General features: G+C 57.4%; 47 protein-coding genes, 4 tRNA genes and 1 pseudogene (1 of these 52 running past the window's edge). 30 read left to right on the top strand and 22 right to left on the bottom strand.

Annotation, left to right across the window (positions count from 1 at the left end; all coding sequences use genetic code 11):
* Together AACX78_RS00260 and AACX78_RS00255 are read right to left on the bottom strand one after the other, a co-directional pair.
* Nucleotides 1-332, bottom strand: the 5' portion of a protein-coding gene (locus AACX78_RS00260) for a LytR/AlgR family response regulator transcription factor (RefSeq protein ID WP_159165070.1). Its footprint begins 400 nt before the window's first position; only the first 332 of its 732 coding nucleotides appear in the window; it begins with the start codon at nt 330-332; the stop codon falls past the left edge of the window.
* Nucleotides 326-1,999: a sensor histidine kinase gene (locus AACX78_RS00255; protein ID WP_201302739.1), complete on the bottom strand. Its 1,674-nt coding sequence runs from the start codon at nt 1,997-1,999 to the stop codon at nt 326-328. The genes AACX78_RS00260 and AACX78_RS00255 overlap by 7 nt, the downstream gene beginning before the upstream one ends.
* A gap of 173 nt (nt 2,000-2,172) precedes the next feature.
* Here AACX78_RS00255 and AACX78_RS00250 point away from each other — a divergent pair, with 173 nt between their 5' ends.
* Nucleotides 2,173-2,613, top strand: coding sequence for a hypothetical protein (locus AACX78_RS00250; protein ID WP_159165069.1), 441 nt, complete (start codon nt 2,173-2,175; stop codon nt 2,611-2,613).
* Nucleotides 2,614-2,647: 34 nt separating this feature from the next.
* Here AACX78_RS00250 and AACX78_RS00245 read toward each other — a convergent pair whose 3' ends face one another.
* Together AACX78_RS00245 and AACX78_RS00240 are read right to left on the bottom strand one after the other, a co-directional pair.
* Nucleotides 2,648-6,229, bottom strand: coding sequence for an ATP-binding protein (locus AACX78_RS00245; RefSeq protein WP_159167408.1), 3,582 nt, complete (start codon nt 6,227-6,229; stop codon nt 2,648-2,650).
* 5 nt (nt 6,230-6,234) lie between these two features.
* The gene (locus tag AACX78_RS00240) at nt 6,235-6,858 is read right to left on the bottom strand and encodes a response regulator transcription factor (protein WP_159165068.1); all 624 of its coding nucleotides are present in this window, start codon (nt 6,856-6,858) and stop codon (nt 6,235-6,237) included.
* Between the two features lie 564 nt (nt 6,859-7,422).
* Here AACX78_RS00240 and ecpA point away from each other — a divergent pair.
* The 5 genes from ecpA to AACX78_RS00215 all read left to right on the top strand — a co-directional run bounded on the left by ecpA (nt 7,423) and on the right by AACX78_RS00215 (nt 13,566).
* Complete coding sequence (gene ecpA, locus AACX78_RS00235; protein WP_159165067.1) at nt 7,423-7,986, top strand: common pilus major fimbrillin subunit EcpA; 564 nt, start codon at nt 7,423-7,425, stop codon at nt 7,984-7,986.
* 65 nt (nt 7,987-8,051) lie between these two features.
* Nucleotides 8,052-8,714, top strand: coding sequence for an EcpB family pilus assembly chaperone (locus AACX78_RS00230; protein WP_159165066.1), 663 nt, complete (start codon nt 8,052-8,054; stop codon nt 8,712-8,714).
* 98 nt (nt 8,715-8,812) lie between these two features.
* Nucleotides 8,813-11,260, top strand: coding sequence for a fimbrial biogenesis outer membrane usher protein (locus AACX78_RS00225; protein WP_159165065.1), 2,448 nt, complete (start codon nt 8,813-8,815; stop codon nt 11,258-11,260).
* Between the two features lie 11 nt (nt 11,261-11,271).
* Nucleotides 11,272-12,876 (top strand): hypothetical protein, encoded by a 1,605-nt coding sequence (locus AACX78_RS00220; RefSeq protein WP_159165064.1) that lies wholly within the window; start codon nt 11,272-11,274, stop codon nt 12,874-12,876.
* Between the two features lie 15 nt (nt 12,877-12,891).
* Complete coding sequence (locus AACX78_RS00215; protein WP_159165063.1) at nt 12,892-13,566, top strand: fimbria/pilus periplasmic chaperone; 675 nt, start codon at nt 12,892-12,894, stop codon at nt 13,564-13,566.
* A gap of 52 nt (nt 13,567-13,618) precedes the next feature.
* Here AACX78_RS00215 and AACX78_RS00210 read toward each other — a convergent pair whose 3' ends face one another.
* From AACX78_RS00210 to ftnA, 4 genes are all read right to left on the bottom strand, one after another.
* Entirely contained in the window at nt 13,619-14,227 is a 609-nt protein-coding gene (locus tag AACX78_RS00210; protein WP_159165062.1) for a hypothetical protein, read from the bottom strand.
* Between the two features lie 130 nt (nt 14,228-14,357).
* A complete protein-coding gene (gene leuE, locus AACX78_RS00205; RefSeq protein ID WP_159165061.1) occupies nt 14,358-14,996 on the bottom strand; it encodes a leucine efflux protein LeuE in 639 nt (212 codons plus the stop codon).
* Nucleotides 14,997-15,104: 108 nt separating this feature from the next.
* Nucleotides 15,105-16,289 (bottom strand): NAD(P)/FAD-dependent oxidoreductase, encoded by a 1,185-nt coding sequence (locus tag AACX78_RS00200; protein WP_201302921.1) that lies wholly within the window; start codon nt 16,287-16,289, stop codon nt 15,105-15,107.
* A 274-nt stretch (nt 16,290-16,563) separates the two neighbouring features.
* Nucleotides 16,564-17,088: a non-heme ferritin gene (ftnA, locus tag AACX78_RS00195; protein WP_005319436.1), complete on the bottom strand. Its 525-nt coding sequence runs from the start codon at nt 17,086-17,088 to the stop codon at nt 16,564-16,566.
* Nucleotides 17,089-17,285: 197 nt separating this feature from the next.
* Between ftnA and AACX78_RS00190 the strand changes: the two genes are divergently transcribed.
* Nucleotides 17,286-19,079 carry a GGDEF domain-containing protein gene (locus tag AACX78_RS00190; RefSeq protein ID WP_159165059.1) on the top strand — a complete coding sequence of 598 codons (1,794 nt, stop codon included), beginning with the start codon at nt 17,286-17,288 and terminating at the stop codon, nt 19,077-19,079.
* A 63-nt stretch (nt 19,080-19,142) separates the two neighbouring features.
* Here the strand turns inward: AACX78_RS00190 and fabV are convergent, their stop codons facing one another.
* The gene (fabV, locus tag AACX78_RS00185; RefSeq protein ID WP_159165058.1) at nt 19,143-20,330 is read right to left on the bottom strand and encodes an enoyl-ACP reductase FabV; all 1,188 of its coding nucleotides are present in this window, start codon (nt 20,328-20,330) and stop codon (nt 19,143-19,145) included.
* 377 nt (nt 20,331-20,707) lie between these two features.
* On the opposite strand from fabV, the gene AACX78_RS00180 reads away from it, so the two are divergent.
* Nucleotides 20,708-21,142, top strand: a complete 435-nt coding sequence (locus tag AACX78_RS00180; protein ID WP_005319449.1) for a universal stress protein — start codon at nt 20,708-20,710, stop codon at nt 21,140-21,142.
* Nucleotides 21,143-21,333: 191 nt separating this feature from the next.
* Nucleotides 21,334-22,347 (top strand): tryptophan--tRNA ligase, encoded by a 1,014-nt coding sequence (gene trpS, locus AACX78_RS00175; RefSeq protein WP_159165057.1) that lies wholly within the window; start codon nt 21,334-21,336, stop codon nt 22,345-22,347.
* On the opposite strand, the gene AACX78_RS00170 is transcribed toward trpS, so the two are convergent.
* Complete coding sequence (locus tag AACX78_RS00170; RefSeq protein WP_159165056.1) at nt 22,326-23,300, bottom strand: LysR family transcriptional regulator; 975 nt, start codon at nt 23,298-23,300, stop codon at nt 22,326-22,328. The two genes, trpS and AACX78_RS00170, sit on opposite strands and share 22 nt — an antisense overlap.
* A 91-nt stretch (nt 23,301-23,391) precedes the next feature.
* On the opposite strand from AACX78_RS00170, the gene AACX78_RS00165 reads away from it, so the two are divergent.
* Both AACX78_RS00165 and AACX78_RS00160 read left to right on the top strand, forming a co-directional pair.
* Nucleotides 23,392-24,291 carry a DMT family transporter gene (locus AACX78_RS00165; protein ID WP_005319455.1) on the top strand — a complete coding sequence of 300 codons (900 nt, stop codon included), beginning with the start codon at nt 23,392-23,394 and terminating at the stop codon, nt 24,289-24,291.
* Entirely contained in the window at nt 24,276-24,437 is a 162-nt protein-coding gene (locus AACX78_RS00160) for a hypothetical protein (protein WP_005319457.1), read from the top strand. Before AACX78_RS00165 ends, AACX78_RS00160 begins: the two co-directional genes overlap by 16 nt.
* Before the next feature lie 156 nt (nt 24,438-24,593).
* On the opposite strand, the gene AACX78_RS00155 is transcribed toward AACX78_RS00160, so the two are convergent.
* A complete protein-coding gene (locus AACX78_RS00155; protein WP_159167407.1) occupies nt 24,594-25,052 on the bottom strand; it encodes a DUF6314 family protein in 459 nt (152 codons plus the stop codon).
* Between the two features lie 42 nt (nt 25,053-25,094).
* Here AACX78_RS00155 and AACX78_RS00150 point away from each other — a divergent pair, with 42 nt between their 5' ends.
* Nucleotides 25,095-25,949 carry a carboxylate/amino acid/amine transporter gene (locus AACX78_RS00150; protein ID WP_159165055.1) on the top strand — a complete coding sequence of 285 codons (855 nt, stop codon included), beginning with the start codon at nt 25,095-25,097 and terminating at the stop codon, nt 25,947-25,949.
* Here the strand turns inward: AACX78_RS00150 and AACX78_RS00145 are convergent.
* Together AACX78_RS00145 and AACX78_RS00140 are read right to left on the bottom strand one after the other, a co-directional pair.
* Entirely contained in the window at nt 25,946-26,806 is an 861-nt protein-coding gene (locus tag AACX78_RS00145) for a GGDEF domain-containing protein (RefSeq protein ID WP_201302738.1), read from the bottom strand. The two genes, AACX78_RS00150 and AACX78_RS00145, sit on opposite strands and share 4 nt — an antisense overlap.
* 70 nt (nt 26,807-26,876) lie before the next feature.
* Entirely contained in the window at nt 26,877-27,590 is a 714-nt protein-coding gene (locus AACX78_RS00140; RefSeq protein WP_087756799.1) for a 3-deoxy-D-manno-octulosonic acid kinase, read from the bottom strand.
* 185 nt (nt 27,591-27,775) lie between these two features.
* On the opposite strand from AACX78_RS00140, the gene AACX78_RS00135 reads away from it, so the two are divergent.
* The 7 genes from AACX78_RS00135 (at nt 27,776) to AACX78_RS00105 (ending at nt 35,200) form a co-directional block, all read left to right on the top strand.
* Complete coding sequence (locus AACX78_RS00135) at nt 27,776-28,831, top strand: glycosyltransferase family 9 protein (RefSeq protein WP_159165054.1); 1,056 nt, start codon at nt 27,776-27,778, stop codon at nt 28,829-28,831.
* A 299-nt stretch (nt 28,832-29,130) separates the two neighbouring features.
* Nucleotides 29,131-29,757, top strand: coding sequence for a guanylate kinase (gene gmk / locus AACX78_RS00130; protein WP_059169434.1), 627 nt, complete (start codon nt 29,131-29,133; stop codon nt 29,755-29,757).
* Nucleotides 29,758-29,836: 79 nt separating this feature from the next.
* Nucleotides 29,837-30,112 (top strand): DNA-directed RNA polymerase subunit omega, encoded by a 276-nt coding sequence (rpoZ, locus tag AACX78_RS00125; protein WP_005307060.1) that lies wholly within the window; start codon nt 29,837-29,839, stop codon nt 30,110-30,112.
* Between the two features lie 134 nt (nt 30,113-30,246).
* A complete protein-coding gene (gene spoT, locus AACX78_RS00120; RefSeq protein WP_096119794.1) occupies nt 30,247-32,364 on the top strand; it encodes a bifunctional GTP diphosphokinase/guanosine-3',5'-bis pyrophosphate 3'-pyrophosphohydrolase in 2,118 nt (705 codons plus the stop codon).
* A gap of 156 nt (nt 32,365-32,520) precedes the next feature.
* A complete protein-coding gene (trmH, locus tag AACX78_RS00115; RefSeq protein WP_159165052.1) occupies nt 32,521-33,267 on the top strand; it encodes a tRNA (guanosine(18)-2'-O)-methyltransferase TrmH in 747 nt (248 codons plus the stop codon).
* Nucleotides 33,257-34,297, top strand: a complete 1,041-nt coding sequence (locus AACX78_RS00110) for an alpha/beta fold hydrolase (RefSeq protein WP_159165051.1) — start codon at nt 33,257-33,259, stop codon at nt 34,295-34,297. Before trmH ends, AACX78_RS00110 begins: the two co-directional genes overlap by 11 nt.
* A 90-nt stretch (nt 34,298-34,387) precedes the next feature.
* Complete coding sequence (locus tag AACX78_RS00105) at nt 34,388-35,200, top strand: Cof-type HAD-IIB family hydrolase (RefSeq protein WP_058395569.1); 813 nt, start codon at nt 34,388-34,390, stop codon at nt 35,198-35,200.
* 116 nt (nt 35,201-35,316) lie between these two features.
* On the opposite strand, the gene AACX78_RS00100 is transcribed toward AACX78_RS00105, so the two are convergent.
* The 5 genes from AACX78_RS00100 to AACX78_RS00080 all read right to left on the bottom strand — a co-directional run bounded on the left by AACX78_RS00100 (nt 35,317) and on the right by AACX78_RS00080 (nt 36,479).
* A complete protein-coding gene (locus AACX78_RS00100) occupies nt 35,317-35,829 on the bottom strand; it encodes an RICIN domain-containing protein (RefSeq protein ID WP_059112355.1) in 513 nt (170 codons plus the stop codon).
* Between the two features lie 186 nt (nt 35,830-36,015).
* Nucleotides 36,016-36,092: transfer RNA gene (locus AACX78_RS00095), tRNA-Pro, on the bottom strand.
* Between the two features lie 78 nt (nt 36,093-36,170).
* Nucleotides 36,171-36,256 (bottom strand) — tRNA-Leu (locus tag AACX78_RS00090).
* A gap of 20 nt (nt 36,257-36,276) precedes the next feature.
* Nucleotides 36,277-36,352: transfer RNA gene (locus tag AACX78_RS00085), tRNA-His, on the bottom strand.
* A gap of 50 nt (nt 36,353-36,402) precedes the next feature.
* Nucleotides 36,403-36,479, bottom strand: a tRNA-Arg gene (locus tag AACX78_RS00080).
* Nucleotides 36,480-36,737: 258 nt separating this feature from the next.
* Between AACX78_RS00080 and AACX78_RS00075 the strand changes: the two genes are divergently transcribed.
* The 5 genes from AACX78_RS00075 (at nt 36,738) to gorA (ending at nt 45,043) form a co-directional block, all read left to right on the top strand.
* Nucleotides 36,738-37,328: a TetR/AcrR family transcriptional regulator gene (locus AACX78_RS00075; protein WP_181455296.1), complete on the top strand. Its 591-nt coding sequence runs from the start codon at nt 36,738-36,740 to the stop codon at nt 37,326-37,328.
* Nucleotides 37,325-38,431: an efflux RND transporter periplasmic adaptor subunit gene (locus AACX78_RS00070; RefSeq protein WP_111588822.1), complete on the top strand. Its 1,107-nt coding sequence runs from the start codon at nt 37,325-37,327 to the stop codon at nt 38,429-38,431. Before AACX78_RS00075 ends, AACX78_RS00070 begins: the two co-directional genes overlap by 4 nt.
* A 15-nt stretch (nt 38,432-38,446) precedes the next feature.
* Nucleotides 38,447-41,527, top strand: coding sequence for a multidrug efflux RND transporter permease subunit (locus tag AACX78_RS00065; protein WP_021139869.1), 3,081 nt, complete (start codon nt 38,447-38,449; stop codon nt 41,525-41,527).
* Nucleotides 41,528-41,619: 92 nt separating this feature from the next.
* Nucleotides 41,620-43,617 carry an ATP-binding protein gene (locus tag AACX78_RS00060; protein WP_159165050.1) on the top strand — a complete coding sequence of 666 codons (1,998 nt, stop codon included), beginning with the start codon at nt 41,620-41,622 and terminating at the stop codon, nt 43,615-43,617.
* Between the two features lie 76 nt (nt 43,618-43,693).
* Nucleotides 43,694-45,043: a glutathione-disulfide reductase gene (gene gorA, locus AACX78_RS00055; protein ID WP_159165049.1), complete on the top strand. Its 1,350-nt coding sequence runs from the start codon at nt 43,694-43,696 to the stop codon at nt 45,041-45,043.
* A gap of 364 nt (nt 45,044-45,407) precedes the next feature.
* Here the strand turns inward: gorA and AACX78_RS00050 are convergent, their stop codons facing one another.
* From AACX78_RS00050 to AACX78_RS00040, 3 genes are read right to left on the bottom strand one after another with little or no spacing between them, the layout of a single operon-like run.
* Entirely contained in the window at nt 45,408-46,196 is a 789-nt protein-coding gene (locus AACX78_RS00050) for an SDR family NAD(P)-dependent oxidoreductase (protein ID WP_159165048.1), read from the bottom strand.
* 51 nt (nt 46,197-46,247) lie between these two features.
* Nucleotides 46,248-47,252 (bottom strand): NADP-dependent oxidoreductase, encoded by a 1,005-nt coding sequence (locus AACX78_RS00045; protein WP_159165047.1) that lies wholly within the window; start codon nt 47,250-47,252, stop codon nt 46,248-46,250.
* An 11-nt stretch (nt 47,253-47,263) separates the two neighbouring features.
* Complete coding sequence (locus AACX78_RS00040) at nt 47,264-48,214, bottom strand: alpha/beta fold hydrolase (protein ID WP_236556272.1); 951 nt, start codon at nt 48,212-48,214, stop codon at nt 47,264-47,266.
* Nucleotides 48,215-48,317: 103 nt separating this feature from the next.
* Here AACX78_RS00040 and AACX78_RS00035 point away from each other — a divergent pair, with 103 nt between their 5' ends.
* From AACX78_RS00035 to AACX78_RS00010, 6 genes are all read left to right on the top strand, one after another.
* Complete coding sequence (locus tag AACX78_RS00035; RefSeq protein WP_159165046.1) at nt 48,318-48,761, top strand: winged helix-turn-helix transcriptional regulator; 444 nt, start codon at nt 48,318-48,320, stop codon at nt 48,759-48,761.
* A 327-nt stretch (nt 48,762-49,088) separates the two neighbouring features.
* Complete coding sequence (gene kdpA / locus AACX78_RS00030; protein WP_159165045.1) at nt 49,089-50,771, top strand: potassium-transporting ATPase subunit KdpA; 1,683 nt, start codon at nt 49,089-49,091, stop codon at nt 50,769-50,771.
* Nucleotides 50,772-50,838: 67 nt separating this feature from the next.
* Nucleotides 50,839-52,896 carry a potassium-transporting ATPase subunit KdpB gene (kdpB, locus tag AACX78_RS00025; protein ID WP_159165044.1) on the top strand — a complete coding sequence of 686 codons (2,058 nt, stop codon included), beginning with the start codon at nt 50,839-50,841 and terminating at the stop codon, nt 52,894-52,896.
* A gap of 498 nt (nt 52,897-53,394) precedes the next feature.
* Nucleotides 53,395-53,910: a potassium-transporting ATPase subunit C gene (locus tag AACX78_RS00020; RefSeq protein WP_021139875.1), complete on the top strand. Its 516-nt coding sequence runs from the start codon at nt 53,395-53,397 to the stop codon at nt 53,908-53,910.
* Nucleotides 53,911-54,036: 126 nt separating this feature from the next.
* A complete protein-coding gene (locus AACX78_RS00015) occupies nt 54,037-56,625 on the top strand; it encodes a sensor histidine kinase (protein ID WP_005319500.1) in 2,589 nt (862 codons plus the stop codon).
* Between the two features lie 86 nt (nt 56,626-56,711).
* Nucleotides 56,712-57,395: a response regulator gene (locus AACX78_RS00010; protein WP_159165043.1), complete on the top strand. Its 684-nt coding sequence runs from the start codon at nt 56,712-56,714 to the stop codon at nt 57,393-57,395.
* Nucleotides 57,396-57,399: 4 nt separating this feature from the next.
* On the opposite strand, the pseudogene AACX78_RS00005 reads toward AACX78_RS00010, so the two are convergent.
* Nucleotides 57,400-57,671 (bottom strand): annotated as a pseudogene (locus AACX78_RS00005) (MFS transporter); the annotation flags it as partial.

Genomic DNA, 57,671 nt, shown 5'->3' with positions numbered 1-57,671 from the left:
TTGATGATGCGCGGCTCGTTGTAGGGCTTGAGGATATAGTCGAACGCCTCCAGCTCGAACGCTTCCACCGCAAACTCCTTGTAGGCGGTGACGAAGACGATGTGGGGCGGATGGCTCGACTTGTGCAGGTTCTTGGCCAGCAGCAGGCCATCGATGGAGGGGATCTGGATATCCAGAAACACCACGTCCACCTCGTGATCCTGCAGGTATTTGAAGGCCTCCAGCCCGTCATCGAAACTCGCCACTATCTCAATCTGGCTGTGCTGGCCCACCAGATAGGCCAACTCCTCCCGGGCCAGATATTCATCTTCGACAATAATGGCTTTCAACATGGCATCGCCTCCTGATCCGGCAGATAGAAACAGACTTCGGTACCCGGTTCCAGCCGCCTTAGCTGCAGGCCGTCACCGTACAACAGCTTGACCCGCTGATGAACGTTCATCAGGCCTATGCTGCGGCTCTCCACCCGACCGGCGGCCACGCCATCGATCACCGCCTGACTGATGCCGTAACCGGTATCGCGCACAGCCACCCGAATGCCACCCGCCAGCTGTTTCACCTCGATGGTGACCCGGCCCGGGGCGCTGCGGGGCTGGATGCCGTGCAGAATGGCGTTTTCCACCAGCGGCTGCAACAGCAGGCTCGGTACCTGGATGTGCACATCGTCCACCTCGAACACCACCTCCAGTTTGTCGCCGAAGCGGGCCTGCTCGATGGCGATGTAATCGCGCACCTGCTGCAGCTCCTCCTGAATGTCGATGAGCTCGTCCCCCTTGTTGAGGTTGTAGCGCAGATAGTCCGCCAGATTGGCAATGAGCTGGCGCGCCTGCTGGGGGCGAATGCGGATCAAGGATGAGATGGCGTTGAGGGCATTGAACAGGAAGTGCGGGTTGATCTTGCTCTGCAGGGCGGTGAACTCCGCCTTGCGGGTCATCTCTTTCAACTGCTCGATGCGCGACACCTCCATCTGGGTGGAGATGAGCTGGGAGAGGCCCACCGCCATCTCTCGCAGAGAACTGGTAATGCTGTGGGTGCGGCGATAGTAGATCTTGAGGGTGCCGCTGACGGCGCCGTTTTCCCGCAGCGGAATGATGATGACAGAGTGAAAATCGGAAAGGTGATACTGGCGCAGATCGTTGTTGATGATGATCTGGTCCAGCAGCACGGCCCGCTGGGTCATGTCGCTGATGGCGTGGTGCTCGTCCAGCGCGTAGTAATCCTTACCCACCCCCACGTAGGCCAGCACGTCGCGGGTATCTGTGATGGCTACCGCATCGGCATGGATCTCATTGCAGATGACGCCGCACACCTGGCCAAGGGAGTGGCGATCGACCTTCTGGAAGAAGGGCAGCGTCTTGTTGGCGATATCCAGCGCCAGCTTGGCCTGCTTGGCGGCAATCAGCTCCTTCTCGTCATCCAGATCCTGCACCAGCTTGATGATGAGGCCGATACAGAGTGCCCCGGCGATCATCGGATAGGCGATGTGGCTGACGATCTCCACCCCCACCTCATGGGGTTCGGTCAACAGCCAGATCAGCAACATGGTCAGCCCCTCGCACAACATGCCCGCCAGTATGCCGTAGAGCCAGAGTCGCGACTTGCGGCAGCGCAGGTGCAACCAGGTGGCGAGCAGACCGGCAATGATGCTGGCGATGAGACAGGGGATCGAGGTGTGACCATACATGTCGATGAGGTAGCGGTGCAGGCCCGAGATGACTCCGGCCGGAATGCCGACCCAGGGGCCGAACAGGATACCACCCGAAATGATGGCGATGATCCGCACGTTGATCAGCGCCCCCTCCACCGGAATGCCGGTATAGGTACTGAACACGGCGAACAGGCCGAAGATGGAGGCGACCAGCACCAGCTCGGCCGGGGTGTGATCACGCTTCTGGAACAGCCGCTGGAACGGTCTTGTACGGGTCAGAAAGAACAGGGTCATCAGCATCAGCGCCGCCCGTTCAAACACCGCCAACAACATCATCTGATTTTCGAGCAAAACAGGGATCCCGTATCAATGAAGAAGATATGCACCAAGGCGCGGGATCATACCCCGTATCCAGTGTCAGCTCATTTCGAATAACTGGATCCATACTAAGCTTCTCGGTTGGAGGGCCGATAAATAAACACTCCTGCCAACGGGAGTAACTTCTATATCCAGGAGAGGATCATATGTCTCAGAAAGGAATTCTGGTGGCGTTACTGCTTGGGTGCTGTGGTTCAGCCGCACAGGCCGATACCCAAACCCGTCAGCTCAACTTGCCGGCCATTGCCAGTAAAGATACCAGGATGGAAATAGCGCTCACCCATCCAGGCCTTCAACCCGTCAATTCAAATCAGGCGCGGCATCCCACCCATACCCTGGCTGCCAATATCAGCAGTCCGGATTTCAATACCACCTATCAGCTGCAAGCCCGCAAGCTATATGGCCGCCTGCCACAAGAGGCCGGTACTGATATACAGCTGACAATCAATGGGCAGCTGTTGCCAGCCAATCACCCACTGATACTGGAACAAGCCACCCACTACTATCTTGGCTATGAGGCTGCCTCAGTCCGGCCAAACCAGATTGGTGAGGCCGCCTATGAATTGATGGTGTATTGGCATGACTGAAAATTGTAAAGGCATGCTTGTCATGCCTTTATCCTTACTCAGCCTCCTGAAGCTGCACAATTGCCAACCTGACCACCTCATAGCTTCGTTGCAAACGTTCCAACGCCAAGGGTAAAGCCAATGAATCCAGCTCATCGGACTCAGCCTCGCCGCAGGCCTTAACCAGTTGTGAGGCCCCCATGATTCTGGCGCCACCTTTCAAGCGATGAACATAATCCAGAAACTGTGGCACATCTTGCACATCAGCGGCTTGTTCTAATCCCAGGAGATCGTCATGGCTGGCACTGATAAATGCTGTCAGTAGAGGCATTATCAATGCAGGTTGATTGCCAGTCAGAGGCCCGAGACAATGTTTGATTTCCTGCATGCAAGTTGCAATATCTGCTTGCTCTTCACGCTGCATGTATCTATGTAAGCAATGACCGAGTTCTTCCAACCCAACTGGTTTGAACAAGCAGTCATCCATACCAGCAAGATAGCCCTCACTCACCTGCTCCTGACGAGCATCAGCCGTCAAACCTAGAATCACACAACGCCGTATCCCATTGTGGTGTTCCCGCGCCCGATACTGACGAGTAAACTCAAACCCGTTCATACCTGGCATGTTGAAGTCGGTGATGATGACATCAAACGGGTATTTAGCAGAAAGTCTCAATGCCTGATCACCTGACTCGACCGCTTGGGCTTCATGCCCCAAATAGGCCAGTTGCTGGCTGATCAGCAACCGATTGGTGGGGTGATCATCCACAACCATTACCTGCAACCGCCGATCGCTTCTTGTTGTGTTGCCAAGTTCAGCTGACGGAACTAGCTCCACAGCATCAGTCAGAGGGAGTTTCATTTCTATCAAGACACTAGTACCACGACCCGGCTCGCTCTCAAGCAACAGTGACCCACCCATCAATTCACAGAGAGAACGGCTGATCATCAGCCCCAGACCAGTACCTGACTGCTCGATATGTTTGGGCTGACTGGCCTGATAGAAGGGATGGAACAACTTTTCTTGCTCCATCGGATCTATTCCTATCCCGGTATCTCTGACAGCCAGTTGCAAGGTGCACCAACCGTCACTAATCCGTGACAATAATTCCACCCGAACCGATCCTTTGTCCGTGTACTTGATGGCATTGCTGATCAAATTGGAGACAACCTGCTTGTAGCAGAGTCCATCTATCTGAACCCAGTGTGACGCACCCACAACCAGCTCCAGTTGCAGGTTCTTCTGTCTGGCCAAGGCATTGAAGACGGTAACGACCGATTCGGTCAAGGCCACAATATCATGAGGTTCTGGTACCAGCTCGAGCCGACCCGACTCTATTTTGGAGATGTCGAGAATGTCGCCGATCAGGGATAGCAGATCTGCTGCCGAACCATGTGCGATAGAGAGCGAGGCCTTATCCTCCTCATGCAGACGATCTCGCCTCAGGGTCAGTTCCAGCAAGCCGATGATGGCATTCATGGGGGTACGAATTTCATGGCTCATGGTGGCCAAAAATGTCGACTTGGCACGATTGGCCTCTTGCGCCTCCTGGCTTGCCACGGCCAGTTCGTCAAGCAGACGCAAACGCTCGCTTACATCGATCCAGCCGCCAATTCCACCCTGTACCTTGCCATCCCGATCGAAATAAGGCTGAACCCAGTGATAGACATCCACCTCCCCTCTTGCCATAACCAGACGATGATCACCCTCTTGCACCCTCCGCTCTTCGCAAGCAACAACAAGCTCGGTAAACAAGGGTGCAAGAAAAGGCCATCGTTCACGATCCGAATCCAAGTTGCCCCCCAACAGATTGTCTTTGGGTTCACCAAAGAAACTCGCATAACTGCTATTGCAAAGGATCAGTTGCCCAGACTGATCCCTGGCATAAATAGGATGAGGTGTACCATCCACCAGGTCTTCAATAAACTTGAGTTGAGCATTCAACGCCTCCTCCGCGAGTCGGCGTTCACGCATCTGTTTGCGCAGGGATAGGCCCCACAAGCTGACCCAGATGGTCAGCAACAGGATCAGCGAAATGAAGATCCCAAACTCCCGAACAAACTCCTGCCAAGTGATGGCCTCTTTCTGAGGACTGACACGCCAGCGGTTGGAGAGCCCTTCCAACTCATCTGGGGGTATGGTTGCCACCACCTTGTCGAGAATATTACGCAGCATTTGGTTTTCATAAGAAACAACAAATGAAGCACCAATAGGAACTGACTCAAACAATTCGCCTGTGATAAGCAAGCTATCGGGAAACTTGCTATTGATGTAATACTTGGCAACCCGTAGAGGTACTATGGCTACATCGCATACCCCCGTTGCGACACAGCGCAACGCGTCTTCAATGCGATCAAAGGAGCGAGTTGTCATTTTACCATATGCCTTATATATGGCTTGTGTAGCGATAAAACCTTTGACGATGGCCACAGTCCCAAACTTGATTAGACTCTCAGGCTCTGTCACCCCATGCTTCACGCCAACAACATAAGACAGAGGATCAAGCGCAAAAGCCCTGCCGAATAGATAGCGCTGCTTACGTTCTGCAGATGGACTCATTACCGCTGCATCCACGTTCCCATCATCCAGTAGCTGTAACATATGTTTGGGCGTCTTGACCGGTACAGCTTCTATTTCGACGTCTAGTTTTGCTCTCAGAACCTGAATGAGATCAGCAACCACACCATGCAAGGTACCATTGACATCAAGAAAACTCAGCGGTGGTACGCCGCTGTTAACAGCGATCCGGATTGTCCTCTTCTGCCCCAGCCATACCCACTGACTACGGGTCAGCCCGATCTTCTTGGCATCGATAGAGAGTCCCCCCCCGCTCCAACGCTTGGCTATTTCGTCACGCTTGCCATCCAATATCCTATGTAGAGCAACATCAATGATTTTCTTGAGACGCCGATTCTGTTTCTCCAGCGCGAATGAAAAACCATGAGTATCCACATACAAGGGCTTTAGTAGTTGAATGCTGTCTTGGTAAAATTTATTGACAATGAAATTCCCGGAAATCATATCCACCATGACGGCATCAACTTGGCCATATGATACGGCTGATATAGCACTGTATCGAGAAGGGTATGTTTTTATTTTCACATTTGGCAGGTAGCGTTTAATTGCAATAGCGGGCAAGTAATAACGCGGAACAGCTACCGTTTTTATATCCTGCTCTGGAACATGAATGCTTTTATATATAGCAGGATCATCGGCGATATATCTATTGGTTAATAATAGTTGCTGATCCTCCTCATAGGAGTTTGATGAGCTTAAGAGATCTATTTCTCCCCGCTTTAGCGCATCAATGGCTTCTGCCCGTGATGGAAGAGTTTTCACTACTATATCGATGTTCAGTAGATGGCTCAGCATACCAATCATGTCAGCAGTAATACCTTCATAGGCATCAGAGCGCAAGGTGATATCCAGAGGGGGATCATCTGGCTTTGGAACCCCAAGAATCAACTGGTCACGATTACGTAACCACAACCAGTCATCGGCATGCAAGGGAAGTGTCTGTTGCCCGAGAGACTCACTGTCGTTCCGTGCATAGACATGTAATAAATCATCTCCCAGCTCATGAGCAGAAGTGAAGAATGAGCAGAGGCAGACGAGCAATACCGGGAGTAGTTTCATTTTGCTCACATCAATTCTTGCCGCTTGGCGAGGCTGATCAGATCGATCATGTTGGTTACATTGAGCTTCTGCATCAAGCGAGTTTTGTAAGTACTTACCGTCTTCTCGCTCAGTAGCATGTGTTCCGCAATTTTCTTATTTGTATGGCCTTGGCATATATGCATGAGTACACTCATCTCACGATTTGAGAGGGAAGACAGCAGCCTATCCTTATCAAGTATAAAAGCATCTCTGGCACCAGTAATAACATCTCTAGGAAAACAAACCTGACCATTTTCTATCTGTGAAAGCATACTTTTTAATAGTGAAAGATCATCAAGCTTAGACATAAACCCATCAGCGTCGGCCTGCAGGCAACGTACCATGATATGATGAGTCGCCTGTGCAGAAAGAATTACAACCTTGATTCCTATATTCAAGGCCTTTATTCTTTTTATCACCTCTATGCCATCCAGCTTTGGGATGCCAATATCCAGAACAATAATATCAGGTTGATGCTTTTTAGCAGCAACGATGGCATCGACACCATTATCTACCTCAGCAACAATATGATGACCATCCTGTTCCAGCAAAATATTAACTGCCATTCGTATCGCAGGGTGATCATCAACTATTAATATTTTTGCCATATGCAACCTATCATTGAGTAATTTTATTTGGCGTATGATAACTATAATGTCACAACATCACCATACGATAGCCCTACGTTAATAACATGTTAATCAATTAAAAATCATTAACAGCAAAGTCCCTTGCCGATTATGTAAGAATGAATATTTCAGATAACTATCAACAAGTTAATAAATCCTCTTTGCGACCTGCCCACCCATTCTGCCGCTTACTCAAGCTCACCCAAACTCGGTGTCAACACCTTGACAAGGTAAGCAGTAAAACATCTAAAAAACAAATAGTTAAATGAAAAAATTTGATGCGGATAGCATTTACATTTTTATCTACCCGGAGTTGTACGTAACAAGCACCCTTTAGGATTTTTCCTACTCATAATTAAATCGATTCAAACAGGTCAAAAAGTTATCTTTATCGGCGTTCGGCAGGCCAGATTGACGTTAGTCCTAATGTTCTGCATCACCCTTGGCGAACGATGATTCGAGGGGGGGGGTAAACGAATACACCTCGGAAAAAACACGAGTGGCCTACTGCTGCTTTTAAAAATACATATGGAATACATCAACATGAAAAAGACTCTCATTGCACTGACTATCGTTGGCCTCGGCTTTACTACCGCCTCTTATGCTGCCGTACAAGCATCATCTACGGCGACTTGGAAAGCCACAGCGAAAAAAGATACCACCTCTGCACTGGTTGTCACCCCGCTCAACAGCCTCTCCTTCCAGTACGCCGAAGGGGTCAAGGGTTTCAATACCATCGACGGCCTGTTCGACGTCGCCATCAAGGGTGATCCCACTGCGACCGACTTTACCCTGAAGGCCAAGAAGCTGAATGGCACCCTGAATCACCTGAGTGGCAACTCCACCGTCGATGTCGGCGTACTGTGGGCCGGTGCACCCGTCAACACAACTACCTACTCGACTCTGATCGATACGGCAGCCGGCATTAACGGCGGGAACCTCTCCCCCATAGCCCAAGACTACGGCGCGGATGTGACTGCACAAGGTGCCTTCACCTTCATCATCGATAGCGCAACCAACGCAGGTACAGATGCAGCCTTTGACACCCTGCCAGACGGTCTGTGGAGCGGTGAAGTCAGCGTTGAGTTCGTTGCCAACTGGTCCTAATTGTTTCGGCAAAGGTAATCAGGGGCCCTTCCCATAAGGGCCCTTTATAGTTTCATGGAGGTCGCATGAACTTGAAAATACTAGTGGCATGGATGCTGTTTATTCCCGGAATCAGCCAGGCAATCAACGTCGGCTCGGTTACCACTTTTATTGATGCAGGCAACGAGGACGTTTCCAAGGAGATCGCGAATGAGAGCGATCAAGCCAGGCTGATCACCATATCTGTGTCTCGCATATCCTCACCGGAAGAGGGCGGACAGGAGATGCCGATGGAGATAGATGGTGAGCTGATGCTATCACCCAGCCGATTGATGCTCCCCGCAAATACCAAGAACAACGTGCGTTTCTTTTACAAGGGTCCACAGGATGGCAAGGAACGTTACTACCGCATTCGCTGGCTGGACACCGCCTTGTCGATGGACGAACAGCGCAATGAAAGCCGTCAGGCAGTCGCCACCACCTCTGCCCAGATAGGCACCATCCTAGTGGTTACCCCCCGCCAGCAGCAATTCGATTACACCCTGCAAGGTGGCATCCTGACCAATAAAGGAAATGCCTCATACCGGACCATTGCTTATGGCACTTGCCTGAAACAGAGCCAGGAGCAATGCAAGGAAACCTATTACGACCTGCCAGGCAAACAGCGCCACTTTAAAAAGGTCAACATCTCACACCAAAAGAGCCATATCGGTCTTTGGTTGGGTCAGGAATTCATCGTCGTCAAATAACGCGGCTGTTCTGTTACTGCCTTTATCATCCCTTGGAAGGAGTGCTGTGTTGTTTGGTCGGAATGTGAAGCCATGGTAAATGATGTGGATATGTTGATATGTTGAAAATAACCTGCCTGTTGCCAGCCGCATTGCTGATCATGATGTCAGCATCGGCCAGCGCATCGTCACCACTCAAAATTGCCAATATCATCATTCCTGCCAGCTTTGCCAGCGCACTTGCAGACGGCATTGCCGTGCCAGTCATGCTTCAATATCAAGATCAGGCACTATCGCTCGACACCACCACCGAAGAATCCATCGGCAACGCCACACTGATCTTGCAGAACGGCGCACTGCACCTGCTGAATCTGGACTTCAATCAGGGCAAAAGCGATGTGGCCCTGCGCAAGGAACTGGTGGATCTGTTGCAACAGAATCAGCTGCGCACCTTCTCCAGCGACGGGCGGCTGGTCATCAACGACAGCGCCACCATGCAGCTGGATCTGATCGCCATGCTGCTGACCATAAAGGTCACCAAGGCTGCCTTTGGCGAGAAGCAAGCCGACACCACAAAAGCTAGCCTGACGCCCTCCGTTGAAGCACTGACCAGCGTCAGCCGCTATAACGTCGGCTACTCCTTTGCCAACAGTCGTCAGGCGGGCAGCACCAGCACCAACTTCGCCCAGCTGAACACTCTGGTGGGGTACAGTGAACACCATCTGGACCTTGATGGTTCTCTCTACAATCTGGGGGAAACGAACCAGAGCGGCACCCTTTATCGCGCCATGTATGAGCGAGATATCGAGGATCGCCGTTTTGCGACCGGTATGGTATCGACCTGGGATCTCCAGACGCTAGGAGGGGTATCAGCCCTGAATGCAGGCCGGATCTACGGGATTTCTTACGGCAATCAGGCCCTCTCACGTATCGTCAATGAGAGCGAATCCACCACCCCGATCCAGGTCTTCATGCCCTCTGCAGGCGAGGTTCGGGTCTATCGGGATGGCAAACTGATCAGCCTGCAGAACTTTTCGATAGGCAACCACCGCATTGATACCAGCCGCTTCCCCTATGGCTCTTACAGCATCACGGTCGAGATCCATATCGATGGCCGGCTGACAGAATCCAGCAACCAGCGCGTCACCAAACTCGGCAACAGCCTGGGCTTCGATCAGGAGTGGGGCTGGCAATCCTGGGGCGGGCTGATGGAAATGAGCCTGGATGGTTCCCGCTCACCCCTGCTGGGGTTGTCATTGGCACGTACCTTCGAGACCACCAACCTGACCCTGACTGGGTATGGCTTCAAGGATGCCCTGGTCAGCGAGAGCAAAGCCAGCTGGCAACTGACCGACAGGGTAAGCACCCAGCTGCAGGGCATGCTAGCTTCGGACGCATCCTGGCGGATTTCGTCCAGCATAACAGCTCAGGTACATGACAACCTGTCGCTCTGGCTCAGCCAGGAGAAGCTCGACACAGGCAGCAAGCTGACCACAGCCACCATGGATCTCTATACCGCCGGCATCAACATCAACCTGGGGGGCTGGTATGACAAACTTGGGGTTCTCTCGTTCAACACCACTTATGACCGTGAGCAAGAGAGCGACCGCAGTTATGTCGATTATTATCAAGGCCTCTATACCGGTCGTTATGGTCAACTGGGGTTGCGTGCCAGCCTGCAGAGCAACAGCGCAGTCCTGAGCGGGTTCAACAACAAGAGCATAACGCTGGACTATTCGATCCCGTTCGACAACCTGTTTAGCCTGGGCATGAGCAGTAATAAGCAGGGCTACACCACAGCCAACCTCAGTTATCAGAAACGCATGGAAGGCTTCATCAATACGGCGTCCTTCAACACTGAAAAAGTCATCAACGGCATGGAAAACAGTAAACCATCCCTCTCCGGTACCCTGGGTTTTGAAAACAGCATGACGGGTGGCACCCTGACCTTGGGTCGCAGCTCGGGTGGCAATGTGAACGGCAACCTGATTGCGCGTGGTGCTGTCATCACCACAGGAGATGAGGTCCTGGCCTCCAGCCAGAACCGATCCGGCTCCGGCTTGCTGATCGACACCGGCATGGGCAGGGAGGGCAAGATGCTCGCCAAGATCAATGGCCAGGAGTACTCGCTCGAAGGCAGCAAGACCTTTGTCGCCCTCTCTCCCTTTCAGGAGTACGAAGTGGAGCTGCTCAACAGCAAGACCACCAAAGACAGCTATGACATCAATACTGGCAAGCAGCGCTACACCCTGTTTCCCGGTAACGTGGCCAGGCTGGATGCCGCCAGTTCGATCAAGGAGATGGTCACAGTCTTTGGCGTCATACGCGCCGAAGATGGCAGCGTGATCGCCAACGCCAGGATCGACAACCATATCGGCACCACAGTCACCAATGAGGCCGGCGAATTTTCGCTGGATGTGGACAAGGCCAATCCGGTATTGAGCTTCCAACATGGCAACGAATTCTGCGAAGCCGAACTGGATCTGGCGCAACAGAGTGGCGCCGTCTGGATGGGCGATGTGATCTGTCGTGGTCTGCCAACTTACGCCAGCATAGGAAAATACTGAAAATGAAAACAATGAGTAAGAAAATATTAATTGCCATGACTCTTTCTTTTAACATGAGCCCTTCATTCGCCGCATTAACGCCTATTGCTGAAGGCGCATCAGCAACAAATATTCTCTTCGTTGAAAACAACGTCGACACCAACGTTTTTGTTCAACCAATTACTAATCTTTCGCCCAGAATAACAGGGGGAAATAGTTGGACATCATTAAAAGGCACTCGACAAGTGAGTCTAGGTTACGGCAGTTTGGTAGGTGCTTGGGGCATACATCGTTATAACCTAGATATGTGGGATGATGGTCCGATTCGCTTTCCTTATATAACTCAGCGTTGCATACTCGGCTATGCAGATTGCGATAACGAAAGCCACGCACTTAATAGACCACAAGTCGTTGATGAAAAAGGGTTCTACGGTCTAATGGGGGCGGCAAGCGGTTGGACAAATGCAATATTAAGTCCGAGTTTTTACACATACTTACGGAATATGGAAGTAGGCTCTGTCCTCACTCGTACCGTGAATGCATGCTATACCAGAGTCATATATGATGCACTGGCTGGCGCTCGCTGCAAGGACCAAGCAAATGGATATTGGCGCAAGGGTGAGCAAAAACATACAAAGGTAGGCCACTTGCGGTTGTCGCCGAATAATATACTCAGTGAGCTGACCATCGACAGTAATGGTACCCCCGTAGTTCTACCAGGGTCACATGGCTGTGAGACTGCTAGAGTAAATAATATTGATGGTGCCATCTGTGCGTTTGTGAATTATGAACTACAATATAACAGTATCAACCTGTCGAGCGCCCGCATTAACCCAAAAATTAAAACAAGCCTATTGTCGACACGAATATCTTCAAGTGACTTACGCTTTAGCGTTAACAAAACATCATGGACAAATTATACAAGTGAGATGACGCTAGAAGCATTAAAGGGTTACAACACGATATATCTTTTTTTGTCACCCAGACTACTAAAAGCCATGACCGAATTAGATATTTCAAATATCTCAACACGAGATCTTATTGATTTTTCAATGCGCAACACCCTTGCCCCTGAGAGTGGCTATTATGAATTTGGTGCCAGCGCAGAGATTATTATAAAACCACGGATGTTTAGTGTTTCAATTCTATCTGCCGAGGGGACTGCCTCTCCCTCTCGGGAAGGAAAAATTGGTGAGGATATTCTTAGTTTTCCCTACAATATTTCAGACAGCGGTCCAAGCAGTGCCAATATCCTGAATATCTCGGTAACACAAGATAGCGGGAGCCCCTATCAGGGTCACTGCACCTTCTACCCCACCGGTCAGACAACTGCGGAAAACGCCGTACCTGTGCCAACTCGGCTGCGGTTTAATTCAACCCTGTACGGGCTGGCTTATAAACACCCGATCCGCTGTGACAGCACCCCTGTCAATATCCGTTCACTGCAGATTATGGATAGTCAGCCCCCCTTTGAGTGGACAGATCCCAACGGGGACACGGGACTTAGCCGCTTCTATACACTGACACTCGAATTTGATCTCACGGATCCCATGACGCAGCGCACCACGACTGGCGATATGTGGGAAGGAAACGCGCAGCAAAGTGGTACCATTACCATCCGTGGTATCTGGTTATAGGTTGGGGAGTTGAGGATGCGTTATAGAGCTCTGCTGACACTGACATGTTTACTGGCGTCGCCAGTGAGCGCCATCGATATAGGTCCCATGACTGCCGAGCTTGAATACACAGACGAGTTCATGGCTCGTACCGTAACCAACAATGGCACCACGCCCAAAATCTATGAGGTTCGCGCGGCCAAGATCAGCAACCCTACGGCCAGTGGGCAACTGCTGGCCATGCCTCCGGGAGAGCTGCTTTATGCGCCCAAGCGCTTCGTACTGCATTCCAAACAGCAGCAAAACGTCAAATTCTACTATAAGGGGGTTGCCGACGATCAGGAGCGCTACTACCGGGTCACCTTCATCGAGTCGCCAGCCGCCCAAGTCGCAGGTCATGACAATAAGAGCCGTAAAGGTATGGTGGACGTAAAGATAGAGATGCAGTCCATTCTGGTGGTTCGCCCACGCCAGGTCCATTTTCAATACCAGCTCAATCAGACAGAAGGGAGCATCATCAACACCGGCAATACCTACTTCGAGTTTATGGTCAAACAAGGCTGTGAGCAGTCTGACATTGAAGCCGACAGCAAGTACCTGCTGCCCGGCGAGACCTATCGCAACACCAAGATTAGTCAGTCCGGCAACCAGAAGCTGATCGTCTATCAGTCACGCTTCATCGCAGTTGGCAAGGACTGCTGGCCAGATTAACCCTTGCTCTCGACTAAAGAACTTGCGGTCAAGAGAACGCCTTCTCCCGCACCTATCTGACCGTCTCTTTGAACATCCGGCTGGCATGCTCTGGCTCTATATGGTCAACAAGTGCGGGATCGGGGCAATAGAGCCTGCGACTGCGCAAGCGGTGGATGTCCTCGCCGGCAAAAGCTGGCTTGTTGGTGACAAAAATAGCGTAGATGTTCTGGTAAATACTGGCTCGATTGCGTTTAGCAAGCTCGGTTGCCACTCGCCACAAGGTATTCCCACCTGTGTCGATCAGACATTTACCCTGCTTTTCATATACCAGAACCGGTGGGAGTGGCGTTGGCGCCGAAGGTGCAGTCACGCAGGACTGGGCAGGAATGGTTGCACTGAGCAGCGGTCGACCCGGTAAAGACCAATAGAGAATGCTGCCGTCTGTCAGCCATTGGCAGGGCAGTGCCACCCGCAAAGTGAAAAGCCGTTCCAGTACTATGTTGTTCAGAGGCTCAAACTGTTCACCACGGCGCAGCAGCAATTCCCCATCCAGACTCGGACTTATCAAAGTCATACGCAGCATGCCCTGCTGGTAACTCTGGAACGAGAAGGTTTCAGTGGCCGCTGAAAAGGGGGTCGTGGTCAACATGACCAGCAGCAGTAGAGATTGACGCACCATGGGTGAAACGGGATCCAAAAACCCCTATTGGATCAGGTCGTCAGTCCCCTAACAAGGGTAGCCAGCCAGTTTCAGAATGGTCTTACGCGGCTGGCCCCCCGGCATCATCAGGTAGAGCTATCGAAAAAGCTCAGGACGACAGTGTCGCCAGCCTCGCGGCAAATCCCATGAAGAAGAGGCCGATGAGGCCATTGCCGAGGCGGGCAGCGGTTTGTCGCTGGCAGAAGAAGCGGGCCATCAGGGTGCCGCCGAAGATCAGCAGGGTCAGATAGACGAAGCTCATGGCTTCCAGCATGCCAGCCAGCACCAGGTAGGAGAGCCAGGTGTGGGCATAGTTGAAATCGATGAACTGCACGAAGAAGGAGACGTAAAACAGGATCGCCTTGGGATTGGTGAGGCTCAAGGTCAGCGCCTTGGAGAAGTAACGCTCGCCCGGGTCCACCACCGACTCCTGCTCTTCCCGCTTGGCGACAAAATTGGCGTGCAGTATCTTCACCCCCAGATAGAGCAGGTAGATGGCGCCGAGGTAGCGCACCAGAGTAAACAGCAGGGGCGTGGTACGGATGAGAGAGGCCACCCCAAGGTAGGCACAGAAGATCAGGATGGCATCACCGACGAAGACGCCGAGCGCCGCCCGATAACCGGGACCTACGCCACGGCTCGCGCCGGTGCGCAGCACATAAAGGGAGTTGGGGCCCGGCGCTATGATGATAAAGAAGAGACCGACCAGATAGGTCCAGACATTGACGACACCCAGGCTCTCAAACATCTTCCACCTCGCCAGCAAACAAGAACAGGCAGGCAGCCCCGCCGGATAAAATAGTGAACTGCCACTCTATACCAATTTTCCTGCCGCCGGGAACAGGGCCGTCGCAGATCAGCAGTACTGGCCGGCCACCCAGCCGGAAGACCAGGCCCACTGGAAGTTGTAGCCCCCAAGCCAGCCGGTCACGTCCACCACCTCGCCGATGAAGTAGAGACCGGGCACCTTGCTCGCCGCCATGGTCTTGGAGGAGAGCTCGTTGGTATCCACGCCGCCCAGGGTCACCTCGGCGGTGCGATAGCCTTCGGTGCCGTTCGGCAGTATCTGCCAGTCCCCCAGCAGGGTGGCGATGGCTTCCAGCTCTCGCTCGTTGTACTGGCGCATCGGTTTGCTATTGAGCTGACCCAGCTCCACCAGCTTGTCGACGAAGCGCTTGGGCAGCTCGCGACCCAGCACGGTTTTCAACTCCTGGGCAGGATGGGCCTGCGCCCATGCCTTGAGGGCCGTAGGAATATCCAGCTCGGGCAGCAAGTTGATATGGATCTTCTCCCCCGCCAGCCAGAAGGAGGAGATCTGCAGTATGACGGGGCCGGAGAGGCCGCGATGGGTAAACAGCATGGCCTCCTTGAAGCGGGTGCCATCTTCGGCGGTCACCGCCACCGGCAGGCTGATACCCGCCAGATCGGCAAAGGCCTCTTTCTCGGCTTGATGCAGGGTAAACGGCACCAGACCGGCGCGGGTCGGCAGCACATTGAGGCCAAACTGCTCCGCCAGCTTGAAACCATAGGGAGTCGCGCCCAGCTTGGGCATGGAGAGGCCGCCAGTGGCTACCACCAGAGAGTGGCAGCTCACCACCCCCTTGCTGGTACCGAGCACAAAACCGGCCTCGGTCCTGGTGACCGACAGGATCTCGGTCTGGAACTGCAGGGTGACGCCAGCCCAGTCGCACTCGGTGAGCAGCACATCGACTATCTCCTTGGCACTCTCGTCACAGAACAGCTGGCCCAGGGTCTTCTCGTGGTAGTTGACCCCGTGCCTGTCCACCAGGTCGATGAAGTCCTGCTGGGTGTAGCGTGCCAGCGCCGACTTGCAGAAATGGGGATTGCCCGAGAGGAAAGCGTGGGGCCCAGCCTGATGGTTGGTGAAGTTGCAACGACCACCACCGCTGATGAGGATCTTGCGACCCGGCTTCTTGGCGTTGTCGAGCACCAGCACGGAGCGCCCGCGATAACCCGCCTGCTGGGCACACATCAAACCGGCCGCACCGGCCCCGATCACCACCACATCCACTTGCATCATCACTGCCCTACTCATCAGACGGCCGAACACGCGACCAAAAAAACCACCGCAACGGCAACTCATAAAAAACAAAAAACGGCCCATAAAAAGAACCGTTCTTGTGCCTGCCAAGCACCACCGCAACGGCAACTCGTAAAAAACAAAAAACGGCCCATAAAAAGAACCGTTATTGTGCCTGCCAAGCACCACCGTAACGGCAACCCATAAAAAAACAAAAAAACGGCCCATAAAGGGGCCGTTATTGTACTGGGTGAACACTAAGTGTCCACGACTATCAGGCGTTGCCATCCATGACGCTGGCGGGGGCACCCTTGGCCAGCTCGGCCAGCTCCTTGTCGATGAAGTAGAGACCCTTGCCATCTTCGCCCACCAGCGACAGACGGTCGACGATGCTCTTGAACAGCTTCTCCTCTTCATGCTGCTCGGCCACGTACCACTGCAGGAAGTTGAAGGTGGAGTAGTCCTGAGTGGTGAATGCCACGTGAGCCAAGCCATTGATGCACTGGGTGATGTGATATTCGTGTTCGAGGGTGTTACGGAAAATGTCGCCCAGGGATTTGAATTCGTGGGGAGGCGCATCGATGGCGCCCAGCATCGGCATGGCGCCGGTCTCGCTCACGTAGGTGAACAGACGCTCCATGTGCTGGCGCTCCTCGACGGCGTGCTGACGCAGGAAGGTAGCGGCACCTTCGAAACCCTTGTCCTCACACCAGGCGCTCATCTGCAGGTAGAGATTGGAGGAATAGAATTCAAGATTAATCTGCTCGTTCAACTTCTCGATCATGGCTTTTGCCAACATGCTGATTCTCCACTGTGATTTGATCACGATTGTCGCCACTGTTTTAACACGAATCAACCAGATACGGCGGCCAAACTGCTCAGTTGTGATCGTTTTTCGCCTCATCCTATCCCCCATACAGGTATAGAGAAGCAAAGAAACATGGTGTACGTGGATTCAGCCATTATGATGGCGCCAGTGGTCAGGGAAAGGATTCAATGAGATTCATAACGGCACTGGCACTGCTCTGGATAACCCAGTTGCAGGCCGCTCCCTCCTTGCTGGAAGAGGCTGAATTGCAGGCGGCGCGCGATCCCGTCGGCTATCTGCAACGCCTCGATGCCAGCCCGCAGCAGGATATGGAGCTGTTTTATGCCAGAGCCCTGGCCCAGGCAGCCCTGGGTCACTATCCACAGGCCCTGCTCGACAACGCCAGAGCCCGCGAGCTGGCCAGTGCCCAGCAGCAACCCCTGCGCCTGCTGGATTTTCAGCTGCAAGAGGTTGCCCTGATCCTGGATACAGAGGCACCTGATGAAGCCCTCCGTCTGCTGGCCCGGCTCAAACCCGCCGTTATCGACCACCCAATGCAAGCATCTGAATGGCATGCCCTGAACGGGCTGGCACTCTATCGCACCCAGCAGTTGAAAGAGGCGATCGCCGAACTCAAGACGGCCTTTCGCCTCAAGCAATCCGCACGAGACAAACCGGTTGCCAGCCTGGACTCAGCCCGCCTCTTGATGACCCTGGGCAACCTCTATGCCGACCTGAGTCTGCCCAGAGAGGCGGAAACCTATTATCGGGAAGCCTTGCAGCAGATGGTGCGGCTGGACGAGCCAAACAGCCAGACCATCATCAAAGCCAACATGGCACGACTCTACATAGACACGGATCGCCCCACCCAGGCCAGACAACTGCTTGACAGCCTGCTGGCAACACCCCATCTGGCGCCGGATTACCGCGCCATCATCCTCGGCTATCAGGCCATGACGCTCAACGCCCAGGGTGACTGGACGGCAGCCCTGCGCAGTCTGGACGAAGCGCAGGCACTCTATCAGCAGTTGGGATATCAGGATGCGGGGGAACGCCTGCTCGAGACCCGGGTCAAGGCATTGCAGGGCCGGGGAGAGATACAGCTGGCGTTGCAACTGCTGACGTCCCAGGGCCACCCCAGCGCCGGCAGCAAGGCATTGCAAGCCAGCCTGCTGGCCCAGCAGGGCCGCTATCCGGAGGCTTATGAGGCCTTGTCCGCCTACATGAACGATTACAAGCAGCACTTCAATCAGGCGCTGAGCCAGCATGCCGCCACCTTTCAGGCCGAGATGGATCTGGCCCGCAGCGAGGCCAACAACCGGGTGCTGCAAGAGGAGAACGAGCGCAAGCGCCAGCAGCTACTGCACCAACAGAGCGCCCGCAACTACCAGCTGATGCTGGTCGGCCTGCTGGCGGGCGCCCTGCTCCTGCTCGGCATCACCACCCACAGGCTGCACCGCAGTTCACGCCACCTCTACAAGCTTGCCACCTTCGATCAGCTGACCGAGCTGCCAAACCGCCGCGCCCTGCTGGAACGGCTTGCCATCCAGTGGCAACTGGAAGACCCGCTCACCCTGCTCATCATCGATATCGATCACTTCAAGCAGATCAATGACAGACACGGCCATCAGGCGGGTGATCGGGCCATCCAGCGGCTGGCGCGGGAGCTGAGCGACTGGGCCCCGGACGCACAGCTGATCGGGCGCTGGGGAGGCGAGGAGTTTCTGGTGGCGGTACCACTGGCGGCGGAGGATTGCTGGCACCTGGCAGAGCAGTTACGCCTGAGGATTTCCCAGCTGGACACACCGCATATGACCATCAGCATCGGCATAGCGGGGCGTTCAGAGGCTGATGAGGGGCTTGGCCCGCTGATCCACCGCGCCGACATGGCTATGTATCAAGCCAAGCGCCAGGGCCGCAACCAGACCATATTGGCGACAACCCCTTCGACGCAGGATGAACTGACCAGCAGCGTGGCCTGACGGTCAGTGAGCACGGCCACCCGCGCAGAATGAAACCAGGATAACTTGACCAGCCGGGCGGGATCAGGGCGCCAGCTCGGTCAGGGACGCCACATCCACCGGCGCCCCATAGTCGACACCGGGCAGCTCAAAACCGTTGAGCTGCATGAAATCCTGCCGCAAGCCGGCAAAATCCCCCAGAGTATGGAAGTTGTCCGGCGTCACCTTTGACCAGAGTGTCGAGACGGCGGCCTGAATGGCCGGGTCCAGCTCGTGGTCATCCATCCGGATCAGCCGGTTGCCATCGGCCACCATGCCCTGCGGCCCGTACATCTTGCTGGCAAACAGCCGCTGCATCTGCTCGATGCAGCCCTCGTGCACGCCACGATCCTTCATCACCCCCATCAGCAAGCCGAGGTAAACCGGCAGCACAGGGATATAGGCGCTAGCCTTGGTCACCAGCGCCTTGCAGACCGACACCCAGGCGTGGCCGCCCAGTTCTGCCAGTTGCAGGTTGATGGCCTCGGCGGTGGCATGCAGGTGCTCCTTGGCGTAGCCGATAGTGCCGTCCCGGTAGAGGGGATAGGTGGATTCGGGGCCTATGTAGGAGTAGGCCACGGTCCGGGCGCCGGGGGCGAGGCAATCTGCCTGCTGCAACGCCTGCATCCAGAGCTGCCAGTCCTCGCCGCCCATGACGGTGACGGTGTCGCGGATCTCCTCCGGAGTGGCGGGCGCCAGGGATTGTTGCACCAGCCTGTCCTGCTCCAGATCCAGCCCCCAGCCGCTGAAAGGCTGGCCTGTGGTCTTGAGTGCGGAGCGCACCTGACGGCCATCCGGCAATACCCGGATACCGCTGGCCAGCGAGTAGATCACCAGATCCACCTGCCCCAGCTGCTGGCGAATGGTGTCGATCGCCTGCTGGCGCATGGCATCGGAAAAGGCATCGCCGATCAGGTTGACGGCGACGCGCCCCTCCTGCTCTGCCGCCTGCCGAAACCAGATATTGTTGTACCAGCCTGCGCTGCCGAGCCCCTTGTCGGACGGGCCTCGCTCGAACGAAACGCCGACGGAATCGGCACCGGCCCCGAAGGTCAGCGCTATGCGGGAAGCCAGCCCGAAGCCAGAGGAGGCCCCGAGCACCAGCACCCGCCTGGGCCCGTTGAAACTGCCCGCAGCTTTGACGCTGGATATCTGCTGCAACACGGCGGCCCGACAGCCGATGGGATGACAGTTGCGGGCAACGCAACCCTGGATCTGGGGATGAATGATCATGACGGGATCTCCAAAGGAACTGGCTACAGCATAACCAAGAAGTTGCGGATTACCTTGATGTCGGGCGGGATATGGGCAGTAAGGGGACAGAAAAACAAGAGGGAGCACGAGGCCCCCCAAAGCGGTATTCAGATGCTTTTTATTGTTTTGTGTTCATTGCGAAGCACGGGCACATCCTATGCCTGCCACCCTCGCCGGGCAAGTCGAGGGGTGTGACTCAGGTCAAACTCCTGTTCGATTTATAGACAATTTATGACGCATGACATAGAAGAAGCCCCATAAGAAACTCATTTAAATCCCAAAACTGTGTCGAGAACGCCATTTTAGTTTCATCAGACATTGGTATAGTGAACTCAGGATCAGTGAGGAGAATTCCCATGAATGGAACCTATTACCAACACATACTGGCCGCTATCGACCTGTCGGAAGATAACCGCAAGGTGATCGAGAAGGCGGTTGATCGGGCCCGTTCCAACGGCGCCAAGCTGTCCGTGATCCATGTTGATGTGGACCTCAAGGATCTCTACACCGAGATGATCGATATCGACATCGACAACGTGCAGGATCAGGTGATCGCCGAAGCGAAAGAGAAGCTGGAGACCTTCCTGGCCTCGGTGGACTACCCCATCGAGAAGAAGCTGGTGATCTGCGGTGATCTGAGCGAACGGGTCAACCAGGCGGTCAAGGATTACCAGATAGACCTGCTGGTGTGCGGTCATCGTCAAAGCTTCTGGAGCCTGCTTACCTCCAGTGCCCGTCAGCTGATGAATACGGTACCCTGCGACCTGCTGGTCGTTCCCTTGCAGAAGTGATCAAACTGGCGTAGTTTTATTTGCCATGAATATGACCATCTTCAATCACAACTACTGGTGGTGCTGCTTCTAAACAGGCGGCACTGCTTTTCTATGTAAAATATCCCAAAGAAAACACCGTGACCGCCGAGAGGCGGTCATTGTTTTTAGCCCTTTGTCGCCTCCCGGCCCACCCCACTGGAGAGAGTGACATGCACAACCCCATCATACTGACCGGCGATCGTCCCACCGGCAAACTGCACATAGGCCACTACGTCGGCTCATTGCGTCAGCGCGTGGAAGCCCAGCACCACTACCGCCAATTCGTGATGATCGCCGATCTACAGGCACTGACCGACAACGGCCACAATCCGGCCAAGGTGACCGACAACGTGCTGGAGGTGATGGCCGACTACCTGGCAGCCGGCCTGGATCCTGCCAAGACCACCTTCTGCCTGCAAAGCGCCCTGCCCGCCCTCGCCGAGCTCACCACCTATTACCTCAATCTGGTCAGCGTCGCACGGCTGGAACGCAACCCTACCGTCAAGGCTGAGATCCAGCAGAAAGGGTTCGAGCGCAGCCTGCCGGCGGGTTTTTTGGTCTACCCGGTCAGCCAGGCCGCCGACATCACCGCCTTTCGCGCCACCCATGTGCCTGTGGGTGAAGATCAGTTGCCCATGCTGGAGCAGACCAACGAGATAGTGCGCCGCTTCAACGCCCTGGTGGGCAAGGAAGTGCTGACCGAGTGCCAGCCGATCTTGAGCGACACCGGCCGCCTGCCCGGTATAGACGGCAAGGCCAAGATGTCCAAGTCCCTCGGCAACACCATAGAACTCGGTATGTCAGCGGAAGAGGTAAAACAGGCGGTGTTCGCCATGTACACCGACCCCAATCACCTCAAGGTGAGCGATCCGGGTCAGGTGGAGGGCAATACGGTGTTCGCCTATCTGGATGCCTTCCACCCGGACAAGGCGCTGGTGGCGGAGATGAAGGCCCATTACCAACGCGGCGGGCTGGGCGACATGCGCTGCAAGCAGGTATTGAATGACTGTCTGCAGACCCTGCTCGCCCCCATGCGGGAGCGGCGCCAGGCGGCGATTGCCGACAAGCGTCAGCTGCTGCAGCTGTTGCAGCAAGGCACGCTGCAGGCCCGTGCGCTCACCGACGAGGTGCTGGCGGAGGTAAAAAGCGCCATGGGACTGGATTACTTCGCCGCACTGACCTGATCCGCCCCGCGCTGCGCCGGGCTGCCCAGCGCATCCGCGCCATAGCGTTCGAAGGCAAGTCGGTGCAGCAACCCCTTGAACCAGCCAATGGCCTGGTCATGGGCGGTGAGCGGGTGGCCCGCCATCAGGTAGACGATGGGGATATCCGGGTTCAGCTGATGCAGGCGCAGCGGGTAGTAGCGGCAGAAGTGGCGCCCTATCATCTCGGGTACCACCACCAGATAGCGGCCGGTCGCCATCAGCGGCGGTACCGCCATAAAACTCGGCAGCCGCACCCCCAGCTCACGCTCAACCCCGAAACGAGCCAGCCAGAGATCCACCATGGCCTGACTGTGACCCCAGCTGGAGGTATGGATATGAGGGCGGCTGACCAGTTCGGCAGGCCCCAGCACCTCGGGCAACTCACTGCCTAGCGGTGACAAACAGACCAGCGGGTTGTTGAACCAGGGCTCGCGCCAAAGCCGGGGCGAGAAGTGATTGGCATCGGCGAACCCGATCACCAGATCCAGCTCCCCCTTCTCCAACTCTCGCTCGTAGTCACTGTCTGCCAGCTCGCACACCTCCAGCCGGCAGTGTGGTGCCTGCCGGTGCAGCTGTTCCACCAGCGCCGGTACCAGACCGTGCTCCACCGAACCCGGGGTGGCGATGCGAAAGATCCGCCGCGCGCTGGCGGGATCGAACCCCTCCGCCTGCCGCAATCCCTGTTCCAGCATGGCCAGCGCCTGACGCACGGGTCCCGCCAGGGTCTTGGCTCGCTCGGTCGGCATCATTTCGCGCCGACTCATGACGAACAAGGGGTCATCCAGCGCCTGCCGCAACCGCCCCAGCGCGTGACTGACGGTGGACTGGGAAAGGTGCAGACGCTCGGCGGCACGGGTGACGTTTCGCTCCTGCATCAGCATGTCGAACACGGTCAGCAAGTTGAGGTCGAGGCGGGAGAGAGGGAGTTCCATCGATATCTGCCATAGTTGAATGACGACAATTCATTTTTGGCATAGTAGCAGATTGCATAGAATGCGCTGGCGAATTACATCGGAGATTAACATGCGTAGCTATCTATTGTTGCTGGCGATTGGCCTGTTGTGGGGCTCCCAGTTCATTTTCATGCATCAGGCCGTGACCGAGTTGCCCCCCATCATGGTGGCGGCCGGACGAGCCTTGTGCGGCAGCCTGACCCTGGGTCTGCTCTGCCTGTTCATGCGTCTCAAGAGCGAGCACACACCATGGCGCACTTACATGCTGATCGCCCTGCTCGATGCCACCCTGCCCTTCATCATGGTGGCCTGGGGTCAACAGTATGTGGATAGCGCCATCGCCGCCGTGGTAATGGGTTGTATCCCCTTTGTCACCATCTTGATGGCTCCCCTGTTGCTTTCCGGTGAAAAAATCACCAAGGGCGGTCTGGTCTCGGTGATCATCGGCTTCATCGGTGTGCTGGTGCTGTTCTGGCCGAAACTGGCCAACGGCATGAACGCCGGCCTGCTCGGCGCCGTGGCCATACTGTTCGGGGCCAGCTGCTTTGCCATCGGCCTGCTGATGATCAAGCGCTTCGCCAAGGACCACCCTGTGGTGGTGGCGCGCAACATACTGATCTCTTCGGCTATCCAGCTGATGCTGGCAGCCCCCTTCCTGACCGATCTGAGTGCGCTCACCATGCCGAGCCAGCATGCCATCAGCGCCGTTGTCGTGCTGGGTGTCTTCTGTACCGGTCTGGTCTACTTCCTCTACATGGCGCTGATCCAGAAGGCGGGCCCGACCTTTGCCTCCTTCAGCAACTATCTGGTGCCGCTGTTCGGCGTCATGCTGGGTGCCATGTTCCTCGGCGAGCAAATCCAGTCCACCACGGGTGTGGCACTGGCCCTGATCCTGGGCTCGGTCGCGCTGAACCAGTGGGCACAGCAACGCCGCGCCCAGCGGGAGGCTGCCCTATGTCAGGCATCCTGACCACCTTGTGTGGTGGCCTGGTGCTGATTGCCGGTTGGCAATATCGTCACCGGCTGGCCGGCCTGCTAGGCCTGCTGATGGTGCTGCTGCCCTGGTTCTTCGACAGCAAGCTGCAAGCCATGCTGAGCTATGCGTTGAGTGTCTGACATCCATCTCTGAATGTGTGACGAGAGTGTATCTCTCCTGTTTTTGGGACCGTTTTAAAAAAACCTCCGATTTGTCCCCTCTACCGGCGCTCTGCGCCGGTTTTTTTATTTCTGCATTTTCATGCTCTTGTATTGGACAGGTGCCCGACTTGAGGGTCATCTCAGGTAGCGATAACTGAGCCGCTCATTCTTGCGCGGGCCTGTGATCTCCCAGCTCAGCAGAAAACCACTGTCGCTCTCGGTCAGCTCGGCACTGTAGTGATCCTGGCCACACAGGTGAGGCTCCGCCGTCAGCCAGCGTCCATCCAGCTGGGGCTGCAACTCGAATAACGCCACCGGCTGGGCATAGCGCAGGTGGGATAGACGGATCCCCCGATCGCCGCGCTGCCACCAGAAGCGGTTGTGCATGGTCAGTACACGGCCATGGGGCGTGGTGTAACGGCCCGTCTCGGCGAACAGCCAGCCCCCCTGATGATCGGTCACCTCCACATCACCCTCACCACGACCACACCAGTCAGTCGCAGACCCCGCACTATTGCTTGCCTCGAAGGCAAAGGCGCGGATCTGTGGCAACTGGTGCCATAAACGCTGGATCACAGCTTCCATCTCGGCCATCATAGCGCCCTCAAAATTGACAACTGACGATAAATCAAACACATGAACTATTTGATAGGAGTTACCCTGCTCTGGTCATTCTCCTTCAGCATGATCGGGGTCTATCTCGCCGGCCAGGTGGATGCCTACTTCTCCGTGCTGACGCGCATCGTCCTCGCCAGTCTGGTGTTTCTGCCCTTCCTCAGACGCCGCTGGCTGCGGCCTGATTTCGCACTCAAGCTGATGGGACTCGGCGCCATCCAGCTCGGCATCATGTATCTGTTCTACTACCAGTCCTTCCTGCTGCTGACGGTGCCGGAAGTGCTGGTGTTCACCATCTTCACCCCCCTCTACGTCACCCTGCTGCACGACCTGCTGGAACGTCGCTTCAAGCCTGTGTATCTGTGGGGCGCCCTGCTGGCGGTGCTGGGGGCAGCCGTCATCCGCTTCGACGGGCTGACCGAAAGCTATGCACTGGGATTCCTGGTGGTGCAGGGTGCCAACCTCAGCTTCGCCATGGGACAAGTGGGCTACAAGGTACTGCTGGCACGGGAAGCACAGCAACCGCCACAGCAGGCGGTATTCGGCTGCTTCTATCTGGGAGCACTGGCTGTCGCCCTGCCCGCCTGGTGGTTGCTGGGCAAGCCGCAGTATCCGACTTCCGGGTTACAGTGGGGCATTTTGCTCTGGCTGGGGGTGGGAGCCTCCGGCCTCGGCTACTTCCTGTGGAACAAGGGCGCGACCAGGGTCAGCAGCGGTGTGCTGGCCATCATGAACAACGCCCTGATCCCGGCGGGCCTGCTGGTCAATCTGTTGATCTGGGGCAAGGATACCAATCTCGCCAGGCTGGCCATTGGCGGCCTGCTGATGCTGGCCTCCCTGTGGATCTGTCAGCGCGCCAGCGTGAGCAAGCATTAACCAACGACGGCATTGTGCTCCCGTCTGGCCTGACCGTGGCAGGTCGCCAGCCGGGCCAGCAAGTGATCGATATGCTCGCCGGCCTGGCTCTGCACCAGCCCGACACTGACGGTCACAGGCCGCTGCGGCAGCAGGCTGGCATCGGCGATCTCGAGACGCAATCGCTCGGCAATCTCGAGGCCACTCAAGCGATCGGTCTGGGAGAGCATCAGGATGAAACCGTCCTGGTCCCAGCGGGCGAAGGGATCTTCCCGCCGCAGCTCGTGGCGCACCATGCGCGCCAGTTTGGCAAGCATGGCATCGCAGGCCGCTTCGCCAAACAGTTGCTGGATCTTGGCACTGTGGTCCACGGTGAACTGCAACAGGCTGAAGCTGCCGCTCTCGGTCGCCAGCCGCTCGTCGAGCAGCTGTTCGAAGTGGCTTCGGCTCTCCAGTCCGGTAAGGGGATCCGTGCCATGCCGCTCTTCCGCCACCGGCTGTGACTCGAGCAGGCGTACTACCCCCAACACCTGACCGTGAACATCGCGCCGGGCTCGCTCTTCCAGCCGAACATAATGACCGTCGTGATGCAGGATGCGGTACTCGAGCCGGATCTGGGGCACTCGCCCGCTCTGACAGGCAGCGAGAGCCTCCTGCAGCACAGCCACATCGTCGGGATGCACCCGTTCCAGCCAGCCGAGATCGTCCAGACCGGTTTCACTCAATCCCAACAGACGCAGACAGGAGAGATCCCGCTGCACACCCTGTTGCGGGCTCCAGCTCCAGAGCCCCGCCTCCAGCAGAGCCATGGCATCCGCCATCAGCGTCGGATCAAAACGGGTGACCACTTCCCTCAGGGGAGCCTTGAGCATGTCCATCGAATGCCTCGAAACCGAATCTGAATACCTGCTCAATAAGTAACATTGGCTCTCGCGCCGAGCAACAGGGTCAGCTCGCTTTTCCCTGATAACCGCTCATCAGCGCCTGCCAGTTTTCCGGCACGAAGTGAAAACTGGTGTGCAATTGGGACTCTTTACTGAAGGAGCGTTGCAGCCGCTCCAGATTGGCCTGCTGCCAGCTGCCCGGGGAACGGATCGCCCCCTTGTCGAAATCGATTACCCACACCTTGCCCTCCTTGTCGAGCAGCAGATTGTGGCTGTTGAGATCCGCATGATAGACACCCGCATCGTGCAGCTGGCGCACCGTCTGACCTACCTTGTGCCACACCTGGTCGGCGATCGGCCCCTGCTTGAGCAGGGCCACCAGGTCCTTGGCACCGCGAATGCGTTCGATCAGGATGTCGGCGCGATAGAAGGGGCCCTGTTTGGCCATCCGGGCCGCAAACGGCCGTGGCACCGGCAAGCCCTGCTCGCTCAACTTGGCCAGCAGAGTGTATTCGGCCATGGCCCGACTGGATTCCACCCCCTCGAACCAGAAGCGATCCCGCACCACCTTGCCCACCATGCCGCCACGATAGTAATGACGCAGCACCAGATGACGGGATTCATCCTTTACGAACCAGGTCACACCACGCCCTATGGCAGAACCCACCACCTGGCGATGTGTCTGCCACCAGGCCGGATCAAACAGCTCGGGAGAAGGGTCACGAAAAACCCCTTCGGCGTACCAGCAGATCTGGTTGTGTTCGGTCTGTATTCGCATCTTGGTGATTCCGGTCGGTCAGTAATCGCAATGGTTCGATTCACGATAAGGCGGCTTGCCAGCACGGACCCGTGCACCTTGTGAGGATCAGGGCCAGTACCGGCTGCCAGTTGCGCGCAATTTTACAATCCACAGGGGAGTTTGCATAATGCCATCCATCCATTTTTCCACCATAGCGCCACATCATGCCGCTGTTCCAAACGCCGCCCTCTTCCATCTGCATACTGCGGCTCTCCGCCATCGGGGATTGCTGCCACGCGCTGGCGCTGGTGCGCGTCATCCAGCGGGCCTGGCCCCAGACCCGCATCACCTGGATCACCGGCAAAATCGAAGCGACCCTGTTTGCCGACTTGCCCGGGGTCGAGGTGATCGCCTTTGACAAGAGCAAGGGTTGGCGCGGTTATCTCGACCTGTGGCGCACCCTCAAGGGACGCAAGTTCGATGCGCTGCTCCACCTGCAGGCGGCCATGCGCGCCAGCATAGCGACGCTCGGTATCAAGGCCAGGGTCAAACTCGGTTTCGACAAGGCGCGCGCCAACGACGGTCAGTGGTTGTTCACCAACCACAGGGTTCCCTCCCCCACGTCTCCCCATGTGCTGGACGGTTTCCTTGCCTTTGCCAAAGAGCTCGGCATCAAGGATCTGACACCGGACTGGCAACTGCCTATCAGCGCCGAACATAAAACCTGGGCCAGGGAGAAAATCGGCGGAAAACCGACTCTGCTCATCTGCGCCGCCGCCAGCAAGGCATTCAAGAACTGGACTGCCGAAGGCTATGCTGCGCTGGCGGATCACGCGGCCAATAAGGGCTTTCAGGTCTACCTGTGCGGCGGCCCGGCCAAACTGGAGCGGGATCTGGCGGCCGACATACAGCGGCTGAGCCAGAGCAAACCGGTGGATCTGGTGGGGCAGACCAACCTCAAACAGCTGCTGGCCCTGATTGGTGAAGCGAGCCTGGTGCTGGCCCCCGATACCGGCCCCACCCACATGGCAACCCTGGTAGGCACACCTGTCATCGGCCTCTACGCCCACCACAATCCGGCTCGCACCGGCCCCTATTTGTGCCGTGACTACGTGGTCAGCGTCTATCAGGAACTGATCGAACAGGAAACCGGCAAGCCGCTGGCCGAGCTCGGCTGGCGCACCCGCCTCAAGGATCCGGATGCCATGGGCAAGATAGGGATTGAGAGGGTCATCGCCACCTTTGACCGGCTCTGCGCCGATCGTCACCTGCCCGGCTGAGGGCGATTCGGAAATTCCGAGCCATGAGGCAGGGATAACCTGATGGCCCCTGTCCCGCCTGCGGGGCAGAATGGCAGCCGATGTGGGTTACGCTCCCGCAGCAAGCAACGAATACTTTGATCGGCTGGAATATGATTCCAGCCGTTTTTTTATCCGCCGCCTTCTGATAAAATTCTCCGCCTTTACATCCTCCCGACTCAAGAATTTCCTGCGTTTTGCGTTTGGCTGTCTCCCTTTCGGGCACAAGACGGCGGCCTCTGCTACAACCAAAACGCAGCTCTAGATAATAAGGTAATGACATGGCGCAACAAGGCACTCTCTATATCATCTCCTCCCCGAGCGGGGCGGGTAAATCCAGCCTGCTCAATGCCTTGCTGACCAAACACAACCCGGCTGGCAAGATGCAACTGTCGGTTTCCCACACCACCCGCGCCACTCGTCCCGGCGAAGAGAACGGAGTGCACTACCACTTTGTGCAGGTGGAAGAGTTCAAGGAACTGATCGAACGCGGTGACTTTCTGGAGTGGGCAGAGGTATTTGGCAACTATTACGGCACCTCTCGCGCCGCTATTGAAGCCTGCCTGGCTCAGGGGATCGACGTCTTCCTCGATATCGACTGGCAGGGCGCCCGCCAGATCCGTGAGCAGATGCCGACCAAATCCATCTTTATTCTGCCCCCCAGCCGCGCCGAGCTGGAACAGCGTCTGATCGGGCGCGGTCAGGACAGCGCCGAGGTGATTGCCGGCCGGATGGCGAAAGCCATTGCCGAAATGGTGCACTACGACGAGTATGACTATGTCATTATCAACAAGGACTTTGAGCTGGCACTGTTCCAACTCAGGGCCATTATTGAGTGCCAACGGCTGGAAATGCGTCAGCAACAACAGGCACAACAAAACTTGCTGCAACAGCTACTGGCAGAATAGGCCAAAAACAAGTAAACTTTTGCGTCATTTTTAAACACTGCTTTTTTAAACACAGAAAGCCCAAACACTGGAGTCCTGCATGGCACGCGTTACTGTAGAAGATGCTGTAAAACAGGTAGGTAACCGTTTTGACCTGGTGCTGGTCGCCGCCCGCCGCGCCCGCCAAATCGCGGTTCAAGGCAAAGATCCCCTGGTCGACGAAGAGAACGACAAGCCGACCGTGATCGCCCTGCGCGAGATCGAACTGGGTCTGGTGAACAATCAAGTGATGGATACCCAGGACCGTTACGAGCAGCAAGAACAGGAAGCCGCCGAACTGGCAGCCGTTGCTGCCATCGCCGAAGGCCGCGGTTAAGTAAGTAATTTCCCATGGTCGGCGCCCGCCCGGGTGCCGACTGTTCTTCCCATTTACAACCGCTCGAAAACCTCGCAAACTCAGGACTATTCCTCAATTTCACGGATTGCCGTTTCACCGCTGCGGGGACTGTCTTGTATTTATTTGAAAATCTTAAAGAAATAGCCAGTTCCTACCTGCCTCCAGAGCAGGTTGAGAAGCTCAGGCAAGCCTATGTGGTGGCCCGTGATGCCCACCAGGGACAGATGCGTTCCAGTGGCGAACCCTATATCACCCACCCGGTTGCCGTTGCCCGCATTCTCGGCGACATGCGACTCGATCACGAAACCCTGATGGCCGCCGTGCTGCACGACGTCATCGAAGATACCCCGGTAACCAAGGCCGATCTGGCCGCACTGTTTGGCGATGCCGTCGCCGAACTGGTGGCCGGCGTCTCCAAGCTCGACAAGCTGAAGTTTCGCGATCGCAAGGAAGCTCAGGCCGAAAACTTCCGCAAAATGGTGATGGCCATGACCCAGGATATCCGGGTCATCCTGATCAAGCTGGCCGACCGCACCCACAATATGCGTACTTTGGGTTCGCTGCGACCGGACAAGCGCCGCCGTATTGCCCGCGAAACCCTCGAGATCTTCGCCCCCATCGCCAACCGCCTCGGCATTCATACCATGAAGAACGAGCTGGAAGAGCTGGGTTTCGAGGCGCTCTACCCTATGCGCTCACGGGTATTGCGAGAATCGGTACGCCGCGCCCGCGGCAATCGCCGTGAAATCATCGACTCCATCCAGAGCGAGATCGAGGGCCGCCTGCATGAGGCCGGCATCGACTCCCAGGTGAGCGGCCGCGAGAAGAACCTGTTTTCCATCTACAACAAGATGGAAAAAAAAGAGCTGCAATTTCATGAGGTAATGGATATCTACGCCTTTCGCGTCAGAGTGAAGGACATAGATACCTGTTACCGGGTGCTGGGGCAGATGCACAGCCTCTACAAGCCGCGCCCCGGTCGCTTCAAGGATTACATCGCCATCCCCAAGACCAACGGCTATCAGTCGCTGCACACCTCGCTGGTGGGGCCCCACGGGGTACCGGTGGAGGTACAGATCCGTACCGAGTTCATGGATCAAATGGCCGATAAAGGGGTTGCTGCTCACTGGGCCTACAAGCAGGATGGCGACAGCTCGGGCACCACGGCCCAGATCCGCGCCCAGCGCTGGATGCAGAGCCTGCTGGAGCTGCAGCAGAGTGCCGGCAGCTCGTTTGAGTTCATCGAAGGGGTCAAGACAGACCTGTTCCCTGACGAGATCTACGTGTTCACTCCCGAAGGTCGCATCATGGAGCTGCCCACGGGTGCCACGCCGGTGGACTTCGCCTACACGGTACACACAGATATCGGCCACGCCTGTGTGGGGTCACGGGTTGACAGACATCCCTACCCCCTCAGCAGCCCGCTCTATTCGGGGCAGACGGTAGAGATCATCACGGCACCTGGCGCCCGCCCCAATGCGGCCTGGCTTAATTTCGTGGTGACCACCAAGGCCAGATCCAAGATCCGCCAATTCCTCAAGAATCTGCGCACCGAAGAGTCTGTGGTACTGGGCCGCCGCCTGCTCAACCATGCACTTGGCGCCAAGAACATCGAAGACATTCCGGAACCCCGCATCAAGCAGGTGCTAGCCGATACCAAACACGAAAACCTGCAAGGTCTGCTGGCCGACGTGGGCCTGGGCAACGCCATGAGCGTCATGGTGGCGCGCCGTATGCTGGGGGATGAACTGCCGCCGGAAGAGCAGCCCAAATCCAGCAGCAAGAAGATGCCGATCAAGGGTGCCGATGGCATGCTGGTCACCTTCGCCAATTGCTGCCGCCCGATCCCTGGGGATGCCATCATTGCCCACATCAGCCCGGGCAAGGGGCTGGTGATCCACCAGGAAGCCTGCCGCAACATCAAGGGCTACAGCCGCGAGCCGGACAAGTATCTGCCGGTGCAGTGGGAGGTGGACAAGGATCAGGAGCAGGAATTCCGCACCGGCATCAGCATAGAGATAGTCAACCATCAGGGTGCGCTGGCCGAGCTGGCCAACGTGATTGCAGCCACCGGCGCCAACATTCACGCCATCAGCACCGAAGAGAAGGATGGCCGTGTCTATCTGGTCACCCTACTCATCACCACCAAGAGCCGCATCCACCTGGCCAACATCATGCGCAAGATCCGCGTGATGCCCAATGTGCTCAAGGTGAGCCGACAAAAGAACTGAAAACAGGCGGCGCAAGCCGCCTGCTGCTTTTATAGAGACAAGCCATGATCCCCGAATGCCTCAAGCAAATCAGTATCATACTGACCCAGCCTCAACCCGGCTCAACCCGCTTGCTGCGCACTCTTGGCACACCCGCCTCACCCTATAGAAACTGATATGACTCCTGAACGATTTAAACGGATTTCCGACATGCTGGCCCAGCGTCAGCTCGACTTGACCGTCTGCATGGAAGAGGTTCATAAACCTCACAACCTGGCCGCCATAGTGCGTACCGCCGATGCGATTGGCATCCACAGGGTGCATGCCGTCTGGCCCAAGACCTGGATCCACAAGCGCAAGGGCACGGCCCGCGGCAGCCAGAACTGGGTGGATGTGAAGCTGCACCCGGATATCGGCAGCGCCGTGGCCGAGCTGAAAGCCTCCGGCATGCAGATAGTGGCGACCCACCTCTCGGAGAGCTCGGTGGACTTTCGCACCATCGACTACACCAGACCCACCGCCATTCTGGTGGGTCAGGAGAAACACGGCATCGGTGAAGAGGCGCTGGCCCTGGCCGATCACCATATCGTCATCCCCATGGTGGGCATGGTGCAGTCCCTCAACGTCTCGGTGGCTGCCGCCGCCATCCTCTACGAGGCACAGCGTCAGCGCGAGCTGGCGGGCTGTTATCAGCGCGGCTGTCACCTCACGCTTGAAGAACAGAACACTATCTTGTTCGAGGGGGGCTACCCCATCTATGCCCAGCTCTGCAAAGAGAAAGAGATGCCCTATCCCCAGCTCGGCCCGGCCGGTGAAATTCTGGCGGACGAGGCCTGGTGGCAACGGATGCAGCTGACCCGCAAGGGCTGGGCTGCACAACAGGAAGATCCCCTGGATATGGAGTATCCAACCGATGAAATTTAACTGTCTGCCCCTGCTGGCACTGACCCTGTTTTCTGCCGGAGCCCTTGCCGTGACCAATCCCTATCCGCTGACATCCGAAGCCGAGATCCCCGCGCTTTACCAGCAAACGCTGCCCGACTTCTGGCGTACACATGCTATCGAGGGGGAGTTCAAGGCCAGAGATGGCGTCACCATCCGCTATGCCGCCCTGCGCCAGGCCAAGGTGGATCGCGCCATCGTCATCGTCAATGGTCGGGTCGAGAGCTATCTCAAGTATCAGGAACTGGCCTGGGATCTGTGGCGCCAGGGCTACAGCCTCTACCTCATCGATCACCGGGGACAGGGCCTGTCCGACCGTATGCTGGCCGACAAGCAGAAAGGCTATGTTGCTGATTTCGAAGATTATGTGGTGGATCTCAAACAGTTCCACGACCAGGTCATCATGGCAGACCAACCCGCCAAACTGTTCCTGCTGGCTCACTCCATGGGCGGTGCCATCTCGGCGCTTTACCTGGAACGCTGGCCGGATGATATCAAGGCGGCCGTGCTCTCCTCCCCCATGATGGGCATCAACCTCGGCGGTCTGCCCAAATGGCTGGCACAGGGGCTCACGGCCAGCATAGACACGGTCGGCAGCTGGCTGGGCGAACCACCCTATGGTCCCGGCCAGGGCAGCTACCAGTCACACGAATTTGCCGATAATGGCCTGAGCCATAGCGCGCCGCGCTATAAGGCGTTTCGCGATCTCTACGAACAGCACCCGCAAATCAAGCTGGGGGGGGTGACCGCCCACTGGATACGCGAGGGAATAGCCGCCGGAGATACCGCCATTGCCGCCGCTGATCGGATCAAGACGCCACTGCTGCTGCTGCAGGCGGGGGAAGACAGCGTGGTGGACAATGCCGCCCAGGATGCTTTCTGTGCCAAGGCCAGATGTGAAGGGGGCAAGCCGCTGCGGATAGAGGGCGCCTGGCATGAGCTGTTTATCGAGGCAGACCCCCAGCGTCAGGCCGCACTGAGCGCGACCCTGGCGTTCTTCGAGCGCTTCTAGCGCTGGTTATTTTTTGGATCCCTAAATAAATGGGGTGACGCAAAACGCTGGGGTACACTGCCCCGGCGTTCAATTGATGCCGAGGTAATGATGTTCAAGGTAGTTGTATCCGATCTCGATGGCACCCTGCTCAACAAGCAGCACCAGATCTCCCCCCGCACCCGTGACACCCTGCACCGTCTGGTGGAACAGGGGATCAAGTTCGTGGTGGCCACTGGCCGGCACCATGTGGATGTGCGCAGCATTCGCGACACCCTCGGGCTGGACATCTACCTCATCACCTCCAACGGTGCCGTGGTGCACGACAAGCAGGATCAACTCATCTTCAATCAGGCGCTGCCAGCTGCCGTGGCCGCCGAGCTGATCGCACTGGATCGCGACCCTTCCATTCACCTCAATGTCTACTATGGCGACGAGTGGCTGGTAGAAGAGGAATTGCCCTGGTTGCTGCAATTCCATGACGAGTCCGGCTTCACCTACCGCCTCACCGACCTCGCCACCCACCCGATGGACAAGGTCAACAAGGTCTTCTACATCGGCGAGCACGAGAAGCTGCTGCAGATCGAGGCTCACCTCAACCAGCATTATGGTGATCGACTCAACGTCACCTTCTCCCTGCCGGACTGCCTCGAAGTGATGCACGCCGGGGTGCACAAGGGCAATGCCGTGCGCGCCGTGCTGGCACAGCATGGACTGGATATGTCTCAGGCCGTCGCGTTCGGGGATGGCATGAACGACTTCGAGATGCTGGACATGGTGGGCCGTGGCGTTGTGATGGGCAATGCCCACGACCGTCTCAAGCTCGCCTTGCCGGCACATGAGCAGACCCTGAGCTCGGACGAAGATGGGGTTGCCGTCTATCTGGAGCAGCTGTTCGCCCTCAGTACTGCTGGCGCAGCCTGACCCGTGACAACATGGATACCACGACTCTGGTATCCATGTTGTTTGGCAGATATTTCAAATCGAGACACAGGCGAAATCTCCCTCAGCCTGCAACCTGTCCCACATCCCCTATCCCCTCACCAGATGAGGCTTTTCAGATTCAACTGCTCCAGCATGCTAGCGCTACTCTTCCACTCGAAACTCTGGTTGGCCCCCCCGTAGCACTCCGCCAGCCGGAGCGGTGTGCCGGGCTTGTGGCGACGACCGGCGACATCCAGACACCGATCAACCTTGTGATTGAGCAGACGATCCGCCTGCCACTGCCATTGGCGGCTATCATCCTGACACTCAGCCAGCACGAGTTCGCTTACCCCCTTGGCCACCAGACAGCGCTGCTCAAGCTGCAGGGCGCCGGCATCCCAGTTGAACTGCTGTCGGGTTATCTTTTCACAAGGTTGAGTGATCAGTTGATCCTGGGCATTCAATGCCACACAAAAACCACCGCTGGTCATCAGGGCAGAGGGAGCATCGATGGCCTGCCTGGGGGCTGCGCCCATCAGGATTTCATCCGGCTTGGGTTTGTACGAGCAGCCGCTGAGGGCCACGACAACCAGCGCCAACGTGCTGGCGCGAACTGTATTATGGTGCATATGACATTTTGGCCTGAAAAGTGTTCAATAATGCCCACTTTGCTGTGGGTCTGCGGCCCAGCATACCCGAAGCGGTGACAGGAAAGTGCCAACAGAAGTGTAAACAGACGTGACAAACACAGAGGCGGGGAAGAGAAGAAACGCCGGAAAGCGAAAAACCCCGCCGAAGCGAGGTTTTTCTGAATATGGTCGGTGATAAAGGATTCGAACCTTTGACCCTCTGGTCCCAAACCAGATGCGCTACCGGGCTGCGCTAATCACCGAGACAATTTTTTCACTGCAACACTTTATTCAAAACATCAAGACAACTACTTTCGGTCATCTTCATCATACAGCAAGTATGGTGCGAAGAGAGGGACTCGAACCCTCACACCCGGGGGGCACTAACACCTGAAGCTAGCGCGTCTACCAATTCCGCCACCTTCGCATACCTGACAAGCTGTAAAATGGGGTGGCTGATGGGGCTCGAACCCACGACAACCGGAATCACAATCCGGGACTCTACCAACTGAGCTACAGCCACCACAGCTGTTTTCGTTCCACAACACGCCCGTTTAACCGGCGCACTTTAAATGGTGCGCCCGACAGGATTCGAACCTGTGACCTCTGCCTCCGGAGGGCAGCGCTCTATCCAGCTGAGCTACGGGCGCTACGCTGTCGAACGGGGCGCATTATTGATGATGGGGGCAGGCTTGTCTACACTTTTTTGCTCCCGCCAAATCAACCGCTTGTTTTTCCATCGTTTATGGCGCTTTTTCACCATTTTTGTTTCATTCAGGCTGGATCCAGCTCTGCAACGCTAATTTGTTTCCCCCCTAATGGTGATGCATCCAGTAGTGGAACTTGACTTGCTTCAATGCCCCCCTAAAATGAATGAACGTTCATTCAGCCGTTGTGATAATCGAGTCATGAACAAGAAAGAACGCATTTTCAATGCGGCTCATGAAATACTCGGCGAGCAGGGTTTCCACGGTCTGTCCATTGCCGTGGTAGCCAAGAAAGCCAAGGTGGCGGCGGGCACCATCTACCGTTACTTCAGTGACAAAGATGATCTGATCCGTCAGCTCTATCAACACAGTATCCTCCAGTGTCATCCCCTGGTCATGGAAGGTGTGCAGATAGATGAGGTGTCATTTCAGCAATTTCGGCGTCTGTGGCTCAACATCCACGCTTTTTTTGCCGACGACCCCAACGCACTCAAATGCAAGTTGCAATATGAGTGTTCCCCGTTGGGAGCCGAACTGGAGAAAGACCCGGTCATCATGGCCGCCTGGGCGCCTCTGGATCGCTTCTTCGAACGGGGACGTGAACAGGGTCTGTTTATCGATCTACCCGTCCGGGCACTGCAGGTGCTGAGTCTGGACTGTGTGGGAACTCTGGCGCTACAACGCCAGGTTCATCACTTTGAGCTGACGCAAGAACAGCTGGAAGCCGCGATCCGGGCCAGCTGGAATGCCATTTTAACCCCCAATTTTTCCACCTCAGGAGTCTGTTCATGAAAAAGTGGATGGCCATCATGTTGCTGATAGCGCTCGTCTTGTTTGGCAGCGTCATCGGCTTCAATATGTTCAAACAGAAGAAGATTGCAGAGTTCATGGCCAACCGGCCTGAGCCCGAGTTCCCCGTCACCGCCATGGTGACCAAGTCCCAGGACTGGGTGCCGACCATAGAGGCAATCGGCTTCATCGAGCCGAATCAGGGGGTGACACTGTCCACCGAACTGGCAGGCACAATCGATGCCATCACCTTCGAGTCGGGCAAACCGGTCAAGGCAGAGCAACTGCTGCTGAGCCTGGACTCCAGCGTGGAGAAGGCCAATCTGCAAGCATCCCTGGCCAAGCTGCCGGCGGCGCGAGCCAAGTTCGAGCGTTTCCAGAACCTCTACAAGAAGAGTTCCATCTCCAAGGATCAACTGGATGATGCCGAAGCCAGCTACCGTTCACTGGAAGCGGACATCGACAGCCTGAAGGCAACCATTGCCCGTCGCCAGGTACGTGCCCCCTTCGGTGGCGTGGTCGGTCTGCGTAACGTCTTCCTCGGCCAGTACCTGCAACCGGGTACCGATATAGTGCGGCTGGAAGATACCAGTGTGATGCGCCTGCGCTTCACCGTGCCCCAGACCGATATCTCCAAAATCACTCTGGGCCAGACCGTCAAGATCAATGTGGACTCCTATCCGCAAGTGCAATTTGACGGGCATATCACCGCCATTGAACCCGCAGTCAACTACCAGAGCGGCCTGATCCAGGTACAGGCAGACATCCCGAACAACGGCGGTCAGCTTCGTTCCGGCATGTTCGCCCGCGCCAGCATCATTCTGCCCACGGTAAAAGACCAGGTTGTGATCCCGCAATCCGCCATCTCCTTCACCCTGTATGGCGAGAACGTCTATGTCATTCATGAGGCGGACGGCGTGAAACGGGCCAAGCAGGTAGTGGTCAAGGCGGGTGAGCGTCGCGGCAATGACGTGCATGTGCTGTCCGGCATCAAGGCTGGTGACCAGATAGTGCTGTCGGGTCAGGTTCGCCTGAGCAACGACACCAAGGTACACGTGGTCGAAAACGATGCCCTGGCCGTTCCGGCACAAACCCCGATGCTGTAAGCGCGGAGATCTGCAATGCGATTTACTGACATATTTATAAAACGGCCTGTGCTGGCGATCTCGCTCAGCTTCCTGATCGCCCTGCTGGGCTTTCAGGCCATCTTCAAGATGCAGGTGCGCGAATACCCCGAGGTGACCAATACGGTGATCACGGTCAGCACCAGCTACTATGGCGCCAGTGCGGACCTGATCCAGGGATTCATCACCCAGCCGCTGGAGCAGGCGGTAGCACAAGCCGACAATATCGACTTCATGACCTCCTCCAGTCAGCTGGGCAGCTCCACTGTCACGGCCTTTATGAAGCTGAACACGGACCCCAACGCCGCGCTCTCCGACATACTGGCCAAGGTCAACTCGGTACGCTCCCAGTTGCCGAAAGAGGCGGAAGACCCCTCGGTCACCTCCTCCACCGGCTCGACCACGGCAGTGCTGTATCTTGGCTTCACCAGTCCAGAACTGAGCTCCAGCCAGATCACCGACTATCTGGAACGGGTCATCAAGCCGCAGCTCTTTACCGTGGGCGGTGTGTCCAAGGTTGACCTCTACGGCGGGGTCGAATTTGCCCTGCGGGTATGGCTGGATCCAGCCAAGATGGCAGCCTTCAACCTGACCGCCAGCGACGTGATGACTGTGCTCAACAGCAACAACTATCAGTCAGCCACCGGTCAGGCGACGGGTTACTTCACCCTGTTCAACGGCAATGCCGAGACCCAGGTCAGCGATACCGACGAGCTCAAGCGGCTGGTCGTCGCCACCCGTGACGGCAAGGTGATCCGCCTCTCCGACATCGCCAAGGTGACGCTGGAGAAGAGCCACGACATCTACCGCGCCAGTGCCAACGGTCGCGAAGCCGTGGTCATGGCGGTCAACGCAGCACCGACAGCCAACCCCATCAACATCGCCCACGATGTACTGGAGTTGATGCCGAGCCTGAAGAGCAACATGCCGAGCACCATGCAGACCAATGTGCTGTATGACTCCACCATCGCCATCAACGAGTCCATCCACGAGGTTATCAAAACCATACTGGAAGCGGCTGCCATAGTGCTGGTGGTGATCACCCTGTTCCTTGGCTCCTTCCGTGCCGTCATCATCCCGATTATCACAATACCGCTCAGTCTGATCGGCGTAGTGATGATGATGGATCTGTTCGGTTTCTCCATAAACCTGATGACCCTGCTGGCCATGGTACTGGCCATAGGTCTGGTGGTGGATGACGCCATAGTGGTGCTGGAGAACGTCGATCGGCATATCAAACAGGGAGAGGAACCCTTCCGGGCCGCCATCATAGGGACCCGCGAGATAGCCGTGCCGGTTATCGCCATGACGGTCACCCTGGCGGCTGTGTACGCGCCGATCGCCCTGATGGGCGGCATCACGGGTTCCCTGTTCAAGGAGTTTGCCCTGACCCTGGCGGGGGCGGTATTTGTCTCCGGCATCATAGCCCTGACTCTGTCGCCCATGATGTGCGCCAAGATGCTCAAGGCCAACGAAAAGCCGGGCAAGTTCGAGAGCACGGTTCATCACCTGCTGGAACGGATGACAGACCGCTACGACAGCATGCTGCACGCCGTGATGCAAAAGCGCATCGTGGTCCTGGTGTTTGCCGTCATAGTGTTCGGCAGCCTGCCGCTGCTGTTCAAGTTCATCCCCAGTGAACTGGCTCCGTCAGAGGACAAGGGGGTGATGGCCGTGCTGGGTACGGCACCGTCCAACGCCAACCTGGACTACATCGAAAACACCATGGCGGACGTGAACAAGATCCTGGATGAGCAGCCGGAAATCGCCTACTCCCAGGTCTTCTCCGGTGTGTTCAATGCCAACCAGGCGTTTGGTATCGCCTCCATGGTGCCCTGGAGCCAGCGTGAAGCGAGCCAGAAAGAGGTACTGGACCGGGTTGCCAATCTGGTGAAAGACATCCCCGGCATGGCCATCACCACCTTCCAGTTCCCGGAACTGCCAGGGGCGTCGAGTGGTCTGCCGATCCAGTTCGTCATCACAACGCCGAAGAGCTTCGAAAGCCTGTTCCTGATCGCCGGTGAAATGCTGGCGGCCACCCAGGCCAACGGCCAATTCGTCTATTCGGATCTCGATCTGAACTACGACTCCGCCACCATGAAGATCAAGATCGACAAGGACAAGGCGGGTGCCTACGGCATCACAATGCAGGACATAGGTATCACCATGGGCACCATGATGGCGGACGGTTACGTCAACCGTATCGATCTGGATGGCCGCTCCTATGAGGTGATCCCGCAGGTCGAGCGCAAGTACCGCATGAACCCGGAATCCATCAAGGGTTACTACGTGCGGGCGGCTGACGGTAAATCCATCCCGCTGGGGAGCCTCATCAGTATCGAAGTGGTCGGTGAGCCACGTGCCCTGCCCCACTTCAACCAGCTGAACTCGGCCACCATAGGCGCAGTACCGGCACCGGGCGTGGCCATGGGAGATGCGATCAACTGGTTCAAGGCCACAGCCGAAGAGAAGCTGCCGCAAGGCTATCGCTACGACTTCATGGGTGAAGCCCGCCAGTTCGTGACCGAAGGAAATGCACTCTACGCCACCTTTGCACTGGCACTGGCCATCATCTTCCTGGTGCTGGCAATCCAGTTCGAATCCGTGCGTGACCCCCTTGTCATCATGGTCTCTGTCCCTCTTGCCATCAGTGGCGCCTTGATTGCGTTGGCATGGGGCATGGCCACCATGAACATCTACTCCCAGGTGGGCCTTATCACCCTAGTGGGTCTGATTACCAAGCACGGTATTCTGATCTGCGAAGTGGCGAAGGAAGAGCAGTTGCTGCATGGCATGAACCGGATGGAAGCCGTGATGCAGGCAGCCAAGGTGCGTCTGCGCCCCATACTGATGACCACGGCCGCCATGATTGCGGGTCTGATCCCGCTGCTGTATGCCGCGGGTGCCGGTGCGGCCCAGCGCTTCAGTATCGGTATCGTGATCGTGGCCGGTCTGGCGATCGGCACCATCTTCACCCTGTTCGTGCTGCCGGTGATCTATACCTACCTGGCCTCCGAACACAAACCTCTGCCGGTGTTTGATGAATCCATTCCGCCCAAGGCGAAAGGGAGTCACTGATACTCAAATTGACTGCTCAAGGCCCCGTTTCGGGGCCTTATTTTTATCACGCTAACGAAACACGACATAAGTGCATGAAGCAGTTAAACTAAATGGCAATATATCCAGACCGCAAGGACGCCATGTCAGGACTCTTCTCCAAGACCGCGCAGGCCGTCGGCCGCAACGGACTCTCATACCGACTGCTCTCCTATATTCTGGTGTGCAGTACCGTATTGGCGATGATCATTACGGCGCTTCAGCTTGCCTGGGATTACCGTAAAGATGTCGCTGTCATTGAAAGCAGCATCGGCCAGATCGAAGCTTCCTTCCTGCAGCCCATCGCCGCCAGTTTATGGAATCTGGATGAAGAGCAGGTCAAGGTGCAGATCGAAGGCATCATGAACCTGCCCAACATGCAATTCGTGATGGTCAAGGAGATGCTCGGCAACTCGGAAGTCCCGCTGTTGACACAGGGGGTCGAACGGGAAAGCTACGACATCTCCCGCGAATTCAACCTCACCTATCAGGGTGAAGTGGTTGGCAAGCTCTTCGTCGCAGCCTCCCTTGAGCAGATCTATCAGCGCCTTATCGAAAAGTCCGTGCTGATCCTGGTCAGTCAGACCATCAAGACGCTGGTGGTCTCATTCTGCATCCTGATCATCATTTACTATCTGGTGGTTCGTCATCTCAACCGCATCGCCAACTACGCCCAAAAATTCAATCTGGACAGGTTGGCTGTCGAACTGACGCTGGAAGGCCGCCCTCTGCCCCGCAAGAAACCCGATGAACTGGATACCCTGGTCGCCACCCTCAACCAGATGCGAACACGGCTGAACGATGAGTTTGCGGCGCGCCATCAGGCGGCAGAACAGCTGCAACAGGAGCGGGACTTCTCCGCCACCCTGATCAACTCGGCCAACATGGTCATCTGCTGCATGGAGCCGGATCTCAACATCGCCAGCATAAACCCGGCGGCCATACTGCTGACCGGCTACCACCAGCAGGAAATATTGCAGCACAACTGGCTGGATCTGTTTGTCAGCCAGGAGCAGCGGGAAGAGCTGACCCTGGCCCTGGCCGATCACGGCGCCATCGAGGATAAAGAGGTCATCATGCATGACCAGCAGGGCCATGAGCTGGTGCTGCAGTGGACCTTCGCCCCCTTCTACGAAGGGCCCAACCTCAAGTATCTGATCGGATTCGGTTATGACATCACCCGCCTGAAGAAGGTTGAGCGGGAGATCATTCAGCTCAACGAGCTGCTGGAAGGCAAGGTGGTGGAACGGACCCGTAGCCTGAGCGATGCCAACAATCAACTGGGCAGGGCGTACGACGATCTGAAACAGGCCCAGCAAACCCTGGTGGAATCGGAAAAAATGGCGTCACTCGGTTCCCTGGTGGCCGGGGTCGCCCACGAGATCAACACCCCCATCGGCATCAGCGTCACCGCCTCCTCCTATCTGCAGGAGCGAGTGGCTGACTTCAAGCTGCACATCGACTCCAAACAGCTGTCGCGCTCTTACCTCAATGAGTTCACCGTCAACCTCGATGAATCCATGCAGTTGCTGCAGAGCAACCTGAGACGCGCCTCGGAGCTTATCGCCAGCTTCAAGCAGGTGGCAGTCGATCAGTCATCGGAAGCACGCTACAACTTCAGCCTCGCTGACAACCTGCATCAGGTAGTGGTTTCCCTCGGCCACAAGCTGAAAAAAGCCCAGTGCGAAGTGGATATCCAGTGCGATCCCAAGCTGTCTATCTTCTCTTTCCCCGGCAGCTTTACCCAGATCTATTCCAACCTGATCCTCAACTCCATCAACCATGGTTTTGATAATTGGGACAAGCCCAAGAAGATCACCATCAAGGTGGAACAAGAGGGTGAAGAGCTGCTGATCAACTACAGCGACAACGGCCGCGGCATACCGCCGGAGATATTGCCGCGCATCTTCGACCCCTTTGTCACCTCCAAGCGAGGCCAGGGTGGCAGCGGGCTCGGCACCCACATCATCTACAACCTGGTGGTGCAGTTGCTGAAAGGCCGCATCAGCTGTGCCAGCGAGCCGGGCAATGGCGCCCAGTTCCATATTCGCCTGCCAATCCAACATAACTGAGTGCTGGCTCTTGTGAGCCAGCCGCTTTATCCCCATCATGCTGTGATTGCCTTCTTAATGAGCGGAGAATCTCGCAATGGCACAGCATTTTGACTATATCGCCATCGGCGGCGGCAGTGGCGGTATCGCCTCGGCGAACCGGGCTGCCATGTACGGCAAAAAAGTTGCCCTGATTGAAGCCAAAGAGTTGGGGGGAACCTGCGTCAACGTCGGTTGTGTACCGAAGAAAGCCATGTGGTATGCAGGCCAGATCGCCGATGCCCTGAAATATGGCGCTGATTACGGCTTCGATACCACACTCAATCAATTCAGCTGGGCCAAGCTGGTCGAGTCCCGCCAGGCCTACATAGGCCGCATCCACCAGTCCTATCAGAATGTGCTGGGCAAGAACCAGATCACTGTGATCAAGGGCTTCGCCCGCTTCGTCAGCAGCAACACCATCGAGGTCAATGGTGAACAGTACACTGCCGACCACATACTGATCGCCACCGGTGGCCGCCCTGAAGTACCCACTATTCCCGGCGCCGAACTGGGGATCGACTCTGATGGTTTCTTCGATCTGCAGGCGCAGCCCAAGCGGGTTGCCGTGGTCGGTGCGGGCTACATCGCCGTCGAAATTGCTGGCGTGATGCAGGCCCTCGGCTCCGAAACCCATCTGGTAGTTCGCAAACATGCGCCGCTGCGTAACTTCGATCCCATGATCCACGAGACCTTGGTGGAGATCATGGCGCAAGAAGGGCCCAAACTGCACACCCATGCCATTCCCAAGGCGGTGGTCAAAAACGCCGATGACAGCCTGACACTGCAGCTGGAAGATGGTCGCCACCTCACGGTCGACTGCCTGATCTGGGCCATTGGCCGCACGCCGGCCACCGACAATCTCAACCTGACAGCAGCCGGCATCGAACTGGACGACAAGGGTTTTATCCCGACCGACAAGTTCCAGAGCACCGCCGTCGCCAACGTCTATGCGGTGGGTGACAACACCGGCCGCATCCAGCTCACCCCGGTGGCCGTCGCGGCGGGCCGTCGTCTCTCCGAGCGGCTGTTCAACAACAAGCCGAACGAGCACCTCAACTACGATCTGGTGCCGACAGTGGTGTTCAGCCACCCGCCCATTGGCACCATAGGCCTGACCGAACCGGAAGCCATCGCCGAATACGGTGAAGATCAGGTGAAGATCTACCGCAGCCAGTTCACCGCCATGTACTCGGCGCTGACCCAGTATCGCCAGCCCACCCGGATGAAGCTGGTCTGTGTCGGGCCGGAAGAAAAAGTGGTCGGTCTGCACGGCATCGGCTTTGCCATGGACGAGATCCTGCAAGGCTTCGGTGTCGCCATGAAGATGGGTGCCACCAAGGCAGACTTTGACAACTGTGTCGCTATCCATCCAACCAGCGCGGAAGAGTTTGTGACCATGCGATAAGCACGTTTGAAGCTGGCCAGTCACTATCAGGCCCGCTTCAACAACTGCGTTCCCACTCTTCATCCCACCAGCGCGGAAGAGCTCGTGACAATGTGATAAGCACGTCGAAGCCGGCCTGATTACCATCAGACCGGCTTCGACAACTGCTTTCCTCCCCTCCTCCCGACTGCATGGCAGAGTGGGCCACCACACGCCAACCACTTCCTGTAGCAGCGCTATCGCCACACGGCGAGGTTAGACCACGGTCTGCGCATCAGTACCGCCATCACACTACGGCTCTTACGCTGTGGGCTGTCAGGCTGGATGGTATGACGAGTGTATCTCCTCGCATTGCATTCAAGTCCAATCTGGCGGATTGAGGTGTTCAGGCTTGCGGCTGATATCGTTCGGCCGCATGGGCTTGACGAAGATCCGACATCAGCCCTTGACGTGCCTCATCCAGAGCTATCCAGCGTTCGGCGACATGAAGCGGCGGAATCGTCACCAACTCGCGGCGATCGAACCCGACCAGTGCGGCATCAACCAGCTCACCCACCTCCATCACCTCGGGGAGAGTGTTGACATCCACACCAGCATGCGCCCAGATTTCGGTGCGGGTTGTGGCCGGTAACACTGCTTGCACGTAGACCCCTTGGGGTGACAGTTCATGAGCCAGTCCCTGCGACAAAAACAGCACGTAGGCTTTGGTCGCACCATAGAGCGACATCCCGAACTCAGGTGCAAAGCCCACCACAGAACCAATGTTGACGATGCTCCCCGTGCCGGATTGCGCAAGGCGCGGTGCGATCGCTGCGGCGAGCCGCGTCAATGCGGTTATGTTCAGTGCGATCTGGGATTCGATGGCCTCGGGAGATTGATCCAGAAAATGCCCGGATTGCGGCATGCCTGCATTGTTAATGAGGATGCCGATACGTGCGTCATGCCGCAGGCGAGTTTCCAGTGCCGGCAGCTCTGCCGAATTGGTCAGGTCAGCCTGCAGCACCTCAACGGCTATCTGGTGTTGCTCACGCAGGTGCATGGCCAGCGCATCCAGGCGCGACTTGTTGCGTGCAACAAGAACAAGATCGTGGCCGCGACGAGCAAAACGTTCGGCATAGGTGGCACCGATACCGCTGGAGGCGCCGGTGATAAAGACGGTCGGAAGTGTGGTCATGTTATTTCCTTGATATAGGTGGCGTGGGTGAACGAGCCAATGCGGCCGTGATCACGGCTTGATGCTGACGACGACCTTGCCCCTGGCGTGCCCCTTGGCGAGGTACTCCAGCGCTTCTTTGGCTTGGTCGAACGGGAATACCTTGTCGATGACCGGCTTGATGCGTTGAGCATCGAGCAGCTCGCCGATTTCAGTGAGTTGGTCGCCATCGGGACGCACAAACAGGAACGAGTAGGCGACGTTCCGCTTTTTCGCCCGCGACCTGATTTTTCGGCTCATCAGCCCGAACAGGAGGCGGAGCAATATGTTCAGCCCCCGGGCCCGAGCGAAGGCAGCATCCAGCGGGCCGGTGAGGGAGATAATCTTGCTGCCCGGTTTGAGGATATCGATGGCTTTTTCGATCGCATCTCCCCTGACGGTCCCCAGCACGGCGTCGTAGCCGTGCAATCGGTGCTCGAATGCCTGTTGCTTGTAATCGACCACCTCATCGGCTCCCAGCTCGCGCACCAGTTCGATGTTGCCGCTACTGACGGTGGTGCCCACCTTGGCACCCAGCAGCTTGGCAAGCTGGATAGCAAAGGTGCCGATGCCACCGGATCCGGCAGGGATAAACACCTTTTGGCCAGCCTGCAGATTGGCGCGCTCCTTCAGCGCTTGCCATGAGGTGAGCCCGACCATCGGGATCGAGGCGGCTTGCACGAAATCCAGATTGGCGGGTTTCAACGCCGCTGCGCGCTCAGGTACCACCGCAAATTCGGCCAGCGATCCGGTTCCGAGATCGAAAATACTGGCGAAGACAGCATCGCCCGGTTTGAAACGGGTCACCTGACTGCCAACCTCGGTCACGACACCGGCCAGATCGCTGCCCAATGTGGCGGGAAGCTGAAAATGGAGCACCGGTTTGAACATGCCGGTCGGAATCATGTTGTCGATCGGGTTCAGGCCGGCGGCATAAACCTGAACCAGCATTTCGTCCGCCTTCAGCGCGGGACGCGGGATATCCGTGAGCCCAATCTCCGGCGACTTGCCGTAGCGTTTGAATGTGAGTGCTTTCATGGTTCGGTCATTCATCCTTGGCTGTGCATCGGGGTCAGGTCTGCGTCATCCGCGAGGAAGGCCAGCACCTCGGGCACAAAGGCCCGATAGTGCTGAAAAATGCCACCGTGCCCCGAGTCGGGGTAAATCGTCAGTCGGGCATTCGGCAGCCGGCGAGCCATGTCCGCTGACAGTCTGCTATCGACCATCAGGTCGTGGTCACCATTGGCCACGAACACCGGTTGCGTGATGACCGAGAGATCATCCGGCACACTCAATCCCGCACTCCGGATCGCCTTGAGCTGGGCATATCTGGCCTGCAGGGAGATGGGCTGGTCACGGTCAGTCGTGCGCGCTTTCAGGCGAGAGAAGTACTCTTTTGCCGCGCGCTTGCCATCCGGTGTGCGGGGAAAGAACAGGAAGTGCCGCGGATCGTTCAGCGTCAATGCCGCTTTGAGGTAGGCGGTAGCGGCAATCTTGTTGATCTCGTCGATACCACCACCTCCCCGCGGCCCGGTTCCGGCAAGCACAATCCGGCGCACCAGATCCGGCGCCTGCAACGCCACCATTTGCGCCACACCACCACCTAACGAAAACCCGAGCAGATCGACCTGCGACAATCCCATGGCGCGAATAAAGGCGATGGCATCACGTCCCATCTCCTCAATGGTATGTGGCACCGATCCCCCCGAGGCGCCGACGCCGCGATTATCGAAAGCGATAACCCGGCGCTTCGCCGCGATGCCGTCGATAACACCGGGATCCCAGTCATCGAGTACTGCCATCAGATGGTGCAAAAAGATCACCGGCACACCGGTGTCGGGGCCCAGCGCCCGAAAGGCAAAAGATGTTCCGTTCACATCAAGGGTACGGGTCGGCACATCTTTCCAATGCATATGCCCTGTCTGACGAACTGTGCTCACCGGGCTGTGACCTTCAGATCTCCCGGTTATCAAGGCGATCCCCATCTTCTTTGTAACCATGTCCGAGAGCTCCGTGTTGGGTGGATTATTTGTGGTTGCAGTGTTACTATCAAATTGATATCAACTTACTATCAATTCACAACCAAGTCACTATCAAAATAGTATGAACATAAAAAAAAGTTACGATACCCCATGCCCAATCGCGCGCAGCATGGCGATTGCTGGTGATGCATGGAGCATATTGATCCTGCGCGATGCCCATGCCGGTCTCACTCGCTTTGACCAATTCCGGAAAAGTCTGGGAATAGCACCCACGATGTTGACCCGCCGACTGGCGACGTTGACCGAAGAGGGCTTGCTGGAAAAAAGGCTTTATTCTGAACATCCACCCCGTGAGGAGTATCTGCTGACCGCCGCCGGTCGCGATTTTCTACCGATACTCTTCATGATTGGTGAGTGGGGTCGCCAATATCGGGGCGACGACAACATGATCCGTTTCTTCGATATGGAGGCCGGCACAGAAATCAAGGCCATAGTGGTCGATGAAGTGACCGGGGCAAAGATTGGGACCCGCCCGCTGCGCGTGGTGATGCCTGATGAAAACTGACAGCTGATTTGGCAATCGCATCGTCTTTCAACCAAACCCGGCCCAGGCCGGGTTTTTTCATGTCCTTCCTTCCGTAGCCCAGTAAAACCCTCGCTTTTTACGCCGATTTTACGCCCGCCCCATGCCGCTTTATGGCGCCTTTACGCCTGTTTTACATACCCTTTCAGCGTCAACTACACCAACGGAGTCGATGCGGTTTTACATCGACTCTTGCAGCTAATTATTTCAATGGAGTCGATATGAATTGGCTATATCTGCTGCTGGTCCTCGCCCTGATGGGTTATCTGTTGCGCGCGTTAACGCGCAGCCACGAGTGAGGGATCTGATATGTGGCAAGAAGTGATCTATCCGGTAGCCTTTGTGCTGCTGGTCCTGCTGCCAGCCCCCCTGCTTGGCAGCTATATATATCGGGTGTTTGAAGGCAAGAGCCGCTGGCTGTCGCCGATCGAGCGCGCCACCCTGGCCTGCTGCGGCACGGACGGACGGGAGCAGGATTGGAAGTCCTACGCCCTCAGCCTGCTGGCCTTCAACGGTGCCGGTTTCGGTCTGCTGTTCCTGATCCTGATGGCACAAGGCCTGCTTCCCCTCAACCCACAGCAATTGCCAGGGCTGAACTGGGAACTGGCCTTCAACACAGCGGTCAGCTTTATGACCAATACCAACTGGCAAGCCTATTCCGGTGAGGCCAGCCTCTCCTACTTCAGCCAGATGGTGGGGCTTACCACCCAGAACTTCGTCTCCGCCGGTACCGGTGCGACCGTCGCCGTCGCCCTGTTCCGCGGCATCTCCCGCCAGCAGACCATACACCTTGGCAACTTCTGGCAGGACCTGGTGCGCTTCTGCCTCTATGTGCTGCTGCCACTGGCGCTGATCATGGCACTGCTGCTGGTGTGGCAGGGTGTGCCCCAGAGCCTGTCTGCCTATCTGCCGTTCCACAGTCTGGAAGGTCAGGAGCAACTGCTGCCACTGGGCCCCGCTGCCTCGCAAATCGCCATCAAGCAGCTCGGTTCCAACGGTGGTGGCTTCTTCGGTGTCAACTCTGCTCATCCGTTCGAGAACCCGACAGCCCTCTCCAACTGGCTGGAGATGGTTGCCCTGCTGACCCTTCCCGCCGCGCTGGTCTGCACACTGGGCCGTTACGTGAAGGACACGGGCCACGGCCGCGCCATCCTCACCGCCATGGCGTTGCTGTTCATACTGGGGCTCAGTCTCTCTGTTACTCAGGAGATGAAGCCAGACCCGAACCTGACTCACCTCACAACTCAGATGGGCAACTGGGAAGGCAAGGAGAGCCGGTTCGGCCCTGTGCTCTCCAGCATTTGGGAAGTCGCCACCACAGCCGCCTCCAACGGGTCGGTCAACGCCATGCATGACAGCTTCACCCCCCTCGGCGGTATGGTCGGCATGTTCAACATGTTGCTCGGTGAAGTGGTCTTTGGCGGTGTGGGTGCCGGTATCTACGGCATGATGCTGTTCGTGCTGCTGACCGTGTTCCTCTGCGGCCTGATGGTGGGACGCACCCCGACCTATCTGGGCAAGCGCCTCGGTATCACTGAGATGAAATGGGTTGTCGCCAGCATGCTGGTGATGCCAGTCGGGGTATTGGTGATCGGCGGGGTGACGCTGCTGATGCCGGATGCCAGCACCATCATAGGTCATGAAGGCCCCCACGGGCTGTCACGGCTGATCTATGCCTATGCCTCGGCCACGGGTAACAACGGCTCCGCCTTTGCTGGTCTCGCAGCCGCCGATAGCTGGCAATGCATCGCCATCGGCCTGGCCATGCTGCTCGGGCGCTTCGGTTACATCATCCCTGTGCTGGCCATCGCAGGTCAGCTCGCCCGCGCCCCGCGCCAGGAGACGGGTGAGAGTGACTTCCCGATCCGCGGCCCGCTGTTCATTACCTTGCTGATCATCACAGTACTGCTGATAGGTGGCCTTTCCTTCCTGCCTGTACTGGCGCTGGGACCGGTAGCCGAGCATCTGAGCCTGATGCTGGGAGCGTTCTGATGAACGACGCCAGCGCGATCACATCACAGATGCCAATGGTCAACTATTTGATACTGGGAGCTTTTCAATGAGCAAGTCCATATCCATCACAACCCATACCGACAAGGTGAAGGGTAAAAAGCAACGCTCGCAAATCGTGCAGGCCATGGCCGAAGCGCTTTACCGCTTCAATCCCAAGGCACTGTTTGGCAGCCCTATTCTGTTCACGCTCTGGCTGGCTGCCGTCATGGCAACCGTGGAGTCCCTGCTGGGGCAGCCCTTGTCTGGGGTCGCCCCCAGTCTGGCCTGGCAACTGACCGCCTGGCTGTGGCTGACCCTCTGGTTTGCCAACTTCGCAGAGACCCTGGCCGAAGGTCGTGGCAAGGCGAGAGCCGACAGTCTGAAGGCGGGCATGAGCCAGCTCAAGGCACGTCGGGTGACCGATGCCAAAGATGGTCAGGGCGAATGGGTGCCTGCCACCAGCCTGCTGAAAGGCGACCTGGTGCTGGTACGCAGCGGCGAGATGATCCCGGCCGATGGTGCAGTGGTCGCCGGTATCGCCTCGGTCAACGAAGCCGCCATCACGGGGGAATCAGCCCCCGTCATCCGCGAATCCGGCACCGACCGCAGTGGCGTGACGGGCAACACCACTGTGGTCTCTGACGAGATCTGGGTACGCGTCAGCAACAATCCGGGTGAAAGTACGCTGGATCGGATGATAGCCCTGGTCGAAGGAGCCAAGCGCCAGAAGACCCCGAACGAGATGGCGCTCGACGCCCTGCTGGTGGGTCTGACCCTGATCTTCCTGCTGGTGGTGGCGACCCTGCCCTGGTTCCTCAACTACAACGGCACCCAGGTACCCAGGCTCTATCTGATCGCCCTCTTCATCACTCTGATACCGACCACCATAGGCGGTCTGCTCTCCGCCATCGGGATCGCCGGTATGGACCGGCTGGTGAAGCTGAACGTGATAGCCAAATCAGGCCGTGCCGTGGAGGCCGCCGGTGACGTGCGCACCCTGTTGCTGGACAAGACAGGCACCATCACCTTCGGTAACCGCATGGCAGACGAGCTGATCCCGGCACCTGGGGTGGATCCCTCACTGCTTGCCCAAGCGGCCATGCTGGCCTCCCTTGGCGACAATACGCCGGAGGGCAAGTCCATCCTGACCCTGGCGGGCAAGAGCATGGCCAAGCCGAGCCAGCTGGAGAGCGACAAGGTGATCCCCTTCAGTGCCGAGACCCGCCTGAGCGGTCTGGATCGCAACGGTCACCAATATCGCAAGGGGGCTGTGGATGCTGTGCTCAACTACCTCTCTCTCGACCGCAAGGCAGTGCCAGAGGTAATCCTCAAGTTGGTGGATCACATAGCTCGCCAGGGCGGCACGCCGCTGCTGGTCTGCACCCACGAGAAACTGCTGGGAGTCGTGTTCCTCAAGGACATCATCAAGCCAGGCATCAAGGCCCGCTTCCAGATCCTGCGTCACATGGGGATCCGCACCGTGATGATCACAGGTGACAACCCGCTGACCGCCGCCGCCATCGCTGCCGAAGCCGGGGTGGATGACTTTATCGCAGAAGCAACGCCGGAGAAGAAGCTGGCTTATATCCGCCAGGAGCAGGCGGACGGACGTCTGGTGGCAATGTGTGGTGACGGTGCCAATGATGCGCCCGCGCTGGCACAGGCTGACGTGGGTCTGGCCATGAACGAGGGTACCCAGGCCGCCAAGGAGGCGGGCAACCTGGTGGATCTCGACTCCAACCCCACCAAGCTGCTGGACGTGGTACTGGTCGGCAAGCAGTTGCTGGTGACCCGGGGAGCATTGACAACCTTCTCCATCGCCAACGACGTGGCCAAGTACTTTGCCATACTGCCGGCCCTGTTCATCGCTGCCTATCCGCAACTGGGTGCGCTGAACCTGATGCAGCTGGGTAGCCCCGAAAGCGCCATCTTGTCGGCCATCATCTTCAACGCCTTGATCATAGTGGCGCTGGTACCGCTGGCCCTGCGCGGTGTCGATCTGAAAGGTTCGGCTGCCAGCCTGCTGCGCCGCAACCTGATGATCTACGGTGTCGGTGGTCTGTTGGTGCCCTTTATCGGCATCAAGCTGATCGACCTGGTCATTACCGGCCTGGGCTTAGTGTAGGAACAAGGGCGCAACACGCTGAATCCATGGCGTCCATGGCCTGCTGGTGCACCCGATTAATCGGCATCAAGCTGATCGACCTGGTCATTACCGGCCTGGGCTTGGTGTAGGAACAAGGGCGCAACGCGCTGAATCCATGGCGTCCATGGCCTGCTGGTGCACCCACTAATCGGCATCAAGCCGATCGACCTAGTTATCACAGGCCTGGGCTTGGTGTAGGAACAAGGGCACAAGGCGCTGAATCCATGGCGTCCATGGCCTGCTGGTGCACCCACTAATCGGCATCAAGCCGATCGACCTAGTTATCACAGGCCTGGGCTTGGTGTAGGAACAAGGGCACAAGGCGCTGAATCCATGGCGTCCATGGCCTGCTGGTGCACCCGATTAATCGGCATCAAGCCGATCGACCTGGTCATTACCGGCCTGGGTCTGGTGTAACAACATAGCGGGGTGCAAGCCAGGCTTGCATCCCATCAACCTGTTTGGAGCAAGAAAATCATGATCGCAATCAGAACCCTGCTGACCCTGACCCTGTTGCTGGGCGTCGGTTATCCCCTGGCAGTGACAGGTGTGGCCCAGTTGCTGTTTCCCTGGCAGGCCAATGGCAGCCAGTTGACCAACAAGAAGCAAGAGTTTGTCGGCAGCGCCCTGCTGGCGCAGAAATTCGAGCGGGCCGAGTACTTTCATTCCCGTCCTTCCGCCAGTGACTTCACCACCATAGGTGGCGGCGGCAGCAATCTGGGGGTCAGCTCACCATTGCGTAGCGAGTTCGCCAAGGCACAGGGTGATGTCCAGTCACCCGCCATGCTGACCCGCTCCGGCTCGGGCCTCGATCCCCATCTGCCGGTGGATGCCGTGCTAGCTCAGGTGAACAGAGTGGCCAAGCAGCGAGGGCTGGATCCCGCCTTGCTGACGGAGCAGGTCAAGTCGGCGACACAAGCTGGTATCCTTGGCCCGCAAGTGGTCAATATCCTCCAGCTGAATCTGTTGCTCGATCAGGGCAAGGATGCCTGATGGCGGCAAAGTCCGGCACATACGGCTGGCGATGACCCACATTTTCGAACTGAGCCAGCGGTTGCTCGATAAGGACAATAATGCGTGATGAGGTAAAGGCGGCAAGTCTGGAGCGGGAGCACCGGGATGCGTGATGAGGCAAGGGCCGACGCCTTGCTGGCGAGCCTGGAGCAAGAACACAAGGGCAAGCTGAAGGTATTCCTCGGTGCCGCACCCGGCGTAGGCAAGACCTACGCCATGCTGCAGGCAGTGCGTGAGCAGGCAAGAGAGGGGGTCGATATCCTGATCGGCGTGGTGGAAACCCACGGCCGTCAGGAGACTCTGGCCCTGCTCGACAAACTTGCCATCCAGCCGCGCAAACTCCATCTCCACCGCCAGCAACGTCTGGAGGAGATGGATCTGGATGCGCTGCTTGCACGCAAACCCGCCATAGTGGTGGTGGATGAGCTGGCCCACAGCAACGCCCCCGGCAGCCGCCACGAGAAACGCTGGCAGGATGTGGAGGAGCTGCTCGGTGCCGGCATCGACGTCTACTCCACCCTCAATGTGCAACACCTCGAGAGCCTCAACGATCTGGTGTGGCAACTGACCGGTGTCAGGGTCAAGGAGACCCTGCCCGATCAGGTGCTGCTGGAGGCCGACAGCATAGTGCTGATCGACCTGCCCCCCAAGGAGTTGCTCGGCCGGCTCAAGGAGGGCAAGGTCTATGTGCCCCATCAGGCCAAGGCCGCCCTGCAGTCCTTCTTCTCCCTCAACAACCTGACTGCCCTGCGCGAGCTGGCGATGCAGACCGCCGCCAGCCACGTGGAGGGGGACCTGCAACTGCAGTGGCAAGCCGCAGGCAAGACAACGCTGCCGTTGCGAGGCAAGCTGATGGTTTGCCTCGGCGATCAGCACGGCTCTGCACTGGTGCGCTACGGCCACCGTTTCGCCCAGCGCCGCCAGCTGCCCTGGCTGGTGGTCCACATCGACAGCAAGGGACAACGCTCCGCCGAGCTGGAGCAAGCACTAGCGCTGGCCTCCCACCTCGGGGCCAAGGTGTTGACTCTCTCCAGCCCGGCGGTAGCCAGTACCCTGCTGGAAACGGCCGAGCAGCAACAGGTCTCACAACTGCTGCTCGGCAAACCCCACAAGGCCCCCTGGCGCCGCTCCCTGGTGCAACACCTGCTCAAGCAGGCACAAGGGCTCGAAATCACGCTGGTGGATACCGAGAAGCGCAAACCCGGCATAGGATTGCAGCCGCTTCACCCCAAGGACATTCGCCAGAGTCTGCTGGCAGTAACCATAATGGGGCTGACATCGGCTGCCGCCTGGGGACTCTCTCACTGGCTGCCCCCAGCCTCCCTGCCGCTGCTGTTCGTATTGGGGGTGCTGGCGACGGCACTCACCACCAGCCTGGTGCCCGCCATTCTGGCGGCCGTGCTGGGGTTCGTCGGCCACAATCTGCTGTTCACCGCTCCCTACTTCTCCCTCAGCGTGGCCAGTCACAGTGATCTGCTCACCCTGTTCGTGCTGCTCATCGTCGGCATGACGGCGGGGCGGCTCGCCTCCCGCCAGCGCCAACAGCTGGTGGGCTTGCGCGAAACCCAGCAGCTCGGCAACGCCCTGCTGTCGCTGAGCCAGGGGCTGGCCACTGCCAGCAGCCCGGAAGAGGTGCTCAGGCAAGGCACCCAGGCCATCTCGCTGGCCCTGGCCCAACCCGTCTTTGCCCTCGATCAGGACTATCAGCACAGGGCGGGCTCGGCCCAACACAATCCGGGCCAGACCGACAAGGCGGCCATCGACTGGTGTCTGGCCCAGAAGCAGAGCGCCGGTGCCCACACAGCCACCCTCAATGCAGCCGAAGCCCAATATCACCATCTTACCGATGAGCTGATCCTCGGCATTCGACTGTCCAACCCTCTCGCCTCTTCAGCCGAGCATCAGCTGCAAGCCCTGCTCACCGACATCCGCGCGGCTCTGGCACGGATCGATCTCAACGAACGGTTGGCCGACAGCCAGTTGCAGGCAGAGACGGATCGGATGCGCGCCGCCCTGCTCTCGTCTGTCTCTCACGACCTGAAAACCCCGCTCGCCACCATAATGGGGGCTGGCAGCACCCTGCTGGAGTACGGTGACAGGATCAGCCCGGAGGATCGCAGCGAACTGCTCCATTCGGTGCAGGACGAGGCCCGTCGCCTGCACAGCTATGTGCAGAACCTGCTGGACATGACCCGCATCGGTTCACCCGACTTCCAGCTGAAACGCGACTGGGTCGACCTGGCCGATCTGGTGGAGAGTGCCCGCAAGCGGCTGGAGTCTTCCTGGCGTCAGCACAAGCTGCTGGTGCACTTCGATCAGCAGATCCCCCAGCTTTATGTGCACGGTGCCCTTATCGAGCAGGTGCTGGTCAATATCCTCGACAATGCCTCCCGCTACTCACCGGCCGGCACCCCCATAGAGTTCAAGGTGATGCTGGCGGATCCGGACCTCATCCTCGACATCATAGATATCGGGGTCGGCATCGCCGAGTCGGACCGGGACAAGATCTTCAATCTGTTCTACACCCAGCCTGTCGGCGATTGCGGCAGTCGAGGCACCGGGCTTGGCCTCGCCATTTCTCGCGCTATGATAGAGGCCCATGGCGGCCGTATCTGGGCATTCTCCGGTCCCAATGGCAACGGCACCTGCATGCGCATCTCGCTGCCGCTTGCCCTCAACGCACCTGAGGTATAATGGCCCGCATATGGCTCACAGCGATGGCAGAGAGTGCTATTCCCCCTCTCCTCAGCCCTCCCCCAATGTTCGCCTCAGGAGACTAGATGGCTCACATATTGGTCATAGATGATGAAGCGGCGATTCGCCGCTTTCTGCGTATCAGCCTGATTGCCGAAGGGCATCAGGTCAGCGAGGCGGTAGGGGTCAACGAAGGGCTGGAGCTGTATCGCCATCTCAATCCCGATCTGGTGATCCTGGATCTCGGCCTGCCGGATGGGGATGGCATTCAGATACTGCAAGCCATTCGCGAGCACCACCAGAATCCGGTACTGGTACTGTCGGCGCGGGATTCGGAACAGGAGAAGGTGCGACTGCTGGATGCCGGCGCCAACGACTATATGAGCAAGCCGTTCGGCATTGGGGAGATGATGGCCCGCATCCGGGTATTGCTGCGCCAGCGGGCCGGCGTCAGCAGCGGCGAACGCCGTCACTTTCCTCAATGTGGCCTGACCCTGGACTCCAGCAGCCACAAGGTGAGCTTGCATGATGAGGAGATCCCCCTGTCTCGCAAGGAGTTCGCCCTGCTGCAAGCGCTGGTGTGCCACCCGGGCAAGCTGGTGATGCAGACCCAGCTGCTCAACGACATCTGGGGACCGAGCCACAAGGAAGATACCCACTACTTGCGTATCGTCATCGCCAGTCTGCGCAAGAAGCTGGGGGATAATCCCCAACAACCCAGCCTGATCGAAACCGAATCCGGCATCGGCTACCGCTTTATCGGCAGCTGATGTTTCACGTGGAACGCCGTCCGCTGCACAGTACGGCCAAGAGGCCACAGCCAAAGAGCAGCATGCCCAGATCCTGCAAACCGGCCGCCAGTGCCAACCCCAGACTGAGCAACAGGTAGTAGGCCAGCCCGAACAGAGCACCCGCGCTGCCTGCCACCTCCCGATAAGTCAGCAAGGCCTGACTGAGCACATTGGGAATGGCGATACCAAAGGCCACGACCCCCCCCATCATGGGCAACAGGAACCAGAGCGAATCCTGACTCGCCCACACAGCCC

The organism is Aeromonas sp. 9A, from assembly GCF_963900955.1.
Lineage (GTDB): Bacteria > Pseudomonadota > Gammaproteobacteria > Enterobacterales > Aeromonadaceae > Aeromonas > Aeromonas salmonicida.
This window is presented reverse-complemented; position numbering and strand designations above follow the sequence as displayed.

Excerpts from the sequence above, each read along its gene's own strand:
- AACX78_RS00250 (WP_159165069.1), top strand. The coding sequence starts at position 2,173 with ATGTCTCAGAAAGGAATTCTGGTGGCGTTACTGCTTGGGTGCTGTGGT.
- AACX78_RS00245 (WP_159167408.1), bottom strand. The coding sequence starts at position 6,229 with ATGAAACTACTCCCGGTATTGCTCGTCTGCCTCTGCTCATTCTTCACT.
- AACX78_RS00240 (WP_159165068.1), bottom strand. The coding sequence starts at position 6,858 with ATGGCAAAAATATTAATAGTTGATGATCACCCTGCGATACGAATGGCA.
- ecpA (WP_159165067.1), top strand. The coding sequence starts at position 7,423 with ATGAAAAAGACTCTCATTGCACTGACTATCGTTGGCCTCGGCTTTACT.
- AACX78_RS00230 (WP_159165066.1), top strand. The coding sequence starts at position 8,052 with ATGAACTTGAAAATACTAGTGGCATGGATGCTGTTTATTCCCGGAATC.
- AACX78_RS00225 (WP_159165065.1), top strand. The coding sequence starts at position 8,813 with ATGTTGAAAATAACCTGCCTGTTGCCAGCCGCATTGCTGATCATGATG.
- AACX78_RS00220 (WP_159165064.1), top strand. The coding sequence starts at position 11,272 with ATGAGTAAGAAAATATTAATTGCCATGACTCTTTCTTTTAACATGAGC.
- AACX78_RS00215 (WP_159165063.1), top strand. The coding sequence starts at position 12,892 with ATGCGTTATAGAGCTCTGCTGACACTGACATGTTTACTGGCGTCGCCA.
- AACX78_RS00210 (WP_159165062.1), bottom strand. The coding sequence starts at position 14,227 with ATGGTGCGTCAATCTCTACTGCTGCTGGTCATGTTGACCACGACCCCC.
- leuE (WP_159165061.1), bottom strand. The coding sequence starts at position 14,996 with ATGTTTGAGAGCCTGGGTGTCGTCAATGTCTGGACCTATCTGGTCGGT.
- AACX78_RS00200 (WP_201302921.1), bottom strand. The coding sequence starts at position 16,289 with ATGATGCAAGTGGATGTGGTGGTGATCGGGGCCGGTGCGGCCGGTTTG.
- ftnA (WP_005319436.1), bottom strand. The coding sequence starts at position 17,088 with ATGTTGGCAAAAGCCATGATCGAGAAGTTGAACGAGCAGATTAATCTT.
- AACX78_RS00190 (WP_159165059.1), top strand. The coding sequence starts at position 17,286 with ATGAGATTCATAACGGCACTGGCACTGCTCTGGATAACCCAGTTGCAG.
- fabV (WP_159165058.1), bottom strand. The coding sequence starts at position 20,330 with ATGATCATTCATCCCCAGATCCAGGGTTGCGTTGCCCGCAACTGTCAT.
- AACX78_RS00180 (WP_005319449.1), top strand. The coding sequence starts at position 20,708 with ATGAATGGAACCTATTACCAACACATACTGGCCGCTATCGACCTGTCG.
- trpS (WP_159165057.1), top strand. The coding sequence starts at position 21,334 with ATGCACAACCCCATCATACTGACCGGCGATCGTCCCACCGGCAAACTG.
- AACX78_RS00170 (WP_159165056.1), bottom strand. The coding sequence starts at position 23,300 with ATGGAACTCCCTCTCTCCCGCCTCGACCTCAACTTGCTGACCGTGTTC.
- AACX78_RS00165 (WP_005319455.1), top strand. The coding sequence starts at position 23,392 with ATGCGTAGCTATCTATTGTTGCTGGCGATTGGCCTGTTGTGGGGCTCC.
- AACX78_RS00160 (WP_005319457.1), top strand. The coding sequence starts at position 24,276 with ATGTCAGGCATCCTGACCACCTTGTGTGGTGGCCTGGTGCTGATTGCC.
- AACX78_RS00155 (WP_159167407.1), bottom strand. The coding sequence starts at position 25,052 with ATGGCCGAGATGGAAGCTGTGATCCAGCGTTTATGGCACCAGTTGCCA.
- AACX78_RS00150 (WP_159165055.1), top strand. The coding sequence starts at position 25,095 with ATGAACTATTTGATAGGAGTTACCCTGCTCTGGTCATTCTCCTTCAGC.
- AACX78_RS00145 (WP_201302738.1), bottom strand. The coding sequence starts at position 26,806 with ATGGACATGCTCAAGGCTCCCCTGAGGGAAGTGGTCACCCGTTTTGAT.
- AACX78_RS00140 (WP_087756799.1), bottom strand. The coding sequence starts at position 27,590 with ATGCGAATACAGACCGAACACAACCAGATCTGCTGGTACGCCGAAGGG.
- AACX78_RS00135 (WP_159165054.1), top strand. The coding sequence starts at position 27,776 with ATGCCGCTGTTCCAAACGCCGCCCTCTTCCATCTGCATACTGCGGCTC.
- gmk (WP_059169434.1), top strand. The coding sequence starts at position 29,131 with ATGGCGCAACAAGGCACTCTCTATATCATCTCCTCCCCGAGCGGGGCG.
- rpoZ (WP_005307060.1), top strand. The coding sequence starts at position 29,837 with ATGGCACGCGTTACTGTAGAAGATGCTGTAAAACAGGTAGGTAACCGT.
- trmH (WP_159165052.1), top strand. The coding sequence starts at position 32,521 with ATGACTCCTGAACGATTTAAACGGATTTCCGACATGCTGGCCCAGCGT.
- AACX78_RS00110 (WP_159165051.1), top strand. The coding sequence starts at position 33,257 with ATGAAATTTAACTGTCTGCCCCTGCTGGCACTGACCCTGTTTTCTGCC.
- AACX78_RS00105 (WP_058395569.1), top strand. The coding sequence starts at position 34,388 with ATGTTCAAGGTAGTTGTATCCGATCTCGATGGCACCCTGCTCAACAAG.
- AACX78_RS00100 (WP_059112355.1), bottom strand. The coding sequence starts at position 35,829 with ATGCACCATAATACAGTTCGCGCCAGCACGTTGGCGCTGGTTGTCGTG.
- AACX78_RS00075 (WP_181455296.1), top strand. The coding sequence starts at position 36,738 with ATGAACAAGAAAGAACGCATTTTCAATGCGGCTCATGAAATACTCGGC.
- AACX78_RS00070 (WP_111588822.1), top strand. The coding sequence starts at position 37,325 with ATGAAAAAGTGGATGGCCATCATGTTGCTGATAGCGCTCGTCTTGTTT.
- AACX78_RS00065 (WP_021139869.1), top strand. The coding sequence starts at position 38,447 with ATGCGATTTACTGACATATTTATAAAACGGCCTGTGCTGGCGATCTCG.
- AACX78_RS00060 (WP_159165050.1), top strand. The coding sequence starts at position 41,620 with ATGGCAATATATCCAGACCGCAAGGACGCCATGTCAGGACTCTTCTCC.
- gorA (WP_159165049.1), top strand. The coding sequence starts at position 43,694 with ATGGCACAGCATTTTGACTATATCGCCATCGGCGGCGGCAGTGGCGGT.
- AACX78_RS00050 (WP_159165048.1), bottom strand. The coding sequence starts at position 46,196 with ATGACCACACTTCCGACCGTCTTTATCACCGGCGCCTCCAGCGGTATC.
- AACX78_RS00045 (WP_159165047.1), bottom strand. The coding sequence starts at position 47,252 with ATGAAAGCACTCACATTCAAACGCTACGGCAAGTCGCCGGAGATTGGG.
- AACX78_RS00040 (WP_236556272.1), bottom strand. The coding sequence starts at position 48,214 with ATGGTTACAAAGAAGATGGGGATCGCCTTGATAACCGGGAGATCTGAA.
- AACX78_RS00035 (WP_159165046.1), top strand. The coding sequence starts at position 48,318 with ATGAACATAAAAAAAAGTTACGATACCCCATGCCCAATCGCGCGCAGC.
- kdpA (WP_159165045.1), top strand. The coding sequence starts at position 49,089 with ATGTGGCAAGAAGTGATCTATCCGGTAGCCTTTGTGCTGCTGGTCCTG.
- kdpB (WP_159165044.1), top strand. The coding sequence starts at position 50,839 with ATGAGCAAGTCCATATCCATCACAACCCATACCGACAAGGTGAAGGGT.
- AACX78_RS00020 (WP_021139875.1), top strand. The coding sequence starts at position 53,395 with ATGATCGCAATCAGAACCCTGCTGACCCTGACCCTGTTGCTGGGCGTC.
- AACX78_RS00015 (WP_005319500.1), top strand. The coding sequence starts at position 54,037 with ATGCGTGATGAGGCAAGGGCCGACGCCTTGCTGGCGAGCCTGGAGCAA.
- AACX78_RS00010 (WP_159165043.1), top strand. The coding sequence starts at position 56,712 with ATGGCTCACATATTGGTCATAGATGATGAAGCGGCGATTCGCCGCTTT.